54 protein-coding genes and 2 pseudogenes (1 of these 56 only partly in view) are annotated in these 56,409 nt (G+C 59.0%); 22 read left to right on the top strand and 34 right to left on the bottom strand.

What is annotated here, in order from left to right; genetic code table 11:
* Positions 1-374: the beginning of an alpha/beta fold hydrolase gene (locus AC2FPW_RS21285; protein WP_496815283.1), read on the bottom strand. The gene continues 397 nt to the left of window position 1, outside the view; 374 of the gene's 771 nt are visible here — the first part of the coding sequence; its start codon is at positions 372-374; its stop codon lies beyond the left edge, outside the window.
* A gap of 59 nt (positions 375-433) precedes the next feature.
* A complete protein-coding gene (locus tag AC2FPW_RS21280; protein WP_267362997.1) occupies positions 434-1,036 on the bottom strand; it encodes a 2-hydroxychromene-2-carboxylate isomerase in 603 nt (200 codons plus the stop codon).
* 107 nt (positions 1,037-1,143) lie between these two features.
* On the opposite strand from AC2FPW_RS21280, the gene AC2FPW_RS21275 reads away from it, so the two are divergent.
* Positions 1,144-2,163, top strand: a complete 1,020-nt coding sequence (locus AC2FPW_RS21275) for a ribose-phosphate pyrophosphokinase (protein ID WP_209504798.1) — start codon at positions 1,144-1,146, stop codon at positions 2,161-2,163.
* Between the two features lie 105 nt (positions 2,164-2,268).
* Positions 2,269-2,718: a ribose 5-phosphate isomerase B gene (rpiB, locus tag AC2FPW_RS21270; protein ID WP_480482278.1), complete on the top strand. Its 450-nt coding sequence runs from the start codon at positions 2,269-2,271 to the stop codon at positions 2,716-2,718.
* 28 nt (positions 2,719-2,746) lie between these two features.
* Here rpiB and AC2FPW_RS21265 read toward each other — a convergent pair whose 3' ends face one another.
* The 7 genes from AC2FPW_RS21265 to AC2FPW_RS21235 form a co-directional block, all read right to left on the bottom strand.
* Positions 2,747-3,097 carry an H-type lectin domain-containing protein gene (locus tag AC2FPW_RS21265; protein ID WP_480482280.1) on the bottom strand — a complete coding sequence of 117 codons (351 nt, stop codon included), beginning with the start codon at positions 3,095-3,097 and terminating at the stop codon, positions 2,747-2,749.
* Between the two features lie 114 nt (positions 3,098-3,211).
* A complete protein-coding gene (locus AC2FPW_RS21260) occupies positions 3,212-3,622 on the bottom strand; it encodes a F0F1 ATP synthase subunit epsilon (protein WP_209504801.1) in 411 nt (136 codons plus the stop codon).
* Positions 3,623-3,634: 12 nt separating this feature from the next.
* Positions 3,635-5,059 carry a F0F1 ATP synthase subunit beta gene (gene atpD / locus AC2FPW_RS21255; RefSeq protein ID WP_209504802.1) on the bottom strand — a complete coding sequence of 475 codons (1,425 nt, stop codon included), beginning with the start codon at positions 5,057-5,059 and terminating at the stop codon, positions 3,635-3,637.
* 20 nt (positions 5,060-5,079) lie between these two features.
* Positions 5,080-5,955, bottom strand: coding sequence for a F0F1 ATP synthase subunit gamma (locus tag AC2FPW_RS21250; protein WP_267363000.1), 876 nt, complete (start codon positions 5,953-5,955; stop codon positions 5,080-5,082).
* Positions 5,956-5,967: 12 nt separating this feature from the next.
* Positions 5,968-7,506, bottom strand: a complete 1,539-nt coding sequence (atpA, locus tag AC2FPW_RS21245; RefSeq protein WP_267363002.1) for a F0F1 ATP synthase subunit alpha — start codon at positions 7,504-7,506, stop codon at positions 5,968-5,970.
* Positions 7,507-8,067: a F0F1 ATP synthase subunit delta gene (locus AC2FPW_RS21240; protein WP_209598051.1), complete on the bottom strand. Its 561-nt coding sequence runs from the start codon at positions 8,065-8,067 to the stop codon at positions 7,507-7,509.
* Positions 8,068-8,369: 302 nt separating this feature from the next.
* Positions 8,370-9,104: a class I SAM-dependent methyltransferase gene (locus AC2FPW_RS21235; protein WP_480622105.1), complete on the bottom strand. Its 735-nt coding sequence runs from the start codon at positions 9,102-9,104 to the stop codon at positions 8,370-8,372.
* Between the two features lie 61 nt (positions 9,105-9,165).
* Between AC2FPW_RS21235 and gloB the strand changes: the two genes are divergently transcribed.
* Positions 9,166-9,933, top strand: coding sequence for a hydroxyacylglutathione hydrolase (gloB, locus tag AC2FPW_RS21230; protein ID WP_496815281.1), 768 nt, complete (start codon positions 9,166-9,168; stop codon positions 9,931-9,933).
* Between the two features lie 174 nt (positions 9,934-10,107).
* A complete protein-coding gene (gene clpA, locus AC2FPW_RS21225) occupies positions 10,108-12,432 on the top strand; it encodes an ATP-dependent Clp protease ATP-binding subunit ClpA (protein ID WP_267363009.1) in 2,325 nt (774 codons plus the stop codon).
* 243 nt (positions 12,433-12,675) lie between these two features.
* Here clpA and AC2FPW_RS21220 read toward each other — a convergent pair whose 3' ends face one another.
* The 3 genes from AC2FPW_RS21220 to AC2FPW_RS21210 all read right to left on the bottom strand — a co-directional run bounded on the left by AC2FPW_RS21220 (position 12,676) and on the right by AC2FPW_RS21210 (position 16,200).
* Entirely contained in the window at positions 12,676-14,418 is a 1,743-nt protein-coding gene (locus AC2FPW_RS21220; RefSeq protein ID WP_496815280.1) for a peptidoglycan -binding protein, read from the bottom strand.
* 3 nt (positions 14,419-14,421) lie between these two features.
* Complete coding sequence (locus tag AC2FPW_RS21215) at positions 14,422-15,600, bottom strand: biopolymer transporter ExbB (protein WP_267365630.1); 1,179 nt, start codon at positions 15,598-15,600, stop codon at positions 14,422-14,424.
* Positions 15,601-15,669: 69 nt separating this feature from the next.
* Positions 15,670-16,200, bottom strand: a complete 531-nt coding sequence (locus AC2FPW_RS21210; protein WP_267365629.1) for a gamma-glutamylcyclotransferase — start codon at positions 16,198-16,200, stop codon at positions 15,670-15,672.
* Positions 16,201-16,267: 67 nt separating this feature from the next.
* Between AC2FPW_RS21210 and AC2FPW_RS21205 the strand changes: the two genes are divergently transcribed.
* Entirely contained in the window at positions 16,268-17,269 is a 1,002-nt protein-coding gene (locus tag AC2FPW_RS21205; RefSeq protein ID WP_496815278.1) for a DUF2125 domain-containing protein, read from the top strand.
* Here the strand turns inward: AC2FPW_RS21205 and AC2FPW_RS21200 are convergent.
* The 4 genes from AC2FPW_RS21200 to AC2FPW_RS21185 all read right to left on the bottom strand — a co-directional run bounded on the left by AC2FPW_RS21200 (position 17,266) and on the right by AC2FPW_RS21185 (position 21,596).
* On the bottom strand, positions 17,266-18,117 hold the full coding sequence (locus AC2FPW_RS21200; protein WP_480482298.1) for an extensin-like domain-containing protein: 852 nt from the start codon (positions 18,115-18,117) through the stop codon (positions 17,266-17,268). The genes AC2FPW_RS21205 and AC2FPW_RS21200 overlap by 4 nt on opposite strands.
* Entirely contained in the window at positions 18,114-19,034 is a 921-nt protein-coding gene (locus AC2FPW_RS21195) for a prephenate/arogenate dehydrogenase family protein (RefSeq protein WP_267365625.1), read from the bottom strand. The genes AC2FPW_RS21200 and AC2FPW_RS21195 overlap by 4 nt, the downstream gene beginning before the upstream one ends.
* Positions 19,031-20,116 carry a histidinol-phosphate transaminase gene (gene hisC, locus AC2FPW_RS21190; protein WP_496815277.1) on the bottom strand — a complete coding sequence of 362 codons (1,086 nt, stop codon included), beginning with the start codon at positions 20,114-20,116 and terminating at the stop codon, positions 19,031-19,033. Before hisC ends, AC2FPW_RS21195 begins: the two co-directional genes overlap by 4 nt.
* 64 nt (positions 20,117-20,180) lie before the next feature.
* On the bottom strand, positions 20,181-21,596 hold the full coding sequence (locus AC2FPW_RS21185; protein WP_480587963.1) for an aminotransferase class V-fold PLP-dependent enzyme: 1,416 nt from the start codon (positions 21,594-21,596) through the stop codon (positions 20,181-20,183).
* A 102-nt stretch (positions 21,597-21,698) separates the two neighbouring features.
* On the opposite strand from AC2FPW_RS21185, the gene AC2FPW_RS21180 reads away from it, so the two are divergent.
* The gene (locus AC2FPW_RS21180) at positions 21,699-22,160 is read left to right on the top strand and encodes an Lrp/AsnC family transcriptional regulator (protein ID WP_267365621.1); all 462 of its coding nucleotides are present in this window, start codon (positions 21,699-21,701) and stop codon (positions 22,158-22,160) included.
* On the opposite strand, the gene AC2FPW_RS21175 is transcribed toward AC2FPW_RS21180, so the two are convergent.
* Entirely contained in the window at positions 22,161-23,033 is an 873-nt protein-coding gene (locus tag AC2FPW_RS21175) for a LysR family transcriptional regulator (protein ID WP_496815276.1), read from the bottom strand.
* 93 nt (positions 23,034-23,126) lie between these two features.
* Between AC2FPW_RS21175 and AC2FPW_RS21170 the strand changes: the two genes are divergently transcribed.
* Positions 23,127-23,408 (top strand): DUF1330 domain-containing protein, encoded by a 282-nt coding sequence (locus tag AC2FPW_RS21170; protein WP_480482308.1) that lies wholly within the window; start codon positions 23,127-23,129, stop codon positions 23,406-23,408.
* A gap of 58 nt (positions 23,409-23,466) precedes the next feature.
* Here the strand turns inward: AC2FPW_RS21170 and rpsD are convergent, their stop codons facing one another.
* Both rpsD and AC2FPW_RS21160 read right to left on the bottom strand, forming a co-directional pair.
* Positions 23,467-24,087, bottom strand: coding sequence for a 30S ribosomal protein S4 (gene rpsD, locus AC2FPW_RS21165; RefSeq protein WP_170374584.1), 621 nt, complete (start codon positions 24,085-24,087; stop codon positions 23,467-23,469).
* A gap of 271 nt (positions 24,088-24,358) precedes the next feature.
* A complete protein-coding gene (locus tag AC2FPW_RS21160; RefSeq protein WP_480482310.1) occupies positions 24,359-24,802 on the bottom strand; it encodes a hypothetical protein in 444 nt (147 codons plus the stop codon).
* A 278-nt stretch (positions 24,803-25,080) separates the two neighbouring features.
* Here AC2FPW_RS21160 and AC2FPW_RS21155 point away from each other — a divergent pair, with 278 nt between their 5' ends.
* Positions 25,081-25,524: a hypothetical protein gene (locus AC2FPW_RS21155; protein ID WP_496815274.1), complete on the top strand. Its 444-nt coding sequence runs from the start codon at positions 25,081-25,083 to the stop codon at positions 25,522-25,524.
* An 11-nt stretch (positions 25,525-25,535) separates the two neighbouring features.
* On the opposite strand, the gene AC2FPW_RS21150 is transcribed toward AC2FPW_RS21155, so the two are convergent.
* Positions 25,536-26,177 carry an NAD(P)-dependent oxidoreductase gene (locus tag AC2FPW_RS21150; protein WP_496815272.1) on the bottom strand — a complete coding sequence of 214 codons (642 nt, stop codon included), beginning with the start codon at positions 26,175-26,177 and terminating at the stop codon, positions 25,536-25,538.
* Positions 26,174-27,082, bottom strand: coding sequence for an EamA family transporter (locus tag AC2FPW_RS21145; protein WP_480919144.1), 909 nt, complete (start codon positions 27,080-27,082; stop codon positions 26,174-26,176). Before AC2FPW_RS21145 ends, AC2FPW_RS21150 begins: the two co-directional genes overlap by 4 nt.
* Before the next feature lie 78 nt (positions 27,083-27,160).
* On the opposite strand from AC2FPW_RS21145, the gene AC2FPW_RS21140 reads away from it, so the two are divergent.
* Positions 27,161-27,655, top strand: a complete 495-nt coding sequence (locus AC2FPW_RS21140) for a MarR family winged helix-turn-helix transcriptional regulator (RefSeq protein ID WP_496815270.1) — start codon at positions 27,161-27,163, stop codon at positions 27,653-27,655.
* Between the two features lie 145 nt (positions 27,656-27,800).
* A pseudogene (locus AC2FPW_RS21135) lies at positions 27,801-28,600 on the top strand (IS5 family transposase).
* A 17-nt stretch (positions 28,601-28,617) separates the two neighbouring features.
* On the opposite strand, the pseudogene AC2FPW_RS21130 reads toward AC2FPW_RS21135, so the two are convergent.
* Positions 28,618-28,763: pseudogene (locus AC2FPW_RS21130) on the bottom strand (IS3 family transposase); the annotation flags it as partial.
* A 184-nt stretch (positions 28,764-28,947) separates the two neighbouring features.
* Positions 28,948-31,230, bottom strand: a complete 2,283-nt coding sequence (locus AC2FPW_RS21125) for an adenosylcobalamin-dependent ribonucleoside-diphosphate reductase (protein ID WP_496815268.1) — start codon at positions 31,228-31,230, stop codon at positions 28,948-28,950.
* Between the two features lie 114 nt (positions 31,231-31,344).
* Here AC2FPW_RS21125 and AC2FPW_RS21120 point away from each other — a divergent pair, with 114 nt between their 5' ends.
* The gene (locus tag AC2FPW_RS21120; protein WP_267363648.1) at positions 31,345-31,776 is read left to right on the top strand and encodes a DUF1489 family protein; all 432 of its coding nucleotides are present in this window, start codon (positions 31,345-31,347) and stop codon (positions 31,774-31,776) included.
* Here the strand turns inward: AC2FPW_RS21120 and hisG are convergent, their stop codons facing one another.
* From hisG to hisS, 3 genes are read right to left on the bottom strand one after another with little or no spacing between them, the layout of a single operon-like run.
* Positions 31,777-32,466: an ATP phosphoribosyltransferase gene (gene hisG, locus AC2FPW_RS21115; RefSeq protein WP_267363646.1), complete on the bottom strand. Its 690-nt coding sequence runs from the start codon at positions 32,464-32,466 to the stop codon at positions 31,777-31,779.
* Entirely contained in the window at positions 32,463-33,551 is a 1,089-nt protein-coding gene (locus AC2FPW_RS21110; protein ID WP_496815267.1) for an ATP phosphoribosyltransferase regulatory subunit, read from the bottom strand. The genes hisG and AC2FPW_RS21110 overlap by 4 nt, the downstream gene beginning before the upstream one ends.
* 3 nt (positions 33,552-33,554) lie before the next feature.
* On the bottom strand, positions 33,555-35,042 hold the full coding sequence (gene hisS / locus AC2FPW_RS21105) for a histidine--tRNA ligase (RefSeq protein WP_480871532.1): 1,488 nt from the start codon (positions 35,040-35,042) through the stop codon (positions 33,555-33,557).
* 131 nt (positions 35,043-35,173) lie between these two features.
* Between hisS and AC2FPW_RS21100 the strand changes: the two genes are divergently transcribed.
* Positions 35,174-35,368: a SlyX family protein gene (locus tag AC2FPW_RS21100; protein WP_209504826.1), complete on the top strand. Its 195-nt coding sequence runs from the start codon at positions 35,174-35,176 to the stop codon at positions 35,366-35,368.
* A 4-nt stretch (positions 35,369-35,372) separates the two neighbouring features.
* Here AC2FPW_RS21100 and AC2FPW_RS21095 read toward each other — a convergent pair whose 3' ends face one another.
* The 3 genes from AC2FPW_RS21095 to dnaE all read right to left on the bottom strand — a co-directional run bounded on the left by AC2FPW_RS21095 (position 35,373) and on the right by dnaE (position 39,560).
* Positions 35,373-35,744 carry a hypothetical protein gene (locus tag AC2FPW_RS21095; RefSeq protein WP_480774475.1) on the bottom strand — a complete coding sequence of 124 codons (372 nt, stop codon included), beginning with the start codon at positions 35,742-35,744 and terminating at the stop codon, positions 35,373-35,375.
* An 11-nt stretch (positions 35,745-35,755) separates the two neighbouring features.
* On the bottom strand, positions 35,756-35,974 hold the full coding sequence (locus AC2FPW_RS21090) for a YMGG-like glycine zipper-containing protein (RefSeq protein WP_480774474.1): 219 nt from the start codon (positions 35,972-35,974) through the stop codon (positions 35,756-35,758).
* An 85-nt stretch (positions 35,975-36,059) separates the two neighbouring features.
* Entirely contained in the window at positions 36,060-39,560 is a 3,501-nt protein-coding gene (gene dnaE, locus AC2FPW_RS21085) for a DNA polymerase III subunit alpha (RefSeq protein ID WP_496815265.1), read from the bottom strand.
* A 345-nt stretch (positions 39,561-39,905) separates the two neighbouring features.
* Here dnaE and xdhA point away from each other — a divergent pair, with 345 nt between their 5' ends.
* From xdhA to AC2FPW_RS21050, 7 genes are all read left to right on the top strand, one after another.
* On the top strand, positions 39,906-41,267 hold the full coding sequence (xdhA, locus tag AC2FPW_RS21080; RefSeq protein WP_496815264.1) for a xanthine dehydrogenase small subunit: 1,362 nt from the start codon (positions 39,906-39,908) through the stop codon (positions 41,265-41,267).
* Entirely contained in the window at positions 41,264-43,666 is a 2,403-nt protein-coding gene (gene xdhB, locus AC2FPW_RS21075) for a xanthine dehydrogenase molybdopterin binding subunit (RefSeq protein ID WP_496815263.1), read from the top strand. Before xdhA ends, xdhB begins: the two co-directional genes overlap by 4 nt.
* On the top strand, positions 43,666-44,601 hold the full coding sequence (xdhC, locus tag AC2FPW_RS21070; protein WP_496815262.1) for a xanthine dehydrogenase accessory protein XdhC: 936 nt from the start codon (positions 43,666-43,668) through the stop codon (positions 44,599-44,601). Before xdhB ends, xdhC begins: the two co-directional genes overlap by 1 nt.
* Positions 44,598-46,115 carry an ABC transporter ATP-binding protein gene (locus AC2FPW_RS21065; protein ID WP_480588835.1) on the top strand — a complete coding sequence of 506 codons (1,518 nt, stop codon included), beginning with the start codon at positions 44,598-44,600 and terminating at the stop codon, positions 46,113-46,115. The genes xdhC and AC2FPW_RS21065 overlap by 4 nt, the downstream gene beginning before the upstream one ends.
* Before the next feature lie 63 nt (positions 46,116-46,178).
* The gene (locus AC2FPW_RS21060) at positions 46,179-47,261 is read left to right on the top strand and encodes an ABC transporter permease (RefSeq protein WP_496815261.1); all 1,083 of its coding nucleotides are present in this window, start codon (positions 46,179-46,181) and stop codon (positions 47,259-47,261) included.
* 2 nt (positions 47,262-47,263) lie between these two features.
* Positions 47,264-48,184 (top strand): ABC transporter permease, encoded by a 921-nt coding sequence (locus tag AC2FPW_RS21055; protein ID WP_209598075.1) that lies wholly within the window; start codon positions 47,264-47,266, stop codon positions 48,182-48,184.
* 32 nt (positions 48,185-48,216) lie between these two features.
* Positions 48,217-49,290 (top strand): BMP family ABC transporter substrate-binding protein, encoded by a 1,074-nt coding sequence (locus tag AC2FPW_RS21050; RefSeq protein WP_267363629.1) that lies wholly within the window; start codon positions 48,217-48,219, stop codon positions 49,288-49,290.
* 120 nt (positions 49,291-49,410) lie between these two features.
* Here the strand turns inward: AC2FPW_RS21050 and AC2FPW_RS21045 are convergent, their stop codons facing one another.
* The 3 genes from AC2FPW_RS21045 to AC2FPW_RS21035 are packed head-to-tail and all read right to left on the bottom strand — an operon-like array spanning position 49,411 to position 51,469.
* On the bottom strand, positions 49,411-50,208 hold the full coding sequence (locus AC2FPW_RS21045; RefSeq protein WP_480547457.1) for a metal ABC transporter permease: 798 nt from the start codon (positions 50,206-50,208) through the stop codon (positions 49,411-49,413).
* Positions 50,208-50,954: a metal ABC transporter ATP-binding protein gene (locus tag AC2FPW_RS21040; protein WP_267363627.1), complete on the bottom strand. Its 747-nt coding sequence runs from the start codon at positions 50,952-50,954 to the stop codon at positions 50,208-50,210. Before AC2FPW_RS21040 ends, AC2FPW_RS21045 begins: the two co-directional genes overlap by 1 nt.
* 2 nt (positions 50,955-50,956) lie before the next feature.
* The gene (locus tag AC2FPW_RS21035) at positions 50,957-51,469 is read right to left on the bottom strand and encodes a Fur family transcriptional regulator (protein ID WP_496815259.1); all 513 of its coding nucleotides are present in this window, start codon (positions 51,467-51,469) and stop codon (positions 50,957-50,959) included.
* Between the two features lie 57 nt (positions 51,470-51,526).
* Here AC2FPW_RS21035 and AC2FPW_RS21030 point away from each other — a divergent pair, with 57 nt between their 5' ends.
* The 3 genes from AC2FPW_RS21030 (at position 51,527) to AC2FPW_RS21020 (ending at position 54,688) form a co-directional block, all read left to right on the top strand.
* A complete protein-coding gene (locus AC2FPW_RS21030) occupies positions 51,527-52,489 on the top strand; it encodes a zinc ABC transporter substrate-binding protein (RefSeq protein WP_496815257.1) in 963 nt (320 codons plus the stop codon).
* A gap of 151 nt (positions 52,490-52,640) precedes the next feature.
* Complete coding sequence (locus AC2FPW_RS21025) at positions 52,641-54,044, top strand: sensor histidine kinase (RefSeq protein ID WP_496815255.1); 1,404 nt, start codon at positions 52,641-52,643, stop codon at positions 54,042-54,044.
* Positions 54,041-54,688, top strand: a complete 648-nt coding sequence (locus AC2FPW_RS21020; protein WP_480774468.1) for a response regulator — start codon at positions 54,041-54,043, stop codon at positions 54,686-54,688. The genes AC2FPW_RS21025 and AC2FPW_RS21020 overlap by 4 nt, the downstream gene beginning before the upstream one ends.
* A 74-nt stretch (positions 54,689-54,762) precedes the next feature.
* On the opposite strand, the gene AC2FPW_RS21015 is transcribed toward AC2FPW_RS21020, so the two are convergent.
* Both AC2FPW_RS21015 and AC2FPW_RS21010 read right to left on the bottom strand, forming a co-directional pair.
* On the bottom strand, positions 54,763-55,518 hold the full coding sequence (locus AC2FPW_RS21015) for a hypothetical protein (RefSeq protein WP_480901106.1): 756 nt from the start codon (positions 55,516-55,518) through the stop codon (positions 54,763-54,765).
* A gap of 528 nt (positions 55,519-56,046) precedes the next feature.
* Positions 56,047-56,409, bottom strand: a 363-nt coding sequence (locus tag AC2FPW_RS21010; protein ID WP_496815254.1) for a hypothetical protein, incomplete at its 5' end; no start/stop codon positions are given.

The following is a 56,409-nucleotide window of genomic DNA, read 5'->3' as shown; positions in this document are numbered from 1 at the left end:
CCAGACGCGAAGGCCGCATTGACCGGCTCGGAGTCCCGTTCGTGCTGGTCGAACAACAGCGGCGCATCCTGTTTTGCAACTGCAAAGAACACGGGTTCGATCAGGATCAGGCTGCGCACGCGGTCGGGATGTTCGATCGCCAGCCTGAGCGCGATCATCGCCCCAAAGGAATGCCCGATTACATCCATGGGTTCCGTCAATTCAGCCAGGGCCGGTTTGGTCACAGCGTCAAAGAAATCACCCTGCCCGTCCCAATCCGGGCTGCGCCCATGCGACAGCATATCCGGGGCAATAAATGACGCGCAGCCATCCAGCGCACTGGCCAAACCAGACCAGGCACCGGAATGCGCAATCGTGCAATGGAGGGCGAGCAATTTCCGCCCCCCGTCACCCAAGTGCCTGACGAAAACGGATTGCATCACGGCCCTGACCGTCACCCGTTCATCTTGGCCAGATGCCGGTCCAGATCGTCCAGCCTGTCCTGACCCCAGAACCGCTGATCGTCGGGCGTGATATAGAACGGTGCGCCGAAGACACCCCGGTCCACGGCTTCCTCTAGGTTGGCGGCATAGGTTTCTGCCCCCACCAGCAAGCCGCTGTCTGCCAGACCGGGATCAAACCCGGCTTGCGTCAGACATTCGCGGATAACATCGTCCTGTGCGATATCCTTTTCCTCGGCCCAGCAGGCGCGAAGGAAGGAATGACACAGCTTGCCCACATCGCCCGAGCCGTCCTTGATCGCGGCAATAACCGCATAAGATGACGGGGCCATGTTGGTCGGCCAGTGCGCGGGTTTCAGATTGAACTCCATCCCCAGATTCTTGGATTGGCGCAGCAGCTCCTGTGCGCGGTATTCGATACGTGAGATATGCCGGTCTTTCGGAGGGGTTCCCCCGGTGCGCGCGAACAGGGCGATAATGTCCAGTGGTTTATAGTTGATCGTGGCGCCGTGTTTTGCCGCGATTTCTTCCAGCCGCATCCCTGCCAGATAGGAATAGGGCGAGAGTGTCGCAAAAAAGTAGTCAATCTGGGTCATGTGCACTTTCTCCGCTGCGTTACCTTTGCGGGACGGTAAGGCCATGCTAAGCGGTGTCAACATCACGATTCTGTCACATTGCCATTGCTGCCCGGGGACCTCAGCCGATGCCGACACTTCACGAACCCAAGCTTATCGCTGGGAACGCCAACCTTCCGCTTGCCCAAGCCATCGCACGCCGCATGAGCCTTTACCGAGGCGTTGATCAGGGTCTGGTCGATGCGCGTGTCGAACGGTTCAACGACGGTGAGATTTTCGTCGAAGTGTTCGAGAATGTGCGCGGCGAGGATATGTTCATTATCCAGCCGACCTCGAACCCGGCCAATGACAACCTGATGGAACTGCTGATCATCGCAGATGCCCTGCGCCGGTCGTCCGCGCAGCGGATCACCGCCGTGATCCCGTATTTCGGGTACGCCCGCCAGGACCGTCGCACCAAGGCCCGCACGCCCATTAGCGCCAAGTTGGTGGCCAACATGCTGACCGGGGCCGGGATCGAACGGATCCTGACAATGGACCTGCACGCGGCCCAGATTCAGGGCTTTTTCGATATGCCCGTGGACAACCTTTATGCCTCGCCCATCTTTGCGCTGGATGTGAAGCATCAGTTCAAGGGAAATCTGGATGAAATCATGGTGGTTTCACCCGACGTGGGCGGCGTGGCCCGCGCACGCGAACTGGCCAAGCGGATCAACGCCCCTCTGTCGATCGTGGACAAGCGCCGCGAGAAAGCGGGCGAAGTCGCCGAGATGACCGTGATCGGGGATGTGAAGGACAAGATCTGTCTGATCGTCGACGACATGTGCGACACCGCCGGAACGCTGTGCAAGGCGGCGCAGGTGCTTCTGGATAACGGTGCGAAAGAGGTTCATTCCTACATCACGCATGGCGTCATGAGCGGCCCTGCGGTGGAACGGGTGACAAACTCGGTGATGAAGTCGCTGGTGCTGACCGACACGATCCAGCCGACCAAAGAGATTTTGGGCGCCAAGAACATCCGCATTGTTCCGACCGCGCCTATCTTTACGCAGGCGATCCTGAACATCTGGAACGGAACCAGCGTGTCATCCCTGTTCGAAGACAAGACGCTGACGCCGATCTACGAATCCATGTACCAGATGGATTGAGTTTGGACGGGGCGACAGGATGTGTCGTCCCTTTCTTTTTGAACCATCGATTGCGCACAAGCCTGACCCATGTGCGCGATCAGCGACACAAGTGGACCGATCTCCATGACTGGCAACAAACGCATTGTTCTTTCCAGCGACCACGCGGCAATCGAGCTGCGTCAGGCCGTGGCCAACCACATCGCGCAGCAAGGCTGGGACGTGGTCGATATCGGCCCGACGACCTCTGAAAGCACCCATTATCCCAAACACGGCAAGGCCGCGGCACTGACTGTTGCCTCGGGTGATTGCGAGTTGGGTATTATCCTCTGCGGCACGGGTCAGGGTATCATGATGGCTGCAAACAAGGTACCCGGCATTCGCTGCGGCGTCTGTTCGGACGCGTTTTCCGCCCGGATGATCCGCCAGCACAACAATGCCAACATGCTGTCGATTGGTGCGCGTGTCGTCGGCGAAGGTCAGGCGCTGGATATTGTGGATGCGTTTCTGGGTGCCGAATTCGAAGGCGGCCGCCACGCTACACGGGTCGACATGATCGAGGCGCAGGACGACTGAGTCCCGCGCCTGTCCTGCAAGCCCCGGATCAGGAAATGTTCCAGTCGTCTGGATGCGCCACCTCTCCAAACGCGGTCCAGCTGATCCGGATGCGGGCAATCCGCGTGTCGGACCATGTCCGAAACACCGCTTCGAACCCTTCCGAGGTGATATTTTCTGCCTGAACCTCGGCGCGCAGGGCTGATGATGTGTCGACATCCCAAAGGGAAATCCCGATCTGAACCATGGGCGGGCTAAGAAACGTGCCCTTGAATTGGATGGGTTTCCGGCGTTCGCGGGGGCCTTCGCCAGTCCACATGTCCCCGCCTTCGGCAAATTCCGAAAACAGAACACTTTCACCCTGATCGATGCCAATGGGATGGGTTAGAAATTTTTTCATGTTTTCATCATTATACTTGAATTTCCGCAACTTACCCCGGCTTTCTGGCAAAAGCACGACAAAAAAACGGCCCCGCAATTGCGAGGCCGTTCCAATTTTCCACTGTTAAGCCAATTACAGGCTCATATGTGTCCCAAGGGCTTCCATGTCGGCCAGCAGCTTGGCGGCTTCGTCGACGATCGACATGTCGTCGCCGCCCTTTGCCGCTTCGTGCGAGGCGCGTGCCTCGGCAATCAGCTCGTCCATATGCGAACGGGTGATTTCCGAAACCGGAACCGCCTTTTCGGCCAGAACCGACAGGCTGTCGCCGTTGATCTGGGCAAACCCGCCGGTGACCAGGTATTCGCTGGACCCTTCGGGTGCCTCAACCTTCAACAGACCGGGGCGCAGCGTTGTGATGGTGGGGGCATGATCGGGCATCGCCGTCATGTCCCCGTCCGCGCCGGGAATCTGGACCGCGGTGACCTCGAGTGAAGCAAGGCTCCGCTCGGGGCTGACGAGGTCGAAATGCATCGTGTTTGCCATCAGGGATACTCCTTAGGCGGCTGCTGCTGCCATTTTTTCGGCTTTGGCGATCACTTCGTCGATGCCGCCAACCATCAGGAAGGCTGCTTCGGGCAGGTGATCGTATTCGCCAGCCACAACGGCCTTGAACGACGAGATTGTGACATCCAGAGGAACCTGAACCCCCGGCGAGCCGGTGAAGACTTCGGCCACGTCGAACGGCTGCGACAGGAAGCGTTCGATCTTACGGGCACGGGCCACGGTCAGCTTGTCCTCTTCCGACAGTTCGTCCATGCCGAGGATGGCGATGATGTCCTGCAGTGACTTGTAGCGCTGGAGGATCTGCTGAACGTCGGTCGCAACCTTGTAGTGCTCTTCGCCGACGATGGCCGGGTCGAGCAGGCGCGAGGTCGAGTCGAGCGGGTCAACCGCCGGGTAGATACCCTTTTCCGAGATCGCACGGTTGAGAACGGTGGTCGCATCCAAGTGAGCAAACGAGGTTGCCGGCGCAGGGTCGGTCAAGTCGTCCGCAGGCACGTAGATCGCCTGCACCGAAGTGATCGATCCGGCCTTTGTCGAGGTGATGCGTTCCTGCAGGGCACCCATGTCGGTAGCCAGTGTCGGCTGGTAGCCCACGGCGGACGGAATACGACCCAGCAGAGCCGACACCTCGGAACCCGCCTGTGTAAAGCGGAAGATGTTGTCGACGAAGAACAGAACGTCGGTACCGGACTGGTCGCGGAACTGCTCGGCCAGAGTCAGACCGGTCAGAGCAACACGCGCACGCGCACCCGGAGGCTCGTTCATCTGGCCGTAAACCAGGGCCACCTGGCTTTCCGACAGGTTGTCCGGCTTGATCACGTTCGATTCGATCATCTCGTGATACAGGTCGTTGCCTTCACGGGTCCGTTCACCAACACCCGCAAACACCGAGAAGCCCGAGTGCACTTTTGCGATGTTGTTGATCAGTTCCATGATCAGAACGGTTTTGCCAACGCCAGCGCCGCCGAACAGGCCGATCTTACCGCCTTTGGCGTAAGGGGCCAGCAGGTCAACCACCTTGATGCCGGTGACCAGAACTTCGGACTCGGTCGACTGTTCGGCAAAGGTCGGTGCGGGCTGGTGGATCGCGCGCGCTTCGGTTGCCTCAACCGGACCTTTTTCGTCGATCGGCTCGCCGACCACGTTCAGGATGCGGCCCAGGGTGGCGTTGCCAACCGGAACCGAGATCGGTGCACCGGTGTCGGTGACCACTTCACCACGGACCAGACCTTCGGTCGCGTCCATCGCGATGGTGCGGACAGTGTTTTCACCCAGGTGCTGAGCAACTTCCAACACCAGGCGCTTGCCGTTGTTGGTGGTTTCCAGCGCGTTCAGAATTTCAGGCAGCTGATCTTCGAAGTGCACGTCGACGACGGCCCCGATGATCTGTGTGACTTTGCCTTTTGCATTCGCCATGTTTCGTCTCCGGTTTGTCTCTACAGCGCCTCGGCGCCGGAAATAATTTCAATCAGCTCGTTGGTGATCACGGCCTGACGCGAACGGTTGAACTGGATCGTCAGCTTGTCGATCATCTCACCCGCGTTGCGTGTCGCGTTGTCCATTGCGGACATCCGCGCGCCCTGTTCAGACGCTCCGTTTTCGAGCAGAGCCGAGAAGATCGCGGTCGCAACCCCCTTGGGCAGCAGGTCGGCCAGAATGGCCTCTTCGCTGGGCTCGTAGTCGAAGATGGCACCGCTGTCGTCACCTTCCGATTCCTCGAACGAGGCGGGGATGACCTGCTGTGCCGTCGGGATCTGGGTCACAACGTTGACGAACTTCGAATAGAAGATCGTGGCAACGTCGAACTCGCCCCCGTCGAAGCGGGACAGGATGTCCTTTGCGATGTCCTGCGCGTTGGAATAACCCAGACGCTTGACCTCGCTCAGGTCCACATGCCCAACGAACAGATCGCCAAAATCACGCTTGAGCGCGTCGCGGCCTTTCTTGCCGACGGTCAGGATCTTGACCGTCTTGCCCTTGCCGCGCAGCTCTTCCGCCTTTTGACGGGCCAGCTTGGCGATGTTCGAGTTGAAGCCGCCACACAGGCCGCGTTCAGCTGTCATAACAACCAGCAGATGGACATCATCGCTGCCCGTACCACGGAGCAGCTTGGGGGCGCTGTCGCTGCCCCCGACCGACGCCGCCAGCCCCGCCATCACGGCATTGAACCGCTCGGCATAGGGGCGTGAGGCTTCGGCAGATTCCTGGGCGCGGCGCAGTTTTGCGGCCGCGACCATCTGCATGGCCTTGGTGATCTTGCGGGTCGATTTGACCGACTCGATCCTGTTTTTAAGGTCCTTCAGACTAGGCATCGGAACCTCCTATCAAGCGAAGGTCGCGGCGTATTCGTCGATCGCTGCTTTGAGTTTGTCGGACGCGTCACCTTTGATCTTCGGATCTTCGTCGGTGATCCACTGCAGCAGGTCAGCGTGCTTGCCGCGCAGATGCGCCAGCAGGCCAGCCTCGTAGCGGCCAACGTCTGAGACATCGATCTTGTCGAGGTAACCGTTGGTGCCCGCGAAGATGACGCAGACGATTTCCGCGTTGGTCAGCGGCGAGTACTGCGGCTGCTTCATCAGCTCGGTCAGGCGCGCACCGCGGTTCAGCAGCTGCTGGGTTGCGGCGTCGAGGTCGGAACCAAACTGTGCAAAGGCCGCCATTTCGCGATACTGAGCCAGTTCCAGCTTGACCGGACCGGCAACCGATTTCATCGCGTCGGTCTGAGCCGACGAGCCCACACGTGAAACCGACAGACCGGTGTTCACAGCAGGACGGATGCCCTGATAGAACAGTTCGGTTTCCAGGAAGATCTGACCGTCGGTGATCGAGATCACGTTGGTCGGAATAAAGGCCGAAACGTCACCACCCTGGGTTTCGATAACCGGCAGAGCGGTCAGCGAACCTGCGCCGAAGTCTTCGTTCAGCTTCGCCGAACGCTCCAGCAGGCGGGAGTGGAGGTAGAAAACGTCACCCGGATAGGCTTCGCGGCCCGGCGGGCGGCGCAGCAGCAGCGACATCTGACGGTAGGACACGGCCTGTTTCGACAGGTCATCATAGATGATCAGCGCGTGGCGGCCATTGTCACGGAAGTATTCCGCCATCGCGGTTGCAGCATAGGGTGCCAGGAACTGCATCGGTGCCGGGTCGGACGCGGTTGCGGCGACAACGATCGAATATTCAATCGCACCGGATTCTTCCAGTTTCTTCACCAGCTGGGCAACGGTCGAACGCTTCTGACCGATCGCAACGTAAACGCAGTACAGTTTCTTCGACTCGTCGTCGCCTGCTGCTTCGTTATAGACCTTCTGGTTCAGGATGGTGTCCAGAGCCACAGCGGTTTTACCGGTCTGGCGGTCACCAATGATCAGCTCGCGCTGGCCACGGCCAATCGGGATCATCGCGTCAACCGATTTCAGGCCGGTTGCCATCGGTTCGTGCACCGATTTACGCGGGATAATGCCGGGCGCTTTGACATCTGCAACGCCGCGCTTGGTGGCATTGATCGGACCTTTGCCATCCAGCGGGTTGCCCAGACCGTCAACAACACGGCCCAGCAGTTCATCACCGATCGGAACGTCCACGATCGAGTTGGTGCGCTTGACGGTGTCACCTTCTTTGATGTCACGGTCGGAACCGAAGATAACGACACCGACGTTGTCGCTTTCCAGGTTCAGCGCCATACCCATGATGCCGCCGGGGAATTCGACCATCTCACCGGCTTGAACGTTGTCCAGGCCATATACACGGGCAATCCCGTCACCGACGCTCAGCACGCGACCGATCTCGGCCACTTCGGCTTCCTGACCAAAATTCTTGATCTGGTCCTTCAGGATTGCAGAAATCTCTGCAGCTTGGATTCCCATTTATCCGACCTCTTTCATTGCATTCTGTAGGGAGTTCAGCTTCGAACGGATCGAACTGTCGATCATCTTCGAGCCCACTTTGACGACAAGACCGCCGATGAGGCTTTCATCCACGGTCGCATTGATAGTTACGGTCTTGCCCACACGCTCGGACAGCGTCTTGGACAGTTTTTCCAGTTGTGTCTTGGTCAGCGCCTTGGCCGAGGCGACATCGGCGGTCACTTCGCCACGCTCATCTGCCAGCATGTCACGCAGCACCTGCACCAGTTGCGGCACAACAAACAGGCGGCGTTTCTGCGCCATCAGAGCCAGCGTGTTGCGCAGGATGGCGTTCAGCCCCATCTTGTCAGCAACAGCGGCAATTGCTCCTTCTTGCTCGGCCCGCGAAATCAAAGGCGATGCGATCAGGTCACGCAGGTCGGCACTGTCGCCCAGTGCTGCTGCCAGATCATTGATGCCGGATTCCAGACCCGCAAGGTCATTATTCTCTTTTGCGATCTCGAAGATCGCGGTGGCATAGCGCTCGGCGATGCCTGTGGAAATCGAAGCTGGTTCGGACACGTCCACCCTTCCGATATTTGAGGCCCCGATTTTGGGTAGCGGCCGCTACCTTGGGGCGTGAGGAAACCCCGGCCAGACGGTCGGGGATCAAAATCACCGGGGATGTAGCAGAGGTGAACCAACCAAGCAATACGCTATAGCGGTAACAGATTTATCCACAAAATGTTAATTTTCATGCACTTACACCAAGTGCGACCGTTTGGACCCGTCAACCCGGTTGAAAAATGTTACGAATATGCAGGTTTTTGCGATTCCTGTGACTTTTTTCTCGCGAATTTGTCACTTTGGGATGCACGTGGTTGTCATGCAGGCTTTAGAAGACCGTCAAGCGCCTTGATCGGCTTCCTTATGGCATCTTTGGTGACATTACCCCGGGGCGGGTGGATGTTCTTTGTGACCTCAACCATCAACACCCCGCCCGCCATGACAGTTGGAATGCGCTGTCCGGTTTTTTCGATCAGACTGCCCGATTTCAACCAGAACCGCCGGAAGGACGGCGGCATGTAAAGAGCCGAGCAATGCGCCTCGGGCAGGAAGTAGTGTGATCTGAGCTGATTTTCCAGCTGAGTGGCGGAATAGGGACGACCAAAGCCAAATGGCGTTTTGTCCGTACGTGACCACAGACCCGCCCGGTTCGGAACAATGAACACGGCCCTGCCACCGGGGCCCAGAACGCGCCAGCACTCCTCCAGCAGCTGGTTTGGCCGCTCGGACGTTTCCAGCCCGTGCATCACCACCAGCTTGTCCACGTGACCGGTTTCAATGGGCCACCGGGTCTCTTCCGTCAGAACCGAGACATTGGGCATCCCCGCAGGCCAGGGCATCACCCCCTGCGGGCCCGGCATCAGCCCGATGACCCGGCGCGCATCGGCCAGATAAGGGCGCAGCAGCGGAACGGCAAAGCCAAAACCGGCAACGGTCTGACCTTTGGCTTCGGGCCAGAGCTCGGTCAGCCGCCCGCGAATAGCTGCCTGTGCCGCGCGCCCAAGGGTGCTGCGGTAGTAGAAGTTCCTCAGATCCTGCACATCAAGATGCATTGCGGACATCCGGTCAATCGGCTTAGCTGGGCGCAGTCTAGCAATGAAAGGGCAAAAGGCCATGCCTCTTGAAATCATTACAATCCCGTGCCTCAGCGACAATTACGCCTTTCTGGCCCATGACAGCGGCAATGGCCAGACTGCGCTGATCGATGCGCCCGAAGCCGCGCCGATTCTTGCAGCGCTGGAAGATCGGGGATGGACGTTGTCACATGTGCTGCTGACCCACCATCACTGGGATCACGTTGAAGGGCTGGCCGAAATTCTGGCCAAGCACCCCGCAAAGGTCATCGGTGCGGCCGCCGACGCGCACCGCCTGCCCCCGCTGGACCAGCAGTTTGCCGAAGGCGACAGCTTTGAGGTGGGTGGCGAACCGGTCGAGGTGCTGGACGTTTCGGGGCACACGGTTGGTCATATCGCGTTTTATCTTCCGCAAAGCGCGGTCGTCTTTACCGCTGACAGCCTGATGGCCCTCGGGTGTGGGCGTCTGTTCGAAGGCAGCCCAGCGCAGATGTGGGCGTCGCTGAGCAAGCTGGCCGCTTTGCCGGACGACACCCTGGTCTGCTCGGGGCACGAATATACACAATCCAACGCGAAATTCGCCATTACCGTCGATCCCGAGAACGCTGCGCTGAAACAGCGAATTGCCGATATCGACCGCGCCCGCGCCGCTGGCGAAGCCACTGTTCCGTCGGTTTTGGCGCTTGAAAAAGCCACCAACCCGTTCCTGAGGGCCACGGATCCGGCGATTCAGGCCCATCTTGGCATGGAAAACGCCGATCCTGTGGCGGTTTTCGCCGAAATTCGGGGTAGAAAAGACAGGTTCTGATGCTTATTTGCCCCTCTTCACGGCCACGGTCACAACAAATGTGACTGTCAAGTGAAAGAAAACCCTTGAAGCCGGGCCACGATCAACCAAACTCTAATAGTATGAGGACATGGTTGGGATGGGGTTCCGGCCGAAAGCCCGCCCCCTTCTGACCCAAGACAGAGGAGCACCCGCGTGCCTTCATTCTCGAGCACACTGGAACAAGCCATCCACGCGGCCTTGGCGGCTGCGAATGAACGGCGACACGAATTTGCAACGCTGGAGCATTTGCTGCTGGCGCTTCTGGAAGAACCCGATGCGGTGCGCGTCATGAAAGCGTGCAGCGTCGATCTGGACGAGTTGCGCAGCACTCTGGTTGAGTTCATAGACGAAGATCTTTCAAATCTGGTCACAGATATTGACGGGTCCGAAGCCGTACCAACGGCAGCGTTCCAGCGCGTCATTCAACGCGCCGCGATCCATGTACAAAGCTCGGGCCGGACCGAAGTGACCGGTGCCAATGTGCTGGTCGCGATATTCGCTGAACGCGAAAGCAATGCCGCCTATTTCCTGCAGGAACAGGACATGACCCGGTATGACGCGGTCAATTTCATCGCCCATGGCGTGGCCAAAGACCCTGCGTATGGCGAAAGCCGGTCGGTATCCGGTGCGGATCAGGTGGAAGAAGAAGCTCAGTCAGGTTCCGGCGACACAGAACAAAAGGAAAGTGCGCTTGGGAAATATTGCATTGACCTGAACGCGAAATCGCGTGCGGGTGATGTCGATCCTCTGATCGGGCGCGCGGATGAGGTGGAACGCTGTATCCAGGTGCTGTGCCGCCGCCGCAAGAACAACCCGCTGCTGGTGGGTGATCCGGGCGTGGGCAAAACCGCCATCGCCGAAGGTCTGGCGCACAAGATCGTCGCCGGAGAGGCGCCGGATGTCTTGGCAAACACCACCATCTACTCGCTGGACATGGGTGCGCTGCTGGCCGGGACCCGTTATCGCGGCGATTTCGAGGAACGCCTGAAAGCGGTTGTAACCGAGCTGGAAGAGCACCCCGACGCGGTGCTGTTCATCGACGAAATTCACACCGTGATCGGTGCTGGTGCAACCTCGGGCGGGGCAATGGATGCCTCGAACCTGCTGAAGCCTGCGTTGCAGGGCGGCAAGCTGCGCACCATGGGCTCGACCACCTACAAAGAGTTTCGCCAGCATTTTGAAAAGGACCGCGCCCTGTCGCGCCGGTTCCAGAAGATCGATGTGAACGAGCCTTCGGTTGAAGACAGCGTCAAGATCCTGCGCGGTCTGAAGCCTTATTTCGAAAAACATCACGACATCAAGTATACCGCTGATGCGATCAAAACGGCGGTCGAGCTGTCGGCACGTTACATCAACGACCGCAAGCTGCCCGACAAGGCCATCGACGTGATTGACGAGGCTGGCGCGGCGCAGCATCTGGTGGCGGAAAGCAAACGGCGCAAAACCATCGGCGTCAAAGAGATTGAGGCCGTGGTTGCCAAGATCGCCCGCATCCCGCCCAAGAACGTCACCAAGGACGATGCCGAGGTGCTGAAAGACCTCGAAGCCTCGCTGAAGCGGGTGGTGTTTGGTCAGAATCTGGCGATCGAGGCGCTGGCCAGCGCAATCAAACTGGCCCGTGCCGGCCTGCGGGAACCCGAAAAGCCCATAGGCAACTATCTGTTTGCCGGCCCAACCGGTGTGGGAAAGACCGAGGTGGCGAAACAGCTTGCGGATACGCTGGGCGTTGAACTGCTGCGTTTCGACATGTCGGAATACATGGAGAAACACGCAGTCAGCCGTCTGATCGGCGCACCTCCGGGGTATGTCGGGTTCGATCAGGGGGGCCTGCTGACCGACGGTGTCGACCAGCATCCACATTGTGTGTTGCTGCTGGACGAGATTGAAAAGGCGCACCCGGACGTGTTCAACATCCTGTTGCAGGTGATGGACCATGGGGAACTGACCGACCATAACGGCCGTACAGTGAATTTCCGCAACGTGGTGCTGATCATGACCTCGAACGCGGGGGCGCAAGAGCAGGCCAAGGCCGCGATCGGGTTCGGTCGTGACCGTCGCGAGGGCGAAGACACCGCCGCGATTGAACGCATGTTCACGCCGGAATTCCGCAACCGACTGGATGCCGTGATCTCGTTCGCGCCGCTGCCGAAAGAGGTCATTTTGCAGGTGGTCGAGAAATTCGTCCTGCAACTGGAAGCGCAGTTGCTGGATCGTGGTGTGACCATTGATCTGACACCCAAAGCCGCCGAATGGCTGGCGGATAAAGGGTATGACGACAAGATGGGTGCGCGCCCGCTGGGTCGCGTCATTCAGGAATACATCAAGAAACCGCTGGCCGAAGAATTGTTGTTTGGCAAGCTGGCAAAAGGCGGTGTGGTCCGTGTCTCGGTCAAGAAAGGTGATCTGGATCTTGAGATCCTTGGCCCGGATCAACCGCGCATTTCGGGTGACAAGCCTCCGCTTCTGACGGCGGACTGATCGCCCGCCGCATTTAACAGAAAACCCGCCTACCAAGGCGGGTTTTTTTGGTTTCGCCCAGCGCTGGCAAGGCCCACCCGCCTACCCGGCGTCGCGTTGGCATCTCGGTTAGGCCGCGTGTGAAACGTCTGGCGGACATGCACCGCCTTGATTTTCCAACGGTTCGGGTCACTGTGGCCGGGATCGCCACTAACCGATTGCGGATCGGCTGTTTGTTTTCGTGGCTGCTAAGGGCCAGTGTCTTTACCTTTCGGTCAGCTTCAACTCGATCCGGCGGTTTTGCGCGTATGCCTCGGGCGTGTCAGCGGGGTTTACGGGCTGGAATTCTCCAAACCCGTTAGCCGCAAGGCGGTTGGGCGGAATGCCCAGCGCGTCAACCATATAGCGCACAACCGACAGCGCGCGACCCTGGCTGAGCTCCCAGTTGTCGCGATACCTGCCCGACCCGGCCAGAGGAACGTTGTCGGTATGGCCGTCGACCCGGATCACCCAGTTCAGACCCGGCGGGATTTCAGCGGCAACACTGCGCAGGATGCTGGCCACCTTGGCGACTTCCTGCTGCCCTTCTGCGGACAGCACGGCGGACCCGGTCGGAAACAGAACCTCGGACGAGAACACGAACCGGTCGCCTTCGATGCGCACCCCTTCCTGACCGCCAAGGACGTCCCGCAAACGACCAAAGAATTCCGAGCGATAGCGTTGCAGGTCCTCGGCCTGTGCCGCCAGTTCCTGGTTCTGCCCGGCCAGAGCCTCGGCCTCGGCCTCAAGACGCAGGCGTTCCGCTTCTTCCAGCAGACGGCGCCTGCGTTCTTCGGATGCGGCACGGGCCAGTGCGGCATTCAGGTCCTGCCCTAACGTCTGAATCTGCACCTCGGCGGCGGCGTTGCGTTCTTCAAAATCATCAAGCAAAGCCTGCAAAGAGCCCAATTGCCCGCGCAGGGCGGCGATCTGCTGGTTCAGCAGGGCGGCTTCTCGCTGCGCCTCGGCAGAGATTTCTTTTTCATCCGAAAGCGTCGCATTTGCGAGGTCCAGCAAGGCCTGCCGCTGCTCGGCCAGAGAGCGTTGCGCATCGGCATCCGCCTGCGCTTGTGTCTGCGCCTGCAAAGCGGCTTCAAGCTGGGCCCGCAGTTCATCCGGGTTCACGTCACCAAACTGACGCTCCAACTCGGCACGCGCCGCTTGTGCTGCCGCCAGCAGGGTGAGTGTGTCTTCAGCCTCTTTGCGTTGCGCTTCGAGTGCGAGTGTCATGGCCGTCAGTTCGGCATCGGCATCCTGAAGGCGGTTACGCAATGCTTCGGCGGCGGCGGCTTCGGCCAGACGGGCGGCCTCTTCATCGCTGAGCTGCTGTTCAAGGTTGGTGATCTGGGCGTCTCGGTCGGCGCTGCCTTGCTCCAGATCCGCCACCAGTGCTTCCAGTGCTTCCCGACGGGCAGCGGCCAAACGGGCGGCTTCGGTCTGTGCGTCGATTTCCTCGCGGCTTTGGGCAAGCGCCAGGTTCAACGCCTCCTGCTCGGTCAGCAGTTTCGCGCGCTGCGATTCAAGCGCTGCAATATCACCCAGTGCCCGTTCCTGTTCGGCCAACAGGGCGGCAACTTGCGCTTCGAAATTGGTGATCCGGGTCTGTGCCTGATCCAAAGCGGCAGCCTGACGGTCGCGCTCGGTGGTCAGTGATGCGATCAGTGACTGGGCTTGCGCCAGATCGTCTTCGGCCTGCGACAAGGTGGTATTCAACGCCCCAAGCCGCGCCTGCAACCGGCTGTTTTCGCGTTCTTCCAGCCCCAGCGCCCCCGCCAGCGCCGCGATTTCGTCGGCCAATGTGGTCAGTTCGTCTTCCTGACCCGAGATGGTTTCGCGCAGCACAAACTGGATCACCATGAAGATGGTCAGCACAAAGGTCAGCACCATCAACAGCCCCGTCATCGCGTCGACGAAACCGGGCCATACCGAGCCCTGGAACCGTTGACCGGTGCGGCGGGACAGCGCCATGGGCTATTCTCCTTCCGGCGAGGTGCGTACCGCACCGCGCGGCAGGGTCAGCGCCTTGACCAGCAGTTCAATATCCTTGCGGAACTCGTTCATGCTTTCCTGACGGCCCGCCGATATCTCTTCGAGGATACGCAGCAGTTGCACATCCATCGAGCGCAGGCGCATCCGGCTTTCGGCGTCGATACCTTCACCCGCACCGTGATCGCGCATGTGATCCAGCAGGGCTTCCTGACCCAGCGCCACGCGCTCCAACGCCGCTGTGACACTTTCGGTATTGGCCTGACGGTTGTTCATCTCACCGATCACATCGACCAGCAAACCCAGCTTGGCGGAAACCTCGGCCCGGTCGCTTTCCTGCGCTGAAAACAGATCCTGCAACGCGTCCATCTGTTCGGACATGGCGTCCAGCACCGGCGTGAGCACGGCAATTTCGGCACCGCCTTCTTCTCCACCCGCGAAACCTACACGGGTGATCGAAGACAGCCATTCTTCGAGCTCGCGATAGAAACGGTTCTGGCCGTGCCCTGCGAAAACTTCGAGCAGACCGACGATCAGCGACCCGGCCAGACCCAGCAGAGACGACCCGAACGCAACGCCCATCCCCTGCAACTGCGCTTCGAGCCCGGTCATCAGGCGGTTGAAAACGGCCAGCCCTTCTTCGCCCTCCTGCGGATTAAGGCTGCGGATCGTATCGACGATGGCAGGTACGGTTGTCGCCAGCCCGAAGAACGTACCCAAAAGACCCAGATAGATCAGCACATTGGTGATATAGCGGGTGATCTCCCGCTCTTCCTCGACCCGTTCGGCCACGGAATCCAGAATGGAGCGGGTCGAGGTCGAACTGATCTGCGACCGCGCGCCCCGTTCGCGCAGCAACGAGGCCAAAGGTGCAAGCAATTGCGGCGTGCGGGCGTCTTCGCGAACAACACCGCCAACAAAGGCCTCGATCCAGCGCACGGACCCGATCAGTTGTGTCACCTGATAGAAACAGGCGAGAACGCCGATCAGAAACACCATCAGGATAAAGCCGTTCAGGTACGGGTTGGCGAAGAACACCGGTAACACATAGGGCAGCGCCAGAAACACACCCAGCCCGGACAGGCCGATCGCCATCAACATCAACAGAATCTGCCGTGTTGGATGCGAGAAATGGGGTCTCGCGCCCTGATGTGCCTGCGCCATGCGCGTGGTTCCCGGTATTTGCCTGCTCTGCGTCGAAACTAGCGAAATTCCACTGGTGACGCCAAGAGTTTATGCGGTAATACTGCGCACCCGTTGCGCCAACCACTCAAGATCGGGGTCGCGCAGGCCGATCTCGGCCAGATGTTCGGCGGTATTGTAAAGGTATTCGTCATTCGGGCCGCGTCCGCCAACCGCATGGGCGATGATCCGGGCCTGATCCTCCAACGGCATGCCACCGCAGTATTGCACGTGGTCCGCATCGATCACATAGGTCACGGCGTTGACGATGTCACCATTTTCCAGGTGCACATCCAGCATACGTTCGACATAGGCCGACGAGATCAGCTCGCGCTCGCGCAGTTCGTGCAGGGTGCGGTCTTCGTGACCGGTTTCAACCGCAAGGGCCAGACCGGTACAAATCGCGTTTGCCTGTTCGTCCAGCGCCAGCACCAGCCCCGGTTCTTCCTCGGTTCCCCGATGGTGGATCGAGCTCATGCAGAAGGACCGGGCATAGCCATGCAATGTCGCACGTTCGCTGCGCGCGACCGGAAAGCCCGGATTCCACAGCAGCGATCCATAACCGAAAACCCACATCGTCATTGCACTGGTCCTTGCCCGTTTGGGCCTATAAACATCAATTCCGAGGCAGGAAAAAGGGCCAAAGCTCATGCGCCGTGTCATACGAGTGATCATTTTTATCGGCGTCCTGTGGAGCGCATATTGGTTTGTCGCCGGATATGGTCTGCGCGCGGCGATCACTGGCTGGTTTGATCAACAACAGGCGCGCGGCTGGCTGGCTGATTTCTCGGACGTGGCAACGGCAGGGTATCCGACCTATCACGTGACTCGTCTGAACAACCCTGCCCTTGCAGATCCGGTGAATGGCACAGCCTGGCGTGCGGACTGGATCGAATTCGAAAGCCCCGCGATCTGGCCCGGCCGGCAGGTGCTGCGGTTTGCCGAGACGCCGCAACGACTGTCTTACTACGATCAAACCTCAACGATTGTCGCCGATGAATTGATTGCAGAACTACAGTTGCAGCCCGGCGTTTCGCTTGTGCTTGAGAAACTGGCGCTGACGGCAGGGGCATGGTCGGTGACCGAAAACTCCACAGCGCTGGCCGCCGGGGACACCCTGAGCCTGATCATGGCGCAAACATCCCAGCCCGAAGCCTATGCCATTACCGCCCGCGCGGATGGGTTCACACCCGGTAACCGGTTGCGGGCCCTTATGAACTCGGCCGCGTCGCTGCCGCAGTCCTTCGAAACGCTGGAACTGGACATGATCACCACGTTCAGCAAAGTCTGGGACAGGTCAGCGCTGGAACACAGCAGACCACAGCCCGTGGCCATCGACCTGCGACTGGCCGAGATCAAATGGGGTGGGTTGCGTCTGTTTGCTGCCGGTAAACTGGATGTAGACGCGCAGGGTGTTCCCAGTGGCGAGATCGCCGTCAAGGCCGAGAACTGGCGCGATATGGTCGACATGGCAAACGCGGCAGGTGCCCTGCCTGATCAGGCGGTTGATCCTGTCACCCGCGCACTGAATTTTCTGGCAGGGCTGGGCGGCAACCCCAACGCGCTGGACCTTCAGCTGAACTTCCGGGATGGTTTTGTCGCCCTGGGGCCGGTGCCGCTGGGCCCTGCCCCGCGGCTGATCCTTCGTTAACGGCAATACGCTCCGCTGCGGTAGCGTGCCGTATCCAGATGGAAATGATCGCGATGGTAGCTATCCGAGTTCGGCCCCAAAACGGTGCCGAACGGGCCACACGCGCCGCGCCAGATTTTCTGCAGCTGCTTCTGTGACGGGTTCTTGCGCCATCCTTCCAAGACGGTCACCACCTCACCATCGGCCATTTTGAAGGCCGAAATATCGATCGCGCGCCCTTTGCCGTGCTCGGAAATCCGCGCGCCTTTGCGGTTGTTACGGGTTCGGCAGGCATAATGAGCCGCCACTTGCAATTCGACCACCGGGCCGCGACGTTTGAAGGTGGGTTTGACTGTCTTATCGACCCATTTGTTCAGCGCAACGGCGGTGCCGCAATCCATTGTCGACGGGCGGCTGAGTGCCACACCGGAAACAGAGGTGATCTGCACTGCATCTTTTACGCCACAGGCTGAATTCTCGCTGCCGACCCTGCCGACGGGCTTGCCCTGAATTGCGATATCTCCGCAAACGGACCCTTTGCGCAGCTTGCGTTTTTTGAAAAGCACCTGCTGTTCAAGCGATTCAGGTCTCATGTTAGGCATCAGCGAGGTGTCGGGCCCCAGCAGTGGCAAATCCGAAGGTCGCGCCAGGGCGGCAGTGACCTGCGGTGAAACCGGACGTGAGATGGGGCGCAGATCGGTTATGGCCGCGACGGACACCGGGGCAACGGCGGACACAACCTGTACGTTGTGCTGGTCCAGAATCGGACGTGCAGGAGGAACCAGAGATCGTTCCAGAGGTGCTGCCTGTGTGGCCATGGCGCACAACGCCATGATCCCGATCAGAAATTGCCCCCGGTATGACCTCATGAACCTGCCTTTCCCCGCCCGAAATCCGGTGCGTCGGTGTCCTGCCCTGCATCGATGATGCCGCGACGAATAGCACGGGTATGGGTGAAGTAGTCAAACAAATGTTCCCCGTCCCCGGTGCGGATGGCACGTTGCAGCGCAAACAGCTCCTCCGTGAACCGGCCCAGGATTTCCAGTGTCGCATCTTTGTTGGACAGGAACACATCACGCCACATGGTCGGGTCCGATGCCGCGATGCGGGTGAAATCCCGAAAACCCGCGGCCGAGTATTTGATCACTTCACTATCGGTCACCCGGCGCAGATCGTCGGCCACACCAACCATCGTGTAGGCGATCAGGTGCGGCGCATGGGACGTGACGGCCAGAACCAGATCGTGATGATCGGCGTCCATCTCATCCACATGGGACCCCATACCTTCCCACAACGCCCGAAGGCGGGCGATTGCATCCGGGTCGGTCCCTTCGACAGGCACCAGCAGGCACCAGCGATTGTCGAACAATTTTGCGAAACCCGATTCCGGACCGGAATGCTCTGTCCCAGCCAAAGGATGCGCGGGAATGAAATGCACACCTTCGGGGATATGCGGCTGAACCGCCTGAATGACATGCCGCTTGACCGACCCCACGTCCGACAGGGTCGCGCCGGGCTTGAGCACGGGCGCGATGTCTTCTGCGACGGCCCCCATTGCCCCCACGGGCACGCAAAGAACGACAAGATCCGCACCTTCGACCGCTTCGCGCGCCGTGTCACAGACGCGGTCGCACAGCCCGATTCTGCGCGCCGTGTCACGTGTCGCCTCGGACCGGGCATAGCCGGTCACTTCCCCGGCCAGGCCTCCACGCTTGATCGCCCAGAACATGGAGGACGCAATCAGGCCCAGCCCGATCAGCGCAACCCGGTCGTAAATCTGGCTCATGCTGCACCCTCTTTGAATGCTGTAATCGCCGCAACGACGCGGCGGCAGGCTTCCTCATCGCCCACGGTGATCCGCAGGGCATTCGGCAGGTTGTAGCCTGCAACCCGGCGGACAATCAAACCCTGCGTCTTCAGATAGTCGTCACAGGCCTCGGCCTCGGTCCTGTCGGCAAAACGCGCGAGGATGAAATTGGTGCAGGACGGGTCCGAGGGCACGCCGATCTTGTCCAGCTCCTCGGCCAGCCACACCCGAAGGCGCGCATTTTCGGATTGGCAGAACGTCAGGAATTCGACGTCGCTGATCGCTGCTTCGGCTGCGGCCAGTGCTGTCAAAGACAGGTTGAAGGGCTGACGCACCCGGTTCAGTACATCGATAATCGATTGGTGCGCATACCCCCAGCCGACCCGCATCCCGCCCAGCCCGTACACTTTCGAGAATGTGCGGGTCATGATCACGTTCTCATACGCATCCACCAAAGACGCGCCGCCATCGAAACCGTCGACGAATTCGGCATAGGCGCCGTCCAAGACCATCAGGCAGGTATCGGGCAGACCCTGCGCCAGACGGTCCAGTTCGTCGTTCGAGATCATGGTCGAGGTCGGGTTACCGGGGTTGGTGACAAACACGATCCGCGTTTGGCTGGTTGCGGCGGCCAGAATGGCATCCACATCAACTTTGCGGTCGCGCTCGGCCACCATGACCGGCGTGGCACCTGCCATGCGGGCAATGATCGGGTACATGGAAAACCCGTGCTCGGTATAGATCACCTCATCCCCCGGCCCTGCATATGCCTGAGCGATGAATTGCAGCACCTCGTCGCTGCCGACACCGCAGATGATCTGCGCAGGGTCCAGCCCGTGACGTGCGCCGATGGCCGCGCGCAAACTGGCGTGGTCGGTGTTGGGGTACCGATGCAAAGTGGCCGCGCTGTCGCGCACCGCCTCAATTGCTTTGGGGCTGGGGCCGAACGGGTTCTCGTTCGAGCTCAGCTTGATCACATGCTCAACCCCCGCCACATGTGACTGGCCGCCCTGATAAAGCGCGATGTCCATAATGCCGGGTTGCGGGGTGATCTTGGTCATGAGAGGCTCCGTTGATTGGGCCCCTCATACCTGTCTCAACGGATTGAGAAAAGCGGCAATTCCATCATGCGGCCTTGAAGCGCGCAGTCGCCGGGTCGGCGTTGTAATACGGCACGAATTCCTCGGTACGGCGCGACAGGTCATTGACACTGTCGATGATGAATTGAACCGTTTCCTCGCTCATCAGGTACGAGAAATTCAGGCGTACCCAGCCGGGTTTCTTCATCTCTTCACCCGCAGACAAGGCCGCGTGCAGCGCCTCGGACGCGGCGCGGTCAATCCCCAGCAGGCGGTGGGCATAAGGCCCTGCGCAGGCACATCCGCCACGTGCCTGAATGCCGTAGACGTCGCTGAGCATCCGGGTAAACAGCTGCTGATGCACAGGCTGTCCCGCGTTGTCGCGCACAAGGAAAGAGAAGATCGGCAGGCGATGCGAATTATTGACCCCAAGCAATGTCAGGTGCGGGTTATCCTTCCACCCGTCCAGCGCCATCTGGTTGTACTGCGCCTCGCGTCTTGCGATTTCTTCCGTGCCGACGACATCCTTGACGATAAAGGCCAGCGCCGCGCGGATATCACCGATCACGTTGGGCGTTCCCGCCTCTTCCCGCGCAGACAGGTCCGCACTGTAGTCATGCCGCCACGGTGACACGAAACTGACGGTGCCGCCGCCCGGCCAGCTGGGGCAGTTCCGTTTGACTGCAGCCCGGTTTACGATCAGAACACCCGACGCGCCCGGGCCACCCGGGAACTTGTGCGGGGAAACGACAATCGCATCCTTGCGCGCGTCCACCGGCCCCATATCCATCGGCAGGTAAGGCCCGCCACCGGCGTAATCCCAAATCGCCACGGCACCGTGCGCCTTGAGCAACCGCGTCACCGGATCAGGGTCCGTGACAATTCCGGTTACATTGGACGCCGCCGAAAAGGAACCGATCAGAAGATCTGCGCCCGCATGGGTCAACAGCGCGGTTTCCAGCGCCCCCAGGTCAACACCGCCACCTTCGGCTTCGGGGATTTCAACCACAAGTGCCTTGCTTTCCCGCCACGGCAGGATGTTCGAGTGATGCTCGTACGGACCAATCAAGACAACCGGTTGGTCGGCCTCTGCCACCCCGAGCAGGCTGACCAACCGGTTGAGCCCCGCAGTGGCGCCAGACCCGGTGAAGATCACCGCGTCCTCTTCCTGGGCACCAACAATGCGGGCTATTTCCGCCCGCGCCTCGCGGCGCAGATGTGTCATGTAAGATCCGCAGTAAGAGGCCTCGGTGTGGCTGTTCGCGTAAAACGGCAACACATGTTGCGCCACAAAGTCTTCGACCTGCCGCAAGGCGCGACCCGAAGCGACGTAATCCGCATAGACAAGCGGCACGTCCCCATGCAGACCCGGGATCAGAACATTCTCTCCGATCAGCCCATCGCGCAGGTTTGAATTGTGAGCGGTGGAACAGAGTTCCGCACGAAACTTGGACAGGGACATTGCATTGGCTCCTAACTGTCCGACTAATGTGATTTATTGTCAGCGCGAAAACTTCACCTATTATTGCATAGATTTTAAAATCTTTGTGTCATATGATCAGTAATGGCATCAAAATTGGATCAAATTGACACACGCATTCTGAAAGAACTGCAGAAGGACGCCACCCTGTCGCAACGGGAGTTAGCGGATCGTGCGGGGCTTTCGCAGAACGCCTGCTGGCGGCGGCTGAAGGCTTTGAACGAAGATGGCGTCCTGATCGGTTCAACCGCCCGCATCGCACGCGAGAAATTGGGCCTGAGCCTTGTGGTCTTTGTCATGCTGCGCACGCGGCATCATTCGGCCGAGTGGCTACAGGCCTTTCGCAGCCACGTTCTGACGATCCCCGAGGTCGTGGATTTTCATCGGATTGGCGGTGACTACGATTATCAGCTGAAAGTCGTCACACAGGATATGGCGTCTTACGACAAGGTGTATCAACGGCTGATCGAAAAGGTCGAGCTGGACAGCGTCACGTCGTATTTCGCGATGGAAGCAATCGCCGAAGGACGGCCTTTGCCGATATGATCACGCCGTAAACAGCGGGCGTTTTTGTTTGAAAAAGGGCACCATGATGTCGCGGAACGCGACCAGTTTTGCCGAAGGCCAAACGTCCGGGTGCGCCACGATCCAGATATCTGCGTAGGGTTGCGGTGAAAGGACCGGAACCTGCACCAAGCCCCGAAGTGAGCGGCCCAGAAACACCGGCATACGCACAACGCCCAACCCTGATTGTGCGGCAGCCGCCATCGCGACCATGTCATCAAAGCGCATATGTATCCGCGAGTTCGGATAGATTTTGTCGACGCCGTCCGGCAGGTTCGGCTGCTTTTCGTAAAGCAACCAATCCACGGGCGCGTTCGGATCTTGCTGCATTCGCGCGGCCCATTCCGACGTTGCAAAACAAGCGCTGTGCTGTTGCGTCAGGCGCAGACCTTTCAACGTATCGCCGGGGTTGCGGCTGATCCGGATCGCAATGTCGGCTTCGCGTCGATTAAGGTCCAGAATCTCGTTTGCCGCGCGCACCTGCAAAGACACAGCAGGGTGCCTTTGAGCAAACTCGCCCAGCGCCGGGGCCAGCACAAGGGCAATTAACAGTTGCGGCGCGGTTAAGGTCAGCTGCCCTTCCAACCGGGCATCCCGCCCTGACAAACCGCGCAGCATTGCGTGTTCTGCGCTTTCCATCCGGGCAGCATACGCAGCGACTAGGTGCGCTGCTTCTGTCGGTCGATACCCGTCGGTCAGCCTTTCGAACAGCACTTCGCCTGTCGCAGCTTCGGCGCGGGCTATACGGCGGGCAACAGTTGTGTAGTTGACGCCAAGCTCTTGTGCCGCGGCGGACAGGGTACGCCTGCGGACCACGGCGAGTACGGCCCGGTAATCATCCCAATAAATATCCATACATGCAAATTTGCACATCATTGATGCAAATACACGCGTTTTCGCAAAGCAGATCACACCCTAGCTTTTGCCCACACATCAAGGAGCAAAGCCATGATCTATGCCTACGCAAAACTTACCGTAAAGAATCCCGACGCGCTGGCCGCTTATCGCGAACAGGCCGGGCCTGCACTGGCCCGCCATGGCGGAAAGGTCGAACACGCCACCAAAGAAACAACCGCGCTGGACGGCACACCGGACTTGCCTGACGTTGCAGCCCTGCTTTCCTTTCCCAACAGGGACGCGGCGCTGGGATGGATCAACGACCCGGAACTAAAAGACATTCACGAGCTGCGTCGCAGCGCAGGCGCGTCGGATATCGTTCTGCTGGGCTGAAAATGAAAAGAGCCGCACCCAAAGGTGCGGCTCTGAATGCCAGGTCGGAATGCGAAGATCAGTTCTTCGCGTAGAATTCGACGACCAGGTTCGGTTCCATCATGACCGGGTACGGCACATCGCTCAGGCCCGGTGCGCGAACGAACGTTGCAGTCATTTTCGAGTGGTCGGCATCGATGTAGTCAGGAACATCACGCTCGGCCAGGGCAACAGCTTCCAGAACAACAGCCAGTTGCTTGGACTTGTCACGCACTTCGATGACGTCGCCTTCTTTGACGCGGTAGCTGGGGATATTCACCCGCTTGCCGTTCACTTTGACGTGGCCATGGTTCACGAACTGACGCGCCGCGAAGACGGTCGGTACGAACTTGGCGCGATAGACGACGGCGTCCAGACGGCGCTCCAGCAGGCCGATCAGGTTTTCACCGGTGTCGCCTTTTACACGCTCGGCTTCGGCATAGATGCGGCGGAACTGCTTTTCGGTCAGGTCGCCGTAGTAGCCTTTCAGCTTCTGCTTGGCACGCAGCTGCAGACCGAAGTCCGACAGTTTGCCCTTGCGGCGCTGACCGTGCTGGCCGGGGCCGTATTCACGACGGTTGACCGGGGATTTCGGACGACCCCAGATGTTTTCGCCCATCCGGCGGTCGATTTTGTACTTGGCAGACGTGCGTTTGGTCACGGCTGATCTCCTTCTTTAGGTCGATGCCCAAACGGGCAACTATGAAGGGCGTTGTCCTCTTGAGGTTTCCCTCATGACAGGCTTCCCCTTGCGGGGGCCACCAACACCAATGAAGCCGCGCTTATATCCGCAAAGCCGGCAGAGTCAACACGGCATTCAACGCAGTTTCGAATATCTGCAAAGATATGTTCGCCGCAGGCAGCACAGGCCCCTGCGCGCATAGCGACGGTTGCCGTCACACCGCTTTCATCAAGAAAAATGCAGGTCGCGTTCAGGCCGGAAAGGCAACGACATTCCCGCCGCCTTCAACACCCGCCTTGTGCACCATCACAACCTCGGTCACGTCGACGATCCAGAATTCTTCATCCCGTGGCGGGCATGCGCCATCGAAAACGATGGTCGGTGCTGCATCATTGGTGTCGGCAACAAGGTTGGCTGAAAACCGCTGCGACCCATTGGTAAGTGTCAAAGCACCAGTCACGTGGCCGGAAACTTCCCGGACAATCGGGAAGCGGTTTTGTATGCGGGTTGCAGCGCCCCGCGCATATCCAATCTGTTCGACGCTGCTCTCGGCTTCTGCGCTCAGCACTATCGCCTGTCCGCGCCATGACCAAGCCGCGCCGACGGCCAGACACGCCAGAGGCGCGTCCTCGAGTCCGTCAATTTCAGTTTGATCCCATGAAATGGCTACCTGACCGTTAACTCCGGCTCTCATCTGCCCACTCGCACTATTTAACATCCCGATATTCAATCATTGCTTATCAGCACCAAATCCGGCGGAAAAGAGACAGGAATGAAGCATTCACAAGAATGTTGCAGAAGTGAATCAAAAATATGTGTTTGCCTTGATCCAAGCTGATTATCTGAGCATCAGCTTGCTGCGGCGACCCAGGGAATGGTTTCTGATCAGAGATCAAGATGGAAAAACCCACCCGTGAGAGTGGTGGTCACACTTCCTTAGTCAGACATGCGATCCGACGGAGCGTTTTGGTGATGGGCGCTAAGCTGCTGCTGGACCGTCCATGGACCTTGACGCCGAGTGTAACAGCATTGGCGGCAACAAGCGTTCTTTTGACCTTGTGCACTGGTGTGGCCCTGCCGATCTATTTCAAACTGGTGCACACGCTAGGGTCCATGGACGTCGCAAGCCAGGCGTATCTGCGCGCCGGTGTCGGTGTGATGCCGGGTCTGGCCATCCTGGGTGAGACATTAACCTGCCCTGTGGCGATAGGGCTTTTCTCGGTCATTGGTGCACCTGCAGTATTTCACCAGCCGCCATGGACCGCCCTGTTGAATCGGCTCATAGCTGCCTTACCTCAGCGACCGTCGATGCCGTGGTGCGGCCTGTTCGTTTTCGTAAGGTCGCGTGACGAGACCGCATTCGAGAAAACACCCCGCTTGCGAACTGCAGACGGGGCGCTTTGCCAAAACGACTAGGTTGTTGGGGTTCAATAACCCGCGGTAAAGGCGGCACGTGGAAATTTGGGCGATTGGGCCTCATCTACAATTGCCACTGCAAAATCTTCCATGGAGATTTCTGAGTTGCCGGCGTCATCAACAATCAGGTTATCTGTGTCGGTTCTGAATACGCCCCGGCGTTCACCGGGCTGCAATAAGGCGGACGGGCTGGCATAGGTCCAGTTTGCTGAGGCATCCGATGAACAGAGTTCCCACTGCGCCATGGATGCACGTGCGGTTGGGACTATGCTTTCAGGCAGAAAGTCTGGATCTGATAAGACAGTGTGCGGGCTGCCATCGGGCATATGCAGACGAGCGGCACCCCCAATAATAATTACGCGAAGACGGACAAGAGATGCGACATGCAGGATGGATCGGGTCAAAGCAACAATTTCACCTTCACGCCCGGCCGGTGTACGCACAGCGCTTATGGCCAAATCCTGGCCAGCCATCGCAGCGGCCAATGCCGCAGGGTCTGCGACATCTGCAACAACCGGCTTGGCACCCTTGGGTAGTTTTTTGAGCCCCGCCTCGTTTCGAACTGCCGCAGTAACCTCATGGCCACGCGAAATGGCCTCAGTCACGACACGAGAACCGACGTCGCCAGTGGCACCAAATACAACAAGTTTCATGAGCATTCTCCTTTTGAGACGAGGTGTGAATTGGAAGTTCTTGAAAGTACGGAATTGCCCATCTGCCCAGCACGCTGTCCAAGCCAGATTGCCGTGAGCACAACCCCGGCTCCGGCGATCTGGGTGGGTGTCAAAGCCTGACCAAGAAGCATCCATCCAATAATGACTGCGGAAAGCGGGCTGAGAAAACCAAGGGCTGAAACGGCGCCGGGTTCGATCCGGGAAACGCCCCGGAACCATAAGATGTATGTCAGCGCAGCCCCGATCAGAGTGAGATAGACGATGCCGGTGATGTTTTGCGTATTCAATGGTGGAAACGCAGGCTCAAACAGAAGCGCCAAAGGTACCAGCAACAGCCCCCCTGCCGTGAGTTGCCAGGCCGCCAAAGTCAAAAGGGGCACAGGGGCTTGCCACTTCCGGGTCAGAACTGTGCCCGCCCCCATGGAGGCTGCGCCCCCGATGCCCGCAATCACTCCAATCGGATCAAGTGAAATCCCCGAACCAAGAACAAGAAGTCCGACCCCAAAGATACCGATCAGTGCCGCGACCACCGCAGACACCTTGACCGTCGTACCAATCAGTACCCCGGCCAAGAATACGACAATCAAAGGCTGAACCGCCCCAACAGTTGCGGCTACACCGCCAGGCAGTCGGTACGCCGCCACAAATAGCAATGTCCAGAACGCGGTGAAGTTGAGCGCACCGAGAACGAAGGCGCGTATCCACCAGATACCCTGCGGCAATTGCCGGGCAAGAACAAGCAATAGCAGGCCAGCGGGCAAAGCCCGTAGGGCAGCCATAGTGACTGGATACCCGGCCGGAAGGAATTCAGTCGTAACGTAGTACGTGCTGCCCCAGACCAGCGGCGCGATTGCAGTGAGCGCGATGTCGACATGATGTTTCATGAGGAATCTCCATTTATCTTGACGTCAAGATATTGTTCATTCTCTTGACGTCAAGATAAATCTTCGCAATATGCTTCCATGGACCACATTGATCGTATCATTTCGCAATGGAACAAAGCCCGACCCGACCTTGATGTCGGACCGATGGAAACGATTGGGCGTCTCTCCCGCCTGGTGGCTCAACTCAGAAAAGAGATGGACAAAACCTGGAAGGTTTACGGGCTTAACCTCGCCAGCTTTGATGTACTGGCGACTCTGCGCAGATCCGGAAAGCCTGAAGGCTTGTCGCCCGGGGAATTGCTTGACCTGACCATGGTGACGTCCGGGACAATGACCAACCGGATTGACCAGCTCGTCAAGGCAGGTCTGGTAGAGCGCGTACCAAATCCTGAAGATAAACGGGGTTTTTTGATACGTTTGACCAAGGCCGGGTTCTCAAAAATCGAAAATGTCGTTTCAGATCACGTTGAAACACAACATCGGCTCTTGAGAGGGTTATCACCCACGCAGCGCGAAAACCTGAATGAATTGCTTAAAACACTGGGCAAGGCGATTGACGTAGACGCGAAATGAATACCGGAAAGTTGGCGCGCCCCAAGAAACCAACACACTCTCAGAATACGACTTTGCATTGGAACTAACTACCGATGCCTAGGGTCAGGATGCATTGATTTTCAAGGCGCTGCATGATTCACGGCTCGAAAAATGGAGTGGTGATATGAGTGACCTTTTCTGGCTGACCGACGAGCAGATGGCCAAACTTTCCCCTTTCTTCCCGCGGTCGCACGGCAAGCCACGGGTCGATGACAAGAGGGTGCTGAGCGGGATTATCTTCAATCAATCGCAATGGGTTGCGGTGGCGTGACGCTCCCAAAGAATACGGACCGCACAAGACGCTTTATAGCCGGTGGAAGCGTTGGAGTGAGAAAGGCATCTTCGCGCGGATGATGGTCGGCTTGGCAGCCGAACACGGCGAGGAAAAGACCGTGATGATCCCCTCTCGGGACATTGCTCCGCAATGCCCTGCCGGGCAGTGGACGTGACCTATCTGAAAGCACATCGCACCGCGACCAGCATGGCCGCGAAAAAGGGGGGCGTGGCCGCCTGATTGGCCGAACCAAGGGCGGCATGAGTACTAAACTGCATGCTATCTGTGACAGCCAAGGGCGACCGATCAGCCTTTTTGTCACCGCTGGCCAAGTCAGTGACTACATCGGTGCGCGAGCGCTACTGAGCAGCATACCAGAAGTCGACTGGCTGCTCGGGGATCGCGGCTATGATGCAGACGGGTTCCGAGACGCGTTGAAAGACAAAGGAATAAGCGCCTGCATCCCAGGTCGAAAGCAACGCAAGACAACTGTGAAGTATGACAAGCGCCGATACAAACGGCGCAACCGTATTGAGATCATGTTTGGTAGGCTCAAGGACTGGAGGCGCGTAGTGACACGTTATGATCGCTGTCCCAAAGTCTTCCTCTCCGCTATCGCCCTCGCAGCAACCGTCATCTATTGGTTATGAATCCTGACCCTAGAAGGCAAATCTGATTTGCTGTCTTCACCATTGAGGCCGTCCAGCACGATCCTGACCTTCTGTTCCGCAGAGTAAAGTTTGCGCGTCGCGCGACGAATGTCTTTACGACTTTCTCGCCGTGGCTCTGCTTGGTTCCGGGTTTCTGTCTCATCTCCACTTCTTGGTGGCCACGATGTACCAGCAGCGCTATCGCCATTCATCAACTCCGCTAGACAGGAGAAAGGCCCCGGAAGAATTCCGTGGCCGTTTTCTCATATCTCCAGCCAAAATGACCTATTAAAACGTTTAGGTCATGTCGCGTGGCACGCCACACACATTCGTGCAGCGCTTCATACCTATCCGCATTTGGAATGACCGCAGTTCCGGCAGGTCATGCAGCCTTCGATCATGACCATGTCGTACTGACCGCAGGACGGGCAGGCTTTGCCGCGTGGCGCGTCTAGGTTCACCACCTGCGCCTGGGGGTCGGATTTCAGCCCCATCCCCTCGCCTTCCAGAAAGCCGATGGCAACCATGTGCTGTTCGATCACGCCCCCGATCGCGGCCAGGATCGATGGGATATACTTGCCTTTGACCCACGCCCCGCCGCGCGGGTCGAAAACGGCTTTCAGCTCTTCGACCACAAAGGACACGTCCCCACCCCGACGGAACACGGCCGAGATCATCCGCGTCAGCGCCAGTGTCCAGGCGTAATGTTCCATATTCTTGGAGTTGATGAACACTTCGAACGGGCGGCGGCGGCCCGAGATGATGATGTCGTTGATGGTCAGATAAATCGCGTGCTCGCTATCGGGCCATTTCAGCTTGTAAGTCGACCCCTCCAGCGATTGCGGGCGATCCAGCGGTTCGGACATGTAGATGACGTCGCCGCCTTCAATTTCATGAGGCGCATTCGCGCTTTCCCCCGGCACCTTGTCATCGCTTTCCGAAACGGTCAGAACCGAGCCGGTCACATCGTTGGGGCGATAGGTCGTGCACCCTTTGCAGCCCTGATCCCAGGCCTGCATGTAGACATCCTTGAAGGCGTCAAAGCTGATATCTTCCGGGCAGTTGATGGTCTTGGAGATCGAGCTGTCTATCCATTTCTGCGCTGCCGCCTGCATCTTGACGTGATCCGACGGCGACAGGGTCTGGGCATTGACGAAATAGTCCGGCAGCGCTGCGTCGCCGAACTTGTCGCGCCACATCTGAACGGCGTAATCCACGACCTCTTCTTCGGTGCGCGAGCCGTCTTTTTGCAGAACCTTGCGGGTGTAGGCATAGGCAAAGACCGGTTCAATCCCCGACGACACGTTCCCGGCATAAAGCGAAATCGTGCCCGTGGGCGCAATCGAGGTCAGCAGAGCGTTGCGGATGCCATGTTCGCGGATCGCATCGCGGACGTCGTCATCCATTTGCTGCATCGTGCCGCTGGCCAGATATTTCTCGGCGTCGAACAGGGGGAACGCGCCTTTCTCCTTAGCCAGATCGACCGAGGCCAGATATGCGGCTCGGGCGATTGCGTGCAACCAGCGTTCCGTCTGGCGCGCCGCCTCGTCGGACCCATAGCGCAGGCCCAGCATCAGCAGCGCATCCGCAAGACCCGTCACGCCCAGCCCGATGCGGCGCTTGTCCTGCGCTTCCGCCTCTTGCTCGGCCAGCGGGAATTTTGACGCGTCCACGACGTTATCCATCATGCGCACGGCTGTCGCGACCAGTTCCTGCAACGCCGGTTCATCCAGATGCGCGGCATCCCCAAACGGTTCGGCAACCAGCCGCGCCAGATTGATCGAGCCCAGCAGGCAAGCCCCGTACGGTGGCAAAGGCTGTTCGCCACAGGGGTTCGTCGCGGCGATGGTTTCAACATAGCTCAGGTTGTTGGCCTGATTGATGCGGTCGATGAAGATCACGCCCGGTTCAGCATAATCATATGTGGCCTGCATGATCTTGTTCCACAGATCGCGCGCCTGAACGGTATGATAGATCTTGCCGTCAAATTGCAACTCCCACGGGCCGTCGGCCTTGACCGCCTCCATGAAGGGATCGGTCACCAGCACTGACATGTTGAACATGCGCAGGCGGGCCGGGTCGGATTTGGCGGTGATGAACTGTTCGATATCGGGGTGATCGCAGCGCATGGTGGCCATCATCGCCCCCCGGCGCGAACCCGCGGACATGATCGTGCGGCACATTGCGTCCCACACATCCATAAAGCTGAGCGGGCCCGAGGCATCTGCCGCCACACCTTTCACATCCGCGCCACGCGGGCGGATGGTCGAGAAATCATAGCCGATCCCGCCCCCCTGCTGCATGGTCAGCGCGGCCTCTTTCAGCATGTCAAAGATGCCGCCCATGCTGTCGGGGATGGTGCCCATAACGAAGCAGTTGAACAGTGTCACCTGCCGCGCGGTGCCTGCGCCAGCAGTGATGCGCCCGGCGGGCAGATATTTGAAATCTTCCAGTGCCTCGTAGAACCTGTCTTCCCAATGATCCGGGTCGTCCTCGACCCGCGCGAGGTCACGGGCGATGCGTCGCCAGCTGTCTTCAACCGTCTGATCGATGGGCGTGCCATCCGCCTGTTTGAAGCGGTATTTCATGTCCCAGATCTGCTCGGCGATGGGGGCGGCAAAGCGGCTCATTGGTGATTCCCTGTGCTGAAAGAGGTATCCAGACTAACACCCACTACACCTTGATGAAAGCCAATCCTGAGCTACAATGGATAGATAGCAAAGGGACGACTCTGTGGGAAAGCTGTGGATAAGTACGTGAACCTCATCAAACTTTCGGTTGGTTCGGAAAGCGTGGACTCTTTGATCGCGTGGCAGGACAGCCGCAAACCGCTTTATGAGGACGGATATCCGCGCCACGTAACCCGCATGTGGCCCAAACGTGATGCCGAGATTCTAAATGGCGGATCAATCTATTGGGTCATCAAGGGTGTCGTACAGTGCCGTCAGCGCATTCTGCGCCTGGACGAGGTGATCGGCGAGGACGGTATCCGCCGCTGCGCCATCGTTCTCGACCCTAACGTACATCGGACCCAGAACGCCTTGAAACGCCCGTTTCAGGGGTGGCGATACCTGAAGCCCGAAGATACACCAGCCGACTTGCCGAAAGGGCGCGCGCAGGATGACACCCTGCCCGATGATCTGAACCGCGCCCTTGCGGATATCGGTGTGCTGTAATTACCGCAGCCGATCCAGCAATTCCGTCAGAACCGCCTTATCCGCCGCGTCGACCTTTGCAACCCGGCTGCGCCACAACGTGGCCTGCGATTGCAGGATCAGACCGTCCGACAGGATCTTGAGGTGGTTTGCCCGCAGGGTTTCACCTGAGGAGGTGATATCGGCAATTGCCTCGGCTGTTTCGTTCATGACCGTACCTTCGGTCGCCCCCTGGCTGTCGACCAGAGTGTAATCGGCCACGCCCGCGTCGGTCAGGAACTCCCGCACCAGTCGGTGATATTTGGTGGCGATCCGCAGCCGGTGGCCATGGGTGTTGCGAAATGCTGCTGCTGCCGCATCGAGATCGTCCAGCGTGTCCACATCGACCCAGCAGGCGGGTGTGGCAATGATCAGATCGGCTTTGCCAAAGCCCAGCTGCGCAATCTCTTCGACCTGCTGTTCCCAGCGCGGAAGTTTTTCTTGCACCAGATCGATGCCGGTGACGCCCAGATGAATACGGCCCGACGCAAGTTCGCGCGGAATCTCACCCGCCGACAACAGAACCAGCGAGACGCCGTCAATCCCGTCAACCCTACCCGCATATTCCCGGTCCGAGCCGTTGCGGGACAGCACGATGCCATGTTTTTCGAACCATGATACGGTCTTTTCCATCAACCGGCCCTTCGAAGGCACGCCCAGTTTCACACTCATTGCGCGGCCTCCTCGATTTCAAGCATCAGGTCCGGGCGGATCACGCCACCGATTGCGGGGATTTCGGCCCCATCCCCCAAGCGGCGCGTCAGCGCATCATAGCGCCCACCGGTGGCGACGGGCGGCAGGTCGGGACGGCCTTCGGCGTAGAACCCAAAGACAAACCCGTCATAATATTCCATTGATGTCCGGCCATAAGACGCTTCGAAATCCAGCCGTGCAACATCGACGCCACGCGCTTGCAGGGCTGCGATCCGCGCCTCCAACCGGTCCAGCGCCGGGGTGATCTGCGGCAGATCCACTGCCACATCCCTCAGCTGTTCCAACGCGAAGGGCATGGTTTCACGCACATTCAGCAGCGTTTCCAACCCGGCCAGCTCATTGTCAGAGATCGGCGGCGCAGCGCGATCTTCGCGCAGGGCTTTGATCCGGTCGGCAATCTCGGGCGCGCGACGCTTGCCGATCATCGGAACATCAATCGCCATTGGGTCGTCCGCGTCCAAAAGCGCGTCACGGCCTTCGGGCCCCGGTTTACGCCCTGCAAACCGGTCCAGCAGCGCACGAAACCGGCGCGGCCGCCACAGGTGCCGCATCAGCGCGGCCTTGCGGCGGTCTGTGGTCCGAAGACCTTCGACAGCCGCCGTCAGGATACCGATATCCCCGGTCGCTGCGCGCAGAGGCAGCCCGCGCAGTTGCAGCGCCATCAGCGAAAACACTTCGGCATCGGCACCAGCGGGATCATCGCGGTCAAAAACCTCGTACCCCACCTGAATATATTCGTTCGAACGGTCCGGGTCGTGTTCCTGACGGCGGAACACCTCACCTGAATAGGTATAGCGCGCTGGCTCGGCCCCGTCCCGCATGTGCATCTGAACAACAGGCAGGGTGAAATCCGGGCGCAGCATCTGCTCGCCCCGCAGCGCGTCCGAGGTGACGTAGGCACGGGCGCGGATATCCTCGCCATAGAGGTCCAGCAACATTTCAGCGGGTTGCAGCAGCGGGGTATCCACCACCTGCGCGCCCGCAACCTCGAACCGGACACGCATCATCGCGGCACGGGCCTGTATCTGGGAACGGTTGGGCATGGGTCAGTCCTGACTGTTCAGAATTTCACGCACTTTCGCGACCAGATCAGCGCGCGATACTTCGAACTGGCTGGGGCGTTCTTTCCATTCCTCCAGCGTGGCGCTTTCGGCGATCTTAGCCCCAAGGATCAGGTCCTTGATCTGCACGATGCCTTTTGCCTTTTCGTCCCCGCCTTCGATCACCGCAACCGGAGAGTTGCGCTTGTCCGCGTATTTCAACTGATTGCCAAAGTTCTTGGGATTGCCCAGATACACCTCGGCCCGGATGCCCGCATTGCGCAGCTCGGCCACCATCGCCTGATAATCAGCCATCCGATCGCGATCCATGACGGTGACGACCACGGGGCCTTTGGCCTGGGCGCTGATCCGGCCCTTTTCGCGCAGCGCCGCTAGCAGCCGATCGACGCCGATGGACACCCCGGTCGCGGGCACTTCCTGCCCGGTGAACCGCTTGACCAGATCGTCATAGCGCCCGCCCCCCGCGACCGAGCCGAACTGCCGCTTGCGGCCTTTCTCGTCGAAAATTTCGAACGTCAGTTCGGCCTCGTAGACCGGACCGGTGTAATAGCCCAGGCCACGGACGACGGAGGGGTCAATGACAATGCGGTCAGGGCCGTAGCCGCCAGCGGAGAGAAGTTCAGCGATCTGTTCCAGTTCAGCAATCCCATCCGCCCCAATCTTGCTGTCACCCACGGCAATGCGGAGGTTGGCCAATGTACCAGCGGTATCGACGGCCTTGGAAGTCAGGAAGGCGATAACCGGGTCTGCCTGATCATCGCTGAGACCAACGCCGTCGATGAACGCGCCCGACGCGTCCAGACGGCCCTTGGTCAGCAACTCGCGCACACCCTGCTCACCCACCTTGTCGAATTTGTCGATGGTGCGAAGAACATTGTCTCGTGCGGCTTGATCATCGCCAAGCCCCATCGCCTCCAGCACACCGTTCAAAACCTTCCGGTTATTCACCCGGATGATGTAGTCACCGCGCGGGATGCCAACCTCTTCCAGCGTGTCGGCCAGCATTGCACAGATCTCGGCATCAGCAGCCATCGAGGCGGTTCCAACCGTATCCGCATCGCACTGATAGAACTGCCGAAAGCGCCCAGGTCCCGGCTTTTCGTTGCGCCAGACCGGACCCATTGCATAGCGGCGATAGGGCGTGGGCAAGTCGTTGCGGTGCTGGGCGTAAACCCGGGCCAGAGGCGCGGTCAAGTCATAGCGCAGGGCCATCCAGTCGCCATTTCCGCCCTCGTCAAACTCCTGCCACGCAAAGACGCCTTCGTTCGGGCGGTCCACGTCGGGCAGGAACTTGCCCAGCGCCTCGACGGTTTCGACCGCGCTGCTTTCCAGCGCGTCGAAACCGTAACGATGATACACGCCCGCAATCGTCCGCAGCATCTCGGTGCGCTGCGTGACTTCCTCGCCGAAATAGTCACGGAACCCTTTCGGCGTTTCGGCCTTGGGGCGGGGCTGTTTCTTGGGCTTGGCCATGTGGGGCGTCCTTGGGAGTGTACCTGTTCCGCGCGCGGTCTATCCCATGGCCCGCATCTGGGCAAGGCGCGCTTTCTCTGGCCAAGGCGTCACAGGGTCGCTATGTGCAGTCTGAAAGACAGGAGCATCCTATGCAGCAACTGGAAGAACAGATTGCCCATCTGACCCGCACGGTTGACGATCTGAACGCGGTTGTCACCCGGCAACAGGCCGAGATTGACCGGCTGACCCGCCGTGTCGAGATGCTGCTGCACCGCGAGGCCGAGCGCGCACAGGAAGGGTCAGGCGGCGTTGTCCTTGGTGACGAACGTCCGCCACATTACTGAAAGCTTACAGCCCCAGCGTTGATTTCACCGCGTCGTCGACGACGCCACCCAGCAGGGCGTTTTCATCCCCGGCGCAGCCGTCTTTCAGAGCCGCCACAAATGTTTCGCGCAGCGTGGCCTTTTCCTCGTCCGAACTGGCATGAGCTTCGAGGTCGACCTGACGGTTATAAAGGGACAACGCCGTCATCTTGCCGACCACGTCCACAATGTATTCTTCATTCCCGTCAGCCTCTTCGATGACCGACGCGCATGTGTGATACATGAGCGGCAGCGCCGCTTGCACCATCTGTTCGGCTTCCTCGTCCGCAAGGGCATAGCCGGGCCCTGTAAGCAGCGCGGCGGTTGTGATCACTTTCATCGCGTTCAAACGCATCATCCCGCCCCCGCTTATTTCGAGTTCGCGCCGATCAGCGCACCAGCAATTGCCCCTGCGGCGGCACCCTTGCCGTCGCCGATCAAGGCCCCGACCCCGGCCCCGATCACAGCACCTTTGATCGTGTTCTCTTTCTTCTTGTCGTCCGCAAGCGTGGCTGTCGCCGAAACCAAAGCCAGCGATGCCGCCGCCCCCAATGCAATCGTTCTGAAATTGAGACCTGCAATCGTCATATCAACGCCCTCCCGTGGCATGATCAGAAGACATATTTGCAAGGTCAGCCTAGCGGTGCGCTAACTGTCTGGCAACAAAGCGGTGTCAGATCTCTTCGACGGTCATCACGCCTTCCAGCGATTTGATCGCGCCCTTGATCTGGGGATTGATCGGGAACACACGCCCCAAGTCGATTTCGACGTCGCCGGGCAGGCCGGGGTCCAGCAACAGCAGTTGGATCGGTCCGCGGGCCGCACCCTTGGCGGCGGTTGCGGCTTCTTCAAGAACCGTTGCAATAGTTGGCACCGCCCGCGCTTCGTCGACAAAGATGCGCAGTCCCGTCGCCCCGGCTTCGGCCACCACAGAATCCGCTGGTCCAACCGAACGTCCCAATAGCTTGAGCTGATCGGACTCCATCGTCGCCTCGACGGTCAGAACCACCTGAGCGCCGGTTTCCAGAAACTCGCGGCATTTCTCCAGCGTGTCGGAAAACAGCGTGACCTCATAAGCGCCGGTCGGGTCCGAAAGCTGGGCAAAGGCGAACCGGTTGCCCTTGGCCGATTTCCGTTCCTGCCGCCCGGCAACCACTCCGGCCATCTTGGCAATCAGCGGGCCAGAACGGGCTTTCTCTGTCACCTCGTCCAGCGTCAGAACCTGTTTACGCTTCAAGGCCGGCATATAGTCATCCAGCGGATGACCAGAGAGGTAGAAGCCGATGGCCTTAAACTCTTCGCTCAGACGTTCAGCTGGCAGCCAGTCGGGGGTCGGCGACAGGCGTGGTTCGGGCAGGTCATCTCCGGCCTCGCCAAACAGCGACACTTGGTTCGAATTCTTCTGTTCATGGATCGCTGCCGAATACTGCACCAGCGCATCTAGGCTTTCAAACACACGGCGGCGGTTCCGGTCCAGCTCATCAAAAGCCCCGGCGCGGGCCAGCATCTCAAGCGGGCGTTTGCCCACTTTCTTCAAATCCACGCGGCGGGCGAAATCGAACAGGTTGACAAATGGCTTGCCCGCGCGACCCGCAACGATCAGGTTCATCGCCTCGACACCCACATTCTTGAGCGCGCCCAGCGCATAGACCAGATGTCCGTTATCAACATCGAACGTGGCCTGAGAGCGGTTCACACAAGGTGGAATATACGGCAGTTCCAGCCCTTTTCGGACCTCTTCGAAATAGATCGCCAGCTTGTCGGTCAGATGAATATCGCAATTCATGACACCCGCCATGAATTCGACCGGATGGTTTGCCTTCAACCAGCCGGTTTGATAGCTGACCACCGCATAGGCGGCGGCGTGGGATTTGTTGAAGCCGTAATTGGCGAATTTTTCCAGCAGGTCGAAGACTTCGCTGGCTTTCTTAGCATCCACCCCGTTTTCTGCCGCGCCTTTTTCGAATTTGGGGCGTTCAGCATCCATCGCCTCTTTGATCTTTTTACCCATCGCGCGGCGCAGCAGGTCCGCGCCGCCCAGGCTGTACCCGGCCATCACCTGTGCGATCTGCATCACCTGTTCCTGATAGACGATGATGCCCTGGGTTTCCTCAAGAATGTGGTCGATCAGCGGATGAACGGAAGTGATCTCGCGCAGCCCGTTCTTGACCTCGCAATAGGTCGGGATGTTCTCCATCGGGCCGGGACGATAGAGCGCGACGAGGGCCACGATATCCTCGATACAGGTGGGTTTCATGCGCTTGAGCGCGTCCATCATGCCCGAGGATTCAACCTGGAACACCGCGACTGTCTTGGCCGCTGAATAGAGCTTATACGTCGCTTCGTCATCCAATGGGATGGCGTTGATCTGGTTCTCGGCCCCCTCGGCAGGTTCGTAAAGCTCGGTGCCATCGGCGGCGATGTGCAACTTCCGCCCGGACTTGAAGATCAAGTCCATCGCGTTCTGGATCACGGTCAGGGTCTTCAAGCCCAGAAAGTCGAACTTTACCAGCCCGGCCTGTTCCACCCATTTCATGTTGAACTGGGTTGCAGGCATGTCGGATCGCGGGTCCTGATAGATCGGCACCAGCGCGTCCAGTGGCCGGTCGCCAATCACCACCCCAGCCGCGTGGGTCGAGGCGTTGCGCAGCAACCCTTCGACCTGCTGGCCATACGTCAGCAGACGATCCACCACCTCTTCGTTGCGCGCTTCTTCCCGCAGGCGCGGCTCGTCCTTCAGGGCTTTTTCGATGGAAACCGGTTTTACCCCTTCCACAGGGATCATCTTGGACAGACGGTCCACCTGCCCGTAAGGCATTTGCAGCACCCGCCCGATATCGCGTACGGCGGCCTTGGACAGCAAGGCACCAAAAGTGATGATCTGCCCCACCTTGTCGCGCCCGTATTTCTGCTGCACGTAGCGGATCACCTCTTCGCGGCGATCCATGCAGAAGTCGATATCGAAGTCGGGCATCGAAACCCGTTCGGGATTCAGGAACCGTTCAAACAGCAGGCTGTAACGCAGCGGATCGAGGTCGGTAATTGTCAGCGCATAAGCCACCAGCGAGCCCGCACCCGATCCCCGCCCCGGTCCAACCGGAATATCGTGATCTTTGGCCCATTGGATAAAGTCGGCAACGATCAGAAAGTAACCGGGAAAGCCCATGCCTTCGATGATGCCAAGTTCGAAATCCAACCGCTCCTGATACTCCTCGGGCGTCACCGCATGGGGGATTACTGCCAAACGTTTCTGCAAGCCTTCATTGGCGATGCGGCGCAGTTCAGCGACCTCGTCATCGGCGAATTTCGGCAGGATGGGATCGCGGCGATAAGCCATAAAGGCGCAACGCCGCGCGATCTCGACCGTGTTCTCAATGGCCTCGGGCAGATCAGCGAACAGCGTCACCATTTCCTGCTGCGACTTGAAATAATGCTGCGCGGTCAGGCGGCGGCGACCTTCCTGCTGGTCGACATAGGCCCCTTCGGCGATACAGATCAGCGCATCATGGGCCTCGTACATATCCGAGGTCGGGAAATAGACGTCATTGGTGGCAACCAGCGGCAGGTTCTTGGCATAGGCCATCTCGATATGGCCGCGCTCGGTCTGGCGTTCGGCCTCGGGTTGGCCGTCTTCACCTGGGTGACGCTGGAGTTCGATATACAGACGATCCGGGAAAATCGCGGCCAACCGATCCACCAGCGCCTCGGCCGCCGGACGTTGCCCCTGTTGCAACAGGCGGCCCACCGGCCCGTCAGGCCCTCCGGACAGGCAGATCAGCCCGTCGGCGCGGTCCGCAAGCTCGTCCAGCGTGACCTGCGGCAACTGCCCGCCCTTGTCCACGTAAAGGCACGTGCTCAGCTTCATCAGGTTCTCGTACCCCGCCTCGGACTGTGCCAGCAGAACAAGCGGCGCGGGCGATTTTTGTTTTTCCCCCGGTTGCGACTGCACATAAGTCAGATCAACCTGACATCCCATGATCGGCTGGACACCGGCCTGACTGGCTGTCACCGAAAATTCCAGCGCTGAAAACATGGAATTCGTGTCAGTCACCGCAACGGCAGGCATCCCCATCTTCTCGCACAGGGCAGGCAGTTTTTTCAGCCGCACAGCCCCTTCCAGAAGGGAATATTCGGTGTGAACACGAAGGTGAATGAATCGGGGGGTACTGCTCATGAACGGCAGGCTACCCTAGCCGCGAGGCATGCAAAAGCCGGAACCTGCGCCGTTGTTTGGCAAAATAATCGTTTTCGATTATTCGGATTTTCCAGAAGGTGCTTCGGAAAGCGGTATCTTCACTGACAAAAAAACGCTTTAATTTCAAGCAACTGATATTTACACAGGGTGCACAAATCCACGCCATTTGGCTGTAATGATGCATCATACAGGCAGTTTTTCTTGCCAGATCACGCATGCTGTTTCTAACATCCATTGGCAAGCTATCCGCCCGCCACTCTTTCTACGTCGCATCGAAGGAGGGCACCACCAGGGCGCAACTGGGTAAGGCGACGGGTTTCTCGAATGGACATCACGTTTCTTCTGAACGGAGAGACAGTGGAGCTGACGGATATCAATCCGACGGCCACTCTGCTGGATTGGCTGCGTGAAGATCGTGGCCTGACCGGCACCAAGGAAGGCTGCAACGAAGGCGATTGCGGTGCCTGCACTGTCATGGTGACGGATGCGGGTGGCGCAAAGGCCCTGAACTCGTGCATCCTGTTCCTGCCGCAGTTGCATGGCAAGGCGGTTCGAACCGTCGAAGGCGCCAGCAGCCCCGATGGCGAGGTCCATCCGGTTCAGCAGGCCATGGTTGACCTGCACGGTTCGCAATGCGGCTTTTGCACGCCCGGTTTTGTCATGTCGATGGTGGCCGGCCACACCAATGGCGCGACGGATCACGATACACAGCTTGCCGGTAATCTGTGCCGTTGCACGGGTTACGCTCCCATTATTCGCGCAGCTGAAGCGGCCGAGAAGCAGCCCGTGCCTGTCTGGGTTAAGGACAAGCCTGTCGCAACACCTGCCGCCTCACCCATGCTGCCGGATTCGTCCGACGCGCTGGCTGCCGTATATGCCGAGAACCCGAATGCCACTTTGGTTGCGGGCGCAACTGATGTTGGGCTTTGGGTGACAAAGCAACTGCGCGATCTTGATCCGGTGATCTTCCTGAACCGCTGTGACGATCTCAAAGAGATCACGATCACCGACGAAGAAATTCGTTTCGGTGCCATGGTCGATATGAACCGTATGGGCGACGCCTTGGCGGACATTCACCCATCCTATGCCGAAATGATCCGGCGCTATGCCAGTGTTCAGGTCCGTCACGCGGCCACTGTGGGCGGCAACATTGCCAATGGCTCGCCAATCGGAGACAACCCGCCCGCGCTGATCGCATTGGGTGCGACGCTGCACCTGCGCAAAGGTGATGAACGCCGGTCAGTCCCGCTGGAAGACTTCTTCATCGATTACGGGAAACAGGACCGCGCACCGGGTGAGTTTGTCGAAGCCGTCAGCTTCCCGCGTCAGGCGGACCGACTGAAATGCTACAAGCTGAGCAAACGGTTCGATCAGGATATCTCGGCCGTGTGCGGATGTTTTAACATTACCATTTCGGACGGGCGGGTGGCGGATGCGCGCATCGCGTTTGGCGGTATGGCTGGCATTCCGCAACGAGCAACCCATGTCGAGGCCGCGCTGATCGGCAAACCGTGGGCGCGCGAGACGATTGACGCCGCTCTGCCCGCTTTTGCCGACGATTATTCACCGCTTACGGATATGCGCGCCTCGGCCACGTACAGGCTTGAGACCGCCAAAGCGATGCTGGAACGGTACTTCCTTGAGGATCAGGGCCAAGTGACCAACGTGCTGGAGGTATCGGCATGAGCGTAACCAAACCCCTTCCCCATGACGCGGCACCGCTGCACGTATCCGGTTCCGCCCGGTATGTGGACGACATCCCGACGCCAAAGGGCACATTGCATCTGGCCTTTGGCCTGAGCCCGATCGCCAAGGGCACGATTACCGCCATGGACCTGTCTGCCGTGAAAGCGGCACCCGGGGTCGTCAGGGTCATGACGGCACAGGACCTGCCCTTTGCCAACGATGTTTCGCCCTCGATCCATGACGAGCCTTTGCTATCCGACGGGACGGTTCACTATATCGGCCAGCCTGTTTTCCTGGTGGTTGCCACCAGCCATCTGGCCGCCCGCAAGGCGGTTCGGTTGGGCAAGATCGACTATGCCGAGGAAACACCGATCCTGACGGTTGAAGAAGCTCTGGCCGCAGACAGCCGATTTGAAGACGGGCCCCGCATCTATGCCAAGGGCGATGCGGACGCCGCGATTGAAAGCGCCGCCCACGTCATCGACGGGACGTTCGAGATCGGCGGTCAGGAGCATTTCTATCTGGAAGGTCAGGCTGCGCTTGCCGTGCCGAATGAAGGCGGCGACATGCTGGTCCACAGCTCGACCCAGCACCCGACCGAGATACAGCACAAGGTGGCGGACGCTCTGGGCCTGCCCATGCATGCGATCCGCGTCGAAACCCGGCGCATGGGTGGCGGGTTCGGCGGCAAGGAAAGCCAGGGGAATGCGCTGGCCGTCGCCTGCGCGGTGGCTGCACGGGCGACCGGCAAAGCCTGCAAAATGCGCTATGACCGCGATGATGACATGATCATCACCGGCAAACGCCACGCCTTCCGGATTTCCTATCGCGCGGGATTTGACGAACAGGGTCACGTTCAGGGCGTGTCCTTTCTGCAATACGCAATCTGCGGCTGGGCGCAGGACCTGTCCCTGCCCGTCGCCGACCGTGCGATGCTGCATTCTGACAATGCATACCTGTTGCCCAATGCCCGGATTGAAAGCCATCGGTTGAAGACCAACACGCAGTCAGCCACCGCCTATCGCGGGTTTGGTGGCCCGCAGGGGATGGTTGCCATCGAACGTGTGATGGACCACGCCGCGCATGAACTTGGGCTGGACCCGGTGGAATTGCGCCGCCGCAACTATTACGAGCCCGCGCATAAGGTTGCCGAAGTCCAACCTCACGAAAAACCGCTGGGTCATCCCGACCCGCACGAAGACCTGACCAGCCGTGGCGCAGTGGAAACAGGGACCGCCCCGGTCCGCCCCCTGCCCGCTGGCGGCAACACGACGCCCTACGGCATGGAGGTCAGCGATTTCGAACTGCATGGCATGACCGAAGCGCTGATGAAGTCCAGCAACTATGCCGCGCGCAAAGCGGCCATCGAGAAATGGAATGCCGAAAACAGCGTGATCAAGAAGGGCATCGCCTTTTCTCCGGTCAAGTTCGGTATTTCCTTCACACTGACCCATCTGAATCAGGCCGGTGCGCTGGTGCATGTGTATCAGGATGGTTCGGTCCATCTGAATCATGGTGGCACCGAGATGGGTCAGGGTCTGTTCCAGAAGGTCGCGCAAGTGGCCGCGTCGCGTTTCGGCATCCCGCTTGAGATGGTCAAGATCACCGCCACGGATACGGCAAAAGTGCCCAATACCTCGGCCACGGCGGCGTCTTCAGGCAGCGATCTGAACGGTATGGCGGTGAAAGCGGCCTGCGATACGATCCGCGACCGGATGGCCGATTATCTGGCTGAACGGCATCAGGCCGACCCCTCTGCCGTCACGTTCACGGATGGCCACGTTTCGGTTGGTGAAGAACGGTACACGTTCGCCGAAGCTGCCGCACTGGCCTATCAGGGTCGGATAAGCCTGTCGGCCACTGGCTTCTATAAAACGCCCAAGATCGAATGGGACCGGATCGCGGGGCGTGGTCGCCCGTTTTACTACTTCGCCTATGGCGCTTCGGTCACCGAGGTCGCTGTGGACACGTTGACGGGCGAGAACCGCATTCTGCGCACAGATATCCTGCATGACGCGGGCGCTTCGCTGAACCCGGCGCTGGATGTCGGACAGGTCGAAGGCGGTTACGTGCAAGGTGCGGGCTGGCTGACGACCGAGGAACTGGTCTGGGACGGGAAGGGCAACCTGCGCACGCACGCGCCCTCGACCTACAAGATACCGGCCTGTTCCGACCGGCCCGATATTTTCAACGTCGCACTTTGGGATGGCGAGAACCGAGAGGACACCATCTATCGCTCGAAAGCCGTGGGGGAACCCCCATTCATGCTGGGAATATCGGTCTGGCTGGCGCTTTCGAATGCGGTGGCGGCCTGCGGGGACACTTATCCGGCGCTCAACGCGCCCGCCACCGCCGAAGAGGTCTGGCGCGGCGTCCAGAGGATGAAGGGAGGCATCTGATGGGATTTGACCTTGAGGCTTTGAGGGAGGCGGTCAAAACCCACGGCAAAGTGGTCCGGGTGGTCATCGCCGGGATCAAAGGGTCGTCTCCACGTGAAGTCGGTGCCGCCATGCTGGTCTGGGACGGCGGGCAAAGCGGCACAATCGGCGGCGGAACACTGGAATACCAGGCGGCACATGCCGCGCGACTGCAAACCACGCCAACCCGCCTGACGCATCATGCGCTTGGACCCGAGTTGGGGCAATGCTGCGGCGGTGCCGTGTCGTTGCTGAGCGAGGTTTACGGCGCAAAGACCGTCAATGATCTGGACGATGCGGTCATCGCGCGCCCGACCAAGGATGGCGCGATGCCCCTGTCGGTCAAGCGAATGCTGGCGACGGCGCGCGGACAGGGGATTGCGCCCGAACCGCAGCTGATTGACGGCTGGATGGTTGAACCCGTTCACAAGCCGACACGCAATCTGTGGATCTGGGGCGCGGGCCATGTCGGCCGGGCGCTGGTGGATGTGCTGTCCCCGCTTCCTGATCTTGCAATCACCTGGGTGGACACCAGCCGTCAGCGCTTTCCGGCCGCTGTGCCAGCGGGCGTGACAATTGTTCCGGCGGCAAAACCGGCGGAGCTGGTCCGCCATGCCCCATGTGACGCTGAACATCTTGTGCTTACATACTCGCATAATCTTGACTTTGAACTGTGCAACAGACTGCTTTTGCACGATTTTGGCTTTGCGGGGCTGATTGGCTCGGCTACGAAATGGGCGCGATTCCGGTCGCGGCTGGCCGCCCTTGGACATCCGCCTGAACGGATAAGCCGGATCACCTGCCCGATCGGTGACCCGTCGATGGGGAAGCATCCACATATGATCGCCGTGGGCGTCGCTGCACAATTGCTGCGCCCGGCCCTGCAAAACAAGTTGAAGAAGGACCTGAGCGCGTGACCATTCCACTTTTGAGCTTGCAAGGGCTGACCAAAGCCTACCCCGGTGTTGTGGCCAATGATCAGGTGTCCTTTGACATCGGCGAAGGCGAAGTACACGCGCTGCTGGGTGAAAACGGCGCGGGGAAATCCACGCTGGTAAAAATGATCTATGGGCTTGTGAAGCCGGACAGCGGCACCATGAAACTGCGCGGCAATCCGTTTGCGCCGCCCGAACCCCGCGCGGCCCGTGCGGATGGGATCGCGATGGTGTTCCAGCATTTTTCGCTGTTTGACGCGCTGAACGTGGCCGAGAATATCGCGCTGGGGATGGAGAATCCGCCCCCGATGGGGGATCTGGCATCGCGCATTCGCGAAGTTTCGGAAACTTATGGCCTTCCGCTGGACCCGTTTCGCACGGTTGGCGACCTGTCCGCAGGCGAACGCCAGCGGGTCGAGATCATCCGCTGCCTGTTGCAGGACCCCAAACTGCTGATCATGGACGAACCGACCTCGGTTCTGACCCCGCAGGAGGTCGATATCCTGTTTGAGACGCTGAACAAGCTACGCTCCGAGGGAACCTCGATCCTGTATATCTCGCATAAACTGGAGGAAATCCGAACGCTATGCGACCATGCCACGATCCTGCGCCTGGGCAAGAACGTGGGCGAATGTGTCCCCGCTGAAACTTCGGCGCGTGACATGGCCGAGATGATGGTCGGGTCGACGTTGCAGACGCCTGAACGCTCGGGCCGGGAACTGGGCGAGGTCGCGCTGGATGTTAGTGGGCTGTCAGTCCCTTCGCCTTCGGAATTCGGCACCGCATTGCGCAATGTGCACATGACGGTCCGCAAGGGCGAGGTTCTGGGCATCGGCGGCGTTGCCGGAAACGGGCAGGATGAATTGCTGGGCGTGCTGTCCGGGGAAATCCTGACATCGGCGGATGCAATCAAGTTCAACGGTCAGGCGATCGGCAAGCTCGGCCCGACAGCGCGCCGTAAGCTGGGCGTTCTGACCGCGCCCGAGGAACGGTTAGGCCACGCAGCGGCACCCGACATGAGCCTGACCGAAAACGCTTTGCTGACCGGATCTGTGCGGGAAGGGCTTGAGAAAAATGGCTTCTTGAAATGGACCGAAACCCGGAGTTTTGCCGAAAAGATCATCGAAGCCTTCGACGTTCGCACGCCCGGGCCCGAAAACGCAGCGCGGTCCTTGTCCGGCGGCAATCTGCAGAAATTCGTGATTGGACGCGAAGTGCTGCAAAACCCTGATGTGTTGGTGGTAAACCAGCCGACCTGGGGGGTGGATGCCGCGGCGGCCGCGTCGATCCGGCAAGCCATACTCGATCTTGCGGCGAAAGGCACAGCGGTGATCTGCATCTCGCAGGATCTGGATGAGCTGATGGAAATCTCGGACAGTTTTGCGGCCTTGAACGAAGGCAGACTGAGCGCACCGCGCCCGACCACCGGCCTGACGGTGGATGAGATTGGCCTGATGATGGGCGGCGCCCATGGCATGGAGGTGGCACATGTGTGATCTGCTAGGCCGCCTTCGGCGAGAGTATTTGCGAAAAGATGAAACATCTGGGGGGATGAGCAGATGATAGTGTTGGAGAAACGGCCACAGCCGTCCAGGGCCTGGTCTTACGCGACCCCCCTTGTGGCGGTGCTGGCAACAATGGTGTTTGGCGGGTTGCTGTTTGCCATTTTGGGGAAAAATCCGGTCGAAGCCATCGGTACCATCTTCTGGGAGCCGCTGTTTGGCGAGTTCGCATTCTATTACCGCCCTCAATTGCTGGTCAAAGGCGCGCCCCTAGTGCTGATCGCAATCGGATTGTCGCTGGGTTTTCGGGCCGGTATCTGGAATATCGGGGCCGAAGGACAATACATCATGGGCGCCATATTCGGCGCGGGCGCAGGTCTGGCCTTCTATCCGCTTGATGCCTGGTACATCTTCCCGATCATGGTGGTCGCAGGCGCATTTGGCGGTTGGCTGTGGGCAACGATCCCGGCTTTGCTGAAGGTGCGTTTCGGCACCAACGAAATCCTTGTGTCGCTGATGCTGGTCTACGTGGCCGAGCAGATGCTGGCCTCGGTCTCGCTGGGTCTTCTCAAGAACCCCGAAGGGTTCGGCTTTCCCGGATCGCGCAACCTGCAATCCTATGAAAGCGCGCATAATGCCGAGTTGATTGTCGGTTCCGGGATGCATTGGGGTGTTGTCGCGGCCTTCATCGCGGTGATCTTTGCCTATGTATTGCTGAACCGTCACATGCTGGGCTTCCATATCCGTCTGACGGGTGAGGCCCCCCGCGCGGCAAAGTTTGCAGGTGTGAATCCGGCGCGCCTGATCCTGTTCTGCCTTGGGATTTCGGGCGCTTTGGCCGGGCTGGCCGGTATGTTCGAGGTGTCCGGCCCGTCCGGTCAGATCAGCATCGACTTCAACGTGGGCTATGGCTTTACCGCGATCATCGTCGCGTTTCTGGGCCGCCTGCATCCGGTGGGTATCCTGTTGGCCGGGGGCCTGATGGCGCTGACCTATATTGGCGGCGAAATTGCACAATCGCAGCTGGGTCTGCCTGCCGCTGCCATTCAGGTGTTTCAGGGAATGCTGCTGTTTTTCCTGCTGGCCTTCGATCTTCTGACAAACTTCCGCATCCGTGCGGCGCGTAGCGAGGTGGCGTGATCATGGACCTTGGTCAAATCAATCCCGTTCTTCTGGTTGCCTCGCTTATGGTGGCCGCAACCCCCCTTCTGCTGGCCGCGATCGGAGAGCTTGTCGTGGAAAAGGCAGGCGTTCTGAACCTTGGTGTCGAGGGCATGATGATCGTTGGCGCGATCAGCGGTTTTGCGATCTCGGTCGAAACCGGCTCGCCCTGGCTGGGCTTTGTTGCTGCCGCCATTGGCGGGGCCGTCCTGTCGCTGCTGTTCGTCCTGCTGACACAGTTTGCATTGGCCAACCAGGTTGCCAGCGGCCTTGCGCTGACCCTGTTTGGACTGGGTTTCAGCGCCTTGATGGGGCAAAGCTATGTGGGCGTCAAACCCCCCAGCATGGGCGATATCCACATCCCTTTGATTAGCGATATTCCGGTCATCGGCCCGATCCTGTTTCGGCACGACCCCATCCTGTATCTGGGCATTGCGCTGACCGCTGTGGTCTGGGCCGTCCTGAAGTACACCCGCGTCGGGTTGATCCTGCGGGCGGTTGGTGAAAACCATGATGCCGCCCATGCGCTTGGCTACAAGGTCATCAAAATCCGTATCATGGCGATCCTGTTCGGCGGGGCCTGCGCGGGCCTGGGTGGGGCTTACATCAGCCTGATCCGTGTACCGCAATGGACCGAGGGCATGACCGCAGGTGTCGGCTGGATCGCGCTGGCGCTGGTGGTGTTTGCCAGCTGGAAACCATGGCGGGTCCTGCTGGGTGCATATTTGTTCGGCGGCATTACCGTCTTGCAGCTTAATTTGCAGGCAGCGGGCGTTGCCATTCCCGTCGAGTATCTGGCAATGTCACCCTATCTCATCACGATCCTTGTGCTTGTGATCCTTTCGGCCGACAAGAGCAGCGCACCTGCCTCACTGGGCCGGACCTTCCATGCCTCACACTAGGGGCCAACTGAACCAACTTGGGGAGTAACTACATGAAATTCAAATCACTTCTGACAACTGCCGCGATAGCGCTTGGTCTTGCGACCGGCGCAGTGGCGCAAGACAAGACCAAGGTCGGTTTTGTCTATGTCGGCCCTGTCGGCGACGGTGGCTGGACCTATGAACACAACAAGGGCCGTCTGGCGATCGAAGAAGAGTTCGGCGACAAGGTCGAGACTGTATTCGTTGAATCGGTGCCGGAAGGCCCGGACGCCGAACGCGTGATGACACAGATGGCACTGGAAGGCGCGGATCTGATCTTTACCACCTCGTTCGGCTATATGGATCCTACCATCAACGTGGCCAAGAAATTCCCGAACGTGAAGTTCGAGCACGCGACAGGCTACAAGACTGCCGACAACGTCTCGGTCTATTCGGCGCGTTTTTATGAAGGCCGCGCGGTTCAGGGGCATATCGCGGGTAAAATGACCAAATCGAACATCATCGGCTATATCGGGTCCTACCCGATCCCCGAGGTGATCCGCGGTATCAACTCGGCCTATATCCACGCCAAGAAAGCGAACCCGGATGTCCAGTTCAAGATCGTCTGGGCCTATACCTGGTTCGACCCGGCAAAAGAAGCTGACGCCGCATCTGTTCTGATCGAACAGGGCGCCGACGTGATCCTGCAGCACACTGACTCGACCGCACCGCAGGCCGCCGCACAAGAGGCGGGCAACGTGATCACCTTCGGTCAGGCTTCGGATATGAGCGAATACGCCCCCAAACCGCGTGTTTCCTCGATCATCGACAACTGGGGACCCTATTACATTGCGCGCACGCGAGCTGTGATGGACGGCACCTGGACTTCATCCAACACCTGGGACGGTATTGGGCCGGGCATGGTAGAAATCGGTGAGATTTCGGACGCGGTTCCGGCGGACATCAAGGAAGAGGCACTGGCGCTGAAAGCGGCCCTGGCCGATGGCAGCCATCATGCCTTTACCGGACCGTTGAAAAAGCAGGACGGCAGCGACTGGCTGGCCGAGGGCGAAGTAGCCGACGACGGTACGCTGGCCGGTATGAACTTCTATGTCGAAGGGCTGGAAGGCGATATCCCGCAGTAAACGGCGCGGATAGAAATGCATCAAGGCCCGCAAGATTGCGGGCCTTTTTTCGTGGCGTATTCGCTTCGGTCATATTACCGGATGACCGGGATGTAACGGCTGCGACGACCTACGGAACCTTTAGGCCCTGTCCTGCGTTCGCCACCCGATCAGGCTGAGACACGCAAAAACGATCGCGGCAACGCAGACGATCGAGGGCCCTGCCGGAGTGTCGAATACATACGCGGCCCTTAGCCCTGTGATGGCCGAAAGCGCACCTATTCCCGCAGCAATCAGGGCCATCGATTCTGGTGACCGCGCGAGGTTTCGCGCAGCGGCCGCCGGAATGATCAGCATTGCGGCGATCAGCAATACGCCCACAACCTTGATCGCCACCGCTACGGTCACGGCAAGTGACAGGGTCAGGATCAGTTGTTCTCGCCTTGGATCGAAGCCGCTGGCATAGGCCAGTTCTTCGTTCAATGTCGCGGTCAGAAGTTGCGACCAACGCCAGACAATCAGCGCCACGACAAGCGCCGCACCGCCCCAGATCACGACCAGATCCGAACGGGAGACCGCCAGAATATCCCCAAACAGATATGCCATCAGGTCAATCCGGACACCGGACAGGAATGAAACTGCAACCAGCCCGAATGCCAGCGCAGAATGCGCCAGAACCCCCAGCAGCGTGTCCATCGCATAACCGCGACCGGCCAAAAGCGAAACGGTCAGCGCCATGACCAAAGCGACGGCCAGCGCGCCCGTGAAGATCGACATCTGAAACGTCAGGGACAGGGCCACGCCCAAAATCGCGGCATGTGCGGTTGCATCGCCGAAATACGCCATGCGACGCCATACGACAAAACACCCAAGGGGGGCCGCAGCAAACGCCACGCCAATACCTGCGAGCGTTGCCCGCATCATGAAATCATCCAGCATTATTCCGCCGCTTCCTGTGGGTTCGCATCATGGTCATGATCATGATTGTGATCATGTTCATGACGATAAAGGGCAAGCGCACCACCTGTTCCGGTTCCGAACAAGGCCCGATATTCGGGTGCCGAGGCGACAACGGCCGGTGATCCTTCGCAACAGACATGCCCATTGAGGCATATCACCCGGTCCGACGCGCTCATGACCACGTGCAGTTCGTGGCTGATCATCAGAACGGCGCATCCGGTCTCGCGCCGGACAGCCTCGATTTGCTGGTAAAAGCTGGCCGACCCCCGTTGGTCCAAACCCTGTGTCGCTTCGTCCAGCAACAATATGTCCGGGCGGTTGATCAAAGCTCTGGCCAGCAGCACCCGCTGGAACTGTCCGCCGGACAGCTGCGACATCTGGCGTTTCAACAGATCCGGCACACCCGCCGATTCAAGCGCCTCGATACATTGCCTGCGCGACACAGGATCGGTCAGACGCATGAACCGTTCAACGGAAATCGGTAATGTCGGATCGACATGCAGCTTCTGCGGCACATAGCCGATTTTCAATCCGGGCTTCAGTGACACTTGACCGGCACAAGGCCGTGTCGCACCGATAATGGCGCGCAGCAGGCTGGTCTTGCCTGATCCGTTCGGGCCAACGATGGTCACGATTTCACCCGGTTCAATGACCATATCCACATGATGCAGCACGGTATGCGCGCCATAGCGGACGCTGAGTTTCTCGACGGTGATCAGGGCCATCTTTATGCCTTTTCGGTGCAGTCGGGGCAGAGACCTTCAGCCTCTACAACCGTTCGCTCGATCTCGAAACCCGCCGCGCGCGCGGCAGCGCCAAGAACACCTTTGGACGGGGCAGACTGCGCCTCGGCTACGGCGTCGCATTTTCGGCAGATCATGAAAGCAGGTGAATGCGCCGCGCCGGGATGAGAGCAGGCGACAAACGCGTTCAGCCGCTCGATCTTGTGGACAAAGCCGTTTTGTACAAGAAACTCCAGCGCCCGATAAGCGACCGGAGGCTGGGACCCGAACCCTTCGTCGCGCAACCGGTCAAGGATTGCATAGGCACCAAGGGCGCGATGTTCCTGCAATAACATCTCAAGAACCTTGCGGCGAACCGGCGTCAACCGCAGCCCTTCCTCTTTGCACCGGGCTTCGGCGGATGCCAGGGCCGTTGCGACACAACTCTGGTGGTCATGTTCCTGAAACCCGACCGGGGCGGTGTCTTTGCCAATAACTGGGTGCACATCACTTGTCATGTTATTTCATATCATGTATTGCCGCTTGAAATGTTATAAAATCACACAGAGGACCCGATGTCCAGAACGCTTCTTCTTCCATTATCTATCACTGTCGCACTGCTGGGTGGACCGGCCCGCGCAGATGCGCCAAACGTTGCCGCGGACATTGCCCCGGTTCATTCGCTGGTGGCCCGTGTCATGGAGGGTGTCGGCACACCTGCCCTGATCGTCGCACCGGGTGCCTCGCCGCATGAATACAATCTGCGCCCGTCCGAGGCGGCCGCGTTGCAAAACGCCGATCTGGTGTTCTGGGTAGGAGAAGACCTGACGCCATGGCTGGACAGCGCGATAGAAACTCTTGCCCAAGGCGCGACCGCCACTGCCCTGTTGGACGCAAAGGGTACGGGGCTTCTTGAGTTCCGGGAAGACGCATTGTTTGAGGCGCATGATCACGCGGACGATACGGGTCACGAAGACTATGACGATCACGAAGGTCATGACGATCATGACGATCATGACGATCATGACCCACATGCCTGGCTGTCGCCAACGAATGCCAAAGCCTGGCTGACCCTGATCGCGGATCAACTGTCGTCAGCGGATCCCGACAACGCCGCTGCGTATTTGGCAAATGCCAAAGCGGCGCGCGAAGAAATGACCGCGCTTTCCGCAGAAGTGGCAGAGTTGCTTGAACCGCTTCGCGGCGGCAGCTTCGTCGTGTTTCATGATGCCTACCAGTATTTTGAGGTCGCGTTCAATTTCCCTGCATCGGGCGCGATTTCCCTGAGCGACGCGTCCGACCCAAGCCCCGCGCGTATTGCCGCTATTCAAGGTCGCATTCACGCCGAAGGCATCAACTGCGTATTGTCTGAACCACAGTTCAATCCGGGCATCGTCGAGACCGTGTTGGATGGAACATCGGCGCAATCCGGTGTGATCGATCCACTGGGCTCGGCACTGGAACCCGGGCCGTCTCTGTACCCGCAAGTCATTCGTAACATGGCGCAAACCCTGTCGGAGTGTTTGAAAACCCGTTGAACCGGGTCTGGGATCGGGACGCGGGAACCTGCCGGGGCGCACCCAAAAGGACCAAGTCCCGACCCGCGCATCAGGTTTGGAACATTGGAGAAGCGCATCAGACCATGGTCTGTAGCGCGTCAAACAATTGTCGTTCATAGTCGATTGCGAAATGAGACCCAAAATTACCGACCTGACAATTGGCAACTGGTCTTTGTCGCGCGTTTTTCTCGCGGCAAGTGTTGCGGTCATGGGGACTGCAACGGTGTTTGTTGGTCACTGGGTATCGAACCGGATCGAAAACGCGGTTGTACAGAACTCCGCCAATTCGGCCGCATTGTACATGGAAAGCATTTTGTCCCCACTCAGCCAGGAACTGGCGCATGGAGACCGCCTTTCCGAACAGGCCAGCCGGGCGCTGGACGAGATTTTCATGACCCAGCCGATGCGCGAACGCATTGCCTCGTACAAGTTCTGGAAACAGGATGGCGAGATTGCATATGCATCGGATTCCGCCATCATTGGTCGCCGATTCGAGCCAACAGACGACCTGAAACGCGCATGGGCTGGAGAAATCTCGGGCTCATTCGAAGAGCTGGACGACGAAGAAAGCGCGGCAGAGGCTGCGCTTGGCATTCCATTGCTGGAAGTCTACAGCCCCATTCGCGAAATCTGGTCGGGGAAAATCATCGCGGTCGCCGAGTTTTATGAAAAGGCCGATCAGCTGGAACTGGACATGGCCAGAGCCCGAAGAACAAGCTGGTTGATCGTTGGCTCGGCCTTTGCGGCAAGCACGATTGTTCTGTTTTCCATTGTCGCAATCGGCGACAACACCATTCGACGGCAAGGGCGCCTTCTGAACGATCGTCTTGCCGAAAGTGAAAAGATGGCCGCACAGAATGCCATGCTGCGGTCGCGCGTCATTGATGCATCGGAAAGATATGCTGCGCAAACGGACAGGTTCCTCAGGAAACTCGGCGCGGAACTGCATGACGGCCCTGCCCAATACCTGTCCCTCGCCGCCCTTCGACTGGAGGCTGCATTCGGCGACAGGCCGGAGATGCCCACCGAGGCCGAAGAAATTCAGCAATCTTTGCAGAAGTCTTTGGCAGAAATTCGCGCCTTGTCACGGGGGTTGTTCGCGCCAGACATCGAAAATCTGGCGCTCGTTGATGTGGTAAAAAGAGCTGTCGAGGACCATTCTGAACACAGCCCTTTTCGCCCCGGTATTTCCTTTCAGGGCAATCCGTCGCCCGACTTGTCGATCTCGGGCAAGTTGTGCGTTTTCCGGTTCCTGCAGGAAACGCTTTCCAATGCCGCAAGATATGCGCCCGCGTCCCAGTGCACTGTCACCTGCAACGTACAAGGTGATCGCATCACCGTTCAGGTCAGCGACGACGGCCCCGGGTTCGCCCCCTCCGGCGAGACGGTTCTGCGTGAGGACGGGGGCCAGGGCCTTGTCGGCTTGCGTGACCGGGTCGAAAGCATTGGCGGTCGGTTCGAGGTGACATCAACCCCGGGCGAGGGCACCACCGTTGCTATGACATTGTTTCCCAGAAAGATGAGTGCATCATGACAACATCCGTCGTTATCGCAGATGATCACCCGATTTTCAGGGACGGTTTGCACCGCACTTTAGAGGAAGCCGACGGCTTCAAAGTTCTCGCCGCCGGATCAAATGCGGATGAGGCCGTTTCCCTTGTCCGAACCCATCAGCCTGACATCGCCATCCTCGACCTGTCGATGCCCGGTGGCGGCATTAGCGCGACCCGTCGAATTGCTGAAATGGCAAACCCGCCTTTCATTGCGATATTGACGGTCTCTGAAAACAGCAGTGACGTTGCAGACGCTTTGGAGGCGGGTGCCATTGGCTATATCGTCAAGGGCGTGACAGCACGCGAATTGACAGCTTCGCTGCGCAGTATCGCCTCGGGCGAAGGGTTCGTCTCGCCGGGTCTAGCGTCGCGCATGCTGCTTCAGATCAATCGCGGAAACGGGTCGCAGAAAGAAGCTGACGCCATAGATGATCTTACCCATCGCGAAGAAGAAATCCTAAGACGCGTCGCCAAAGGGCTGAGCAATCGGGAAATAGCCGATGAGTTGGGAATACAGGAGAAAACCGTCAAGCATTACATGACGGCGATCCTGTCCAAGCTCCATGCGCGAAACCGGGTGGAGGCCGCTCTTATCGCGCATGAGGCCTGGAACAAGAAAGACTAGGGGTCAGGCGCTCAAAGACCAGGGCGGTCTCTCAAGAAAAGAAACCGCCCCGCACAATCGCCAAAGTTCGTCACTCAGTTGGCAATCGCCTGAAGTCTGCTGCGATCCGCCGCAGTTGCGGTTCTTTCTACGACGGTCCGGTTGAACGGGTCTTTCAACTCGTAACGCCCGCCCTCGATCTCTTCTTTCCAGCCGTTTGCGTAACTAACTTCGATATTGTTGCCCTGAATTTCGATTTTTGCCGGGTTACTTCCAGCGCCACCACTCTGCCCGGGCGAGCGCACGCTGTCGATTGAGATACCGTTTGCCAGTGACCGAAGGCGCGAAACGTCGGCACCGGTGGCCGGTCGTTCCTCGACTGTTCGGTTCTGCGCGTTCTTTCTTTCGTACCGGCCGTTTTCAATCTCTTCCTTGGTGCCGTCAGCATAGCGTACTTCTATGCCGCTCGCGCTTGTCTCGACCTTTGTTATTCCAGCCGACCCCGATGACTGCCCCCCAGATTGAGACCGGTCCTTCTTATCGCCCCGGCCCGAGCGTGACGAACCATCGTCATCATCGTCATCGTCGTCGTCGTCATCATCGTCGTGACCACCTTTACCCGATCCGGAATTGTCGTCACGATCACCGCCGCTGCCCGACCCGGAGTTGCTGTCATGGTCATCATCCCCGCCGTTGCCATCACTCCCTTTCCCGCTCTTTGCAAACGCGTAAACAGGTTCCATCCGCAGATGACCGTCTGCGTCAAAAGCCGGCACATAGGGTGTCATCACAATCAGCGACGCCAGCGCTACCGTGCTGAGAAGCTGACCAGTTCTTTTCCGGGTATTCATTTTCGTCTCCAATCCTGTTCGAGGCGTTATCCTGTATTGGAGGCAGAATATCCCGGGCCCGGCTTCGCTACATCGGGCTTAGGTCTGATGATTTTCCGGCCGATTGTCCGGGTCCGAGGAATGAGAGTTTCAAATATCCATCACTCAAATGGATCTGGTGATCCAATATAGGCCTTGGGCAATGAGGTGTTGCCGCGTTGCTTTCCATGTTTTGCGGAACTCGACTTCAGCGGTTGGCGGGTCTTGGTTTGACAGCTGTCGTTTTCTTCCTGCTTAGCGCCATCGGCGAACCGAATAGAAATATACGATTTTAGAAGGAATCTGACGATCGCAATTGACCACGACAGTTACCACAATGCGAACAAACAGACGGATTCATCTTGTTCGCCCCACCGTCCGATACCTAGGTGTTTAGTCCGATGGTCTACTTAAAACTTTAGCTGCCCCGACGCCATGGCTCGTGCTGCCATCGGCTTCATCATTTGTAGAAGAAACCAAGCTAAGTCGAAAATACAAACCCTGTGCCTGTCAAACAAAAGAAGCACCGCTCACCCCGAGATCTAATGTGCGGTTGTTTTCTGGAATGATTGTTTCCATGAAAAAGAGTGCTTCATCACGCAAAGTGTACTGGAAGATTTCATACAGTATTGCAGTGCTGCCCGCAGAACGTTCGAGTTTTTCTGCGATATCCAAACTCAGCCTTGTAAACGAGATATTCCGCTCAAAACCATGAGGCGGTGTTCCAAAACGGTCTCTGAACATGATGCGGAACGTTATGTCTTTCAGTTCGGAAACTTCCATGCTCAAGAGAGAACTGAGCCTCCCCCACTGAACTGGTCCACCGCTATGTTTAGGAAACGGAGGACCACGAATGGCAAACAAGCGACCGAA

This window comes from Ruegeria sp. SATB027, assembly GCF_059613825.1.
Note: the sequence above shows the minus strand (reverse complement) of the source record. Positions and strands in the feature narration are given on the sequence as shown.

Excerpts from the sequence above, each read along its gene's own strand:
- AC2FPW_RS21280 (WP_267362997.1), bottom strand. The coding sequence starts at position 1,036 with ATGACCCAGATTGACTACTTTTTTGCGACACTCTCGCCCTATTCCTAT.
- AC2FPW_RS21275 (WP_209504798.1), top strand. The coding sequence starts at position 1,144 with ATGCCGACACTTCACGAACCCAAGCTTATCGCTGGGAACGCCAACCTT.
- rpiB (WP_480482278.1), top strand. The coding sequence starts at position 2,269 with ATGACTGGCAACAAACGCATTGTTCTTTCCAGCGACCACGCGGCAATC.
- AC2FPW_RS21265 (WP_480482280.1), bottom strand. The coding sequence starts at position 3,097 with ATGAAAAAATTTCTAACCCATCCCATTGGCATCGATCAGGGTGAAAGT.
- AC2FPW_RS21260 (WP_209504801.1), bottom strand. The coding sequence starts at position 3,622 with ATGGCAAACACGATGCATTTCGACCTCGTCAGCCCCGAGCGGAGCCTT.
- atpD (WP_209504802.1), bottom strand. The coding sequence starts at position 5,059 with ATGGCGAATGCAAAAGGCAAAGTCACACAGATCATCGGGGCCGTCGTC.
- AC2FPW_RS21250 (WP_267363000.1), bottom strand. The coding sequence starts at position 5,955 with ATGCCTAGTCTGAAGGACCTTAAAAACAGGATCGAGTCGGTCAAATCG.
- atpA (WP_267363002.1), bottom strand. The coding sequence starts at position 7,506 with ATGGGAATCCAAGCTGCAGAGATTTCTGCAATCCTGAAGGACCAGATC.
- AC2FPW_RS21235 (WP_480622105.1), bottom strand. The coding sequence starts at position 9,104 with ATGCATCTTGATGTGCAGGATCTGAGGAACTTCTACTACCGCAGCACC.
- gloB (WP_496815281.1), top strand. The coding sequence starts at position 9,166 with ATGCCTCTTGAAATCATTACAATCCCGTGCCTCAGCGACAATTACGCC.
- AC2FPW_RS21220 (WP_496815280.1), bottom strand. The coding sequence starts at position 14,418 with ATGGCGCTGTCCCGCCGCACCGGTCAACGGTTCCAGGGCTCGGTATGG.
- AC2FPW_RS21215 (WP_267365630.1), bottom strand. The coding sequence starts at position 15,600 with ATGGCGCAGGCACATCAGGGCGCGAGACCCCATTTCTCGCATCCAACA.
- AC2FPW_RS21210 (WP_267365629.1), bottom strand. The coding sequence starts at position 16,200 with ATGACGATGTGGGTTTTCGGTTATGGATCGCTGCTGTGGAATCCGGGC.
- AC2FPW_RS21205 (WP_496815278.1), top strand. The coding sequence starts at position 16,268 with ATGCGCCGTGTCATACGAGTGATCATTTTTATCGGCGTCCTGTGGAGC.
- AC2FPW_RS21200 (WP_480482298.1), bottom strand. The coding sequence starts at position 18,117 with ATGAGGTCATACCGGGGGCAATTTCTGATCGGGATCATGGCGTTGTGC.
- AC2FPW_RS21195 (WP_267365625.1), bottom strand. The coding sequence starts at position 19,034 with ATGAGCCAGATTTACGACCGGGTTGCGCTGATCGGGCTGGGCCTGATT.
- hisC (WP_496815277.1), bottom strand. The coding sequence starts at position 20,116 with ATGACCAAGATCACCCCGCAACCCGGCATTATGGACATCGCGCTTTAT.
- AC2FPW_RS21185 (WP_480587963.1), bottom strand. The coding sequence starts at position 21,596 with ATGTCCCTGTCCAAGTTTCGTGCGGAACTCTGTTCCACCGCTCACAAT.
- AC2FPW_RS21180 (WP_267365621.1), top strand. The coding sequence starts at position 21,699 with ATGGCATCAAAATTGGATCAAATTGACACACGCATTCTGAAAGAACTG.
- AC2FPW_RS21175 (WP_496815276.1), bottom strand. The coding sequence starts at position 23,033 with ATGGATATTTATTGGGATGATTACCGGGCCGTACTCGCCGTGGTCCGC.
- AC2FPW_RS21170 (WP_480482308.1), top strand. The coding sequence starts at position 23,127 with ATGATCTATGCCTACGCAAAACTTACCGTAAAGAATCCCGACGCGCTG.
- AC2FPW_RS21160 (WP_480482310.1), bottom strand. The coding sequence starts at position 24,802 with ATGAGAGCCGGAGTTAACGGTCAGGTAGCCATTTCATGGGATCAAACT.
- AC2FPW_RS21155 (WP_496815274.1), top strand. The coding sequence starts at position 25,081 with ATGGGCGCTAAGCTGCTGCTGGACCGTCCATGGACCTTGACGCCGAGT.
- AC2FPW_RS21150 (WP_496815272.1), bottom strand. The coding sequence starts at position 26,177 with ATGAAACTTGTTGTATTTGGTGCCACTGGCGACGTCGGTTCTCGTGTC.
- AC2FPW_RS21145 (WP_480919144.1), bottom strand. The coding sequence starts at position 27,082 with ATGAAACATCATGTCGACATCGCGCTCACTGCAATCGCGCCGCTGGTC.
- AC2FPW_RS21140 (WP_496815270.1), top strand. The coding sequence starts at position 27,161 with ATGGACCACATTGATCGTATCATTTCGCAATGGAACAAAGCCCGACCC.
- AC2FPW_RS21125 (WP_496815268.1), bottom strand. The coding sequence starts at position 31,230 with ATGAGCCGCTTTGCCGCCCCCATCGCCGAGCAGATCTGGGACATGAAA.
- hisG (WP_267363646.1), bottom strand. The coding sequence starts at position 32,466 with ATGAGTGTGAAACTGGGCGTGCCTTCGAAGGGCCGGTTGATGGAAAAG.
- AC2FPW_RS21110 (WP_496815267.1), bottom strand. The coding sequence starts at position 33,551 with ATGCCCAACCGTTCCCAGATACAGGCCCGTGCCGCGATGATGCGTGTC.
- hisS (WP_480871532.1), bottom strand. The coding sequence starts at position 35,042 with ATGGCCAAGCCCAAGAAACAGCCCCGCCCCAAGGCCGAAACGCCGAAA.
- AC2FPW_RS21100 (WP_209504826.1), top strand. The coding sequence starts at position 35,174 with ATGCAGCAACTGGAAGAACAGATTGCCCATCTGACCCGCACGGTTGAC.
- AC2FPW_RS21095 (WP_480774475.1), bottom strand. The coding sequence starts at position 35,744 with ATGATGCGTTTGAACGCGATGAAAGTGATCACAACCGCCGCGCTGCTT.
- AC2FPW_RS21090 (WP_480774474.1), bottom strand. The coding sequence starts at position 35,974 with ATGACGATTGCAGGTCTCAATTTCAGAACGATTGCATTGGGGGCGGCG.
- dnaE (WP_496815265.1), bottom strand. The coding sequence starts at position 39,560 with ATGAGCAGTACCCCCCGATTCATTCACCTTCGTGTTCACACCGAATAT.
- xdhA (WP_496815264.1), top strand. The coding sequence starts at position 39,906 with ATGGACATCACGTTTCTTCTGAACGGAGAGACAGTGGAGCTGACGGAT.
- xdhB (WP_496815263.1), top strand. The coding sequence starts at position 41,264 with ATGAGCGTAACCAAACCCCTTCCCCATGACGCGGCACCGCTGCACGTA.
- xdhC (WP_496815262.1), top strand. The coding sequence starts at position 43,666 with ATGGGATTTGACCTTGAGGCTTTGAGGGAGGCGGTCAAAACCCACGGC.
- AC2FPW_RS21060 (WP_496815261.1), top strand. The coding sequence starts at position 46,179 with ATGATAGTGTTGGAGAAACGGCCACAGCCGTCCAGGGCCTGGTCTTAC.
- AC2FPW_RS21055 (WP_209598075.1), top strand. The coding sequence starts at position 47,264 with ATGGACCTTGGTCAAATCAATCCCGTTCTTCTGGTTGCCTCGCTTATG.
- AC2FPW_RS21050 (WP_267363629.1), top strand. The coding sequence starts at position 48,217 with ATGAAATTCAAATCACTTCTGACAACTGCCGCGATAGCGCTTGGTCTT.
- AC2FPW_RS21045 (WP_480547457.1), bottom strand. The coding sequence starts at position 50,208 with ATGCTGGATGATTTCATGATGCGGGCAACGCTCGCAGGTATTGGCGTG.
- AC2FPW_RS21040 (WP_267363627.1), bottom strand. The coding sequence starts at position 50,954 with ATGGCCCTGATCACCGTCGAGAAACTCAGCGTCCGCTATGGCGCGCAT.
- AC2FPW_RS21035 (WP_496815259.1), bottom strand. The coding sequence starts at position 51,469 with ATGACAAGTGATGTGCACCCAGTTATTGGCAAAGACACCGCCCCGGTC.
- AC2FPW_RS21030 (WP_496815257.1), top strand. The coding sequence starts at position 51,527 with ATGTCCAGAACGCTTCTTCTTCCATTATCTATCACTGTCGCACTGCTG.
- AC2FPW_RS21025 (WP_496815255.1), top strand. The coding sequence starts at position 52,641 with ATGAGACCCAAAATTACCGACCTGACAATTGGCAACTGGTCTTTGTCG.
- AC2FPW_RS21020 (WP_480774468.1), top strand. The coding sequence starts at position 54,041 with ATGACAACATCCGTCGTTATCGCAGATGATCACCCGATTTTCAGGGAC.
- AC2FPW_RS21015 (WP_480901106.1), bottom strand. The coding sequence starts at position 55,518 with ATGAATACCCGGAAAAGAACTGGTCAGCTTCTCAGCACGGTAGCGCTG.